Raw genomic sequence first — 57671 nt, 5'->3', positions numbered from 1 at the left:
AGGGATAAGCAACCCTACAACGTCCATAGCCACCAAGGGTAAACTGCGATAGCTCTTTAGGGTTATCTTTAAGCATCTGCTTATATAAGGTATCGCCAACGACATAAACCATACTACTGTCTCAAGCAATTCTCTGGATCGCAAATATCGCGCTACCCACCCAGTTTCTTTCCGATCATCTCAAAGAGCCGCGCTCTGTTGTATCAGGCAATACAGCTATATGCACACCGCTCAAAATGAGATGTGTGGTATCAAACGGTTACAGCCTGCTTGTCCAGGTGCAGACAGATTGCATCGATCGCCATCCTGTCGGTAGCAAAAATATTTTCCTCCCCGATTTTTCCGGTCAGACCGGTTCTATCCATCACGTCGGAGACTTGCTTTTTTAGCCCGCTGAACGTCAGCTTGATCCCGCTTTTCTGGAAACGATCGAGCAGGTTGCGCAGCATCTCGATGCCGGATGCATCGATCTCGTTGATGCCGTTTGATTGAACCAGAATACATTCCATCTCCGGGTTCTCCCGTTCCAGTTTCAGCAGGGCATCTTCAAAGTACGAGACATTCACGAAGCGCAACGCGCCGTCAAACCGAATGGCTCCCAGCTTCGGGTGCAAAGGAGGCAGGTTGTGGCGTACGGCATCGCGCAGGGTGGTGTCGCTGTGCAAACCCAGCACGGCTATCCTTGGTCGCATCATGCGATAGAGCAGCAGCGAGAGAGACAGGATGATGCCGGTGAGTATGCCGTTTTGTATATTCGGTGCAAAAGCCAGGGTGGCTATAAAGGTTATGATCGCTGCAATACCGTCATCCCGGCTTGCCCGCCATGCGTTCCTGATGGACTGGAAGTTGATGAGATTGATGACTGCCATCATGATGATGGCGGCAAGAACCGGCTTGGGCAGATGAAAAAGCAAAGACGTAAAGAAGAGTAATGTGAGCAGTACGAAAACCGCGGAGATGATGGATGATAATGGTGTCCTGGCGTCGGATGCCAGGTTCAACGCCGACCGGGAAAATGATCCGCTCACCGGCATCGACTGGCAAAATGCAGCCGCCACTTTGGCCAACCCCTGCCCGATCAGTTCCTTGTTTTCATCCCAGGGTTGGCGGGTTTTGATGGCGATCACCTTGCAGCTCGACATGGCTTCCATGAAACTGATCAGGGCAATCACAAAACTGGCGGGCAAGAGCGCGACTGTCGCGTGCCAATCCAACGGCGGAAGGCTCAGGGTCGGCAGGCCTTGTGGTACAAGCCCGACCACCCTGCCCCCTAAATTGGCATAATCAATTACATAGCTGACCCATGTCAGGGAAGCTACCGTGATCAATACGCCGGGCAGCTTGGGCGCAAATTTCTTGAATCCCAGCAGCATGAGGATGGCGGATATGCCAAACCCGAGCGAAAGTGCATGTGCGGTATCTATATGCAGTAGCACTCGGCTAATGTCGAGTAAAAAGTGTTCCGACTGCGCAGCCGGGATGCCCAGCAAAGTCGGTAATTGCGAGAGTCCGATAATGATCGCAGCGGCGTTGATAAACCCCATCAGCACCGGGTTGGATAAGAAGTTGAGCAGGACGCCTACCCGAAACAGGCCGAACGCGATTTGAAACAAACCGGAAATCAATGCCAATAAAATTGCATACGAGTAAAACAGAGCGCTGCCATGAGCAGCCAGTGGTGCAATACTGGCTGCTGTCAACAGGGATGTCATTGCAACGGGGCCTGTAGACAACTGATTGGAGGAGCCAAACAAGGCCCCAATCACTGTCGGGATCAATGCTGCATACAGTCCGTAATAAGCCGGGACTCCCGCAAGCTGTGCATAGGCTAAAGACTGGGGGATTGCAACCAGGGAGACCGTGATACCCGCAATCAGATCGGACTTAAGGGTGCCGGCCCGCAAGTCAAACCGCTGTGAAAAATTTCGCCAAAAAAGCTGCAGGTTCATTGTCACATTTCCGTCTTCAGCCTATGGTTTGAGCAGGAATCCCTGCTGCAACTCGTTCGTTTCGGGAGACAGCCATCACGCGACAGCTGTCTTTCCGATGGTGCTCCATGTCCGCACTATACTCGGCCCCACTGAGCATGTGTTCGTCATCAGATGTACGACCTGACTTCGTGTTGACGCGGTGAACTGCGTTTTAATCAGCCGTACTCAACGGGCCTACAACTCATTAGTCGCAAGAGAGCGCGACGGGGATAGACCGGCAAAAACTCCCCCCGCACGATAAAAATAACGACCGGTCGCCAGGAATGCCGCAAACACGACGACCGCAAACAACAGGCTGCTGATGGCTAGCTGCATCCCTCCGGAAATCACATGTCCGGACGTGCAACCACCGGCCATGCGCGCGCCGAAGAGAAGCAAGAACCCGCCGATAAAAGCCCAGAAAAACCGTTTGCCCGGATTGGCACCGTAGTATCGTACCCATAACGCAGGCACGCTGGTAATGCGAAAAGTCCGCTGGTGCAAAGCAAACACGAGTCCGGCCAAAAAGGCGCCGGTCAGAAACCACAACTCCCATGCACCCGGCTCTGCAATTTTCTTCCAATAGGCCGCATCGCCAAGACCGGTCAGCGACATGCCCGCATAAGCAAAGGCAGCCGATGCGCCCATCGGATGACCTGCAACAGAAGGCGAGGTCAGCAGCACGTTGAGCAACGCCAGACCAATCGCGGCATACAGCCAACGCCACCCCTGGTTTTGCAGTCGATGCAATAACAACGCGATCCCCATGAATAGAATCGCCAATGCACTGACTGCAATCCAAAACAGGGTATTGTCCGGCAGCATGCTACGGACAGATAACGAGCCCAGACTCGTACCGAGAAGTGGCGTTAAGTAGGGATAGGCTATGGCAAACATGAGCGAACCGCACACACCGCCGACGATACCGGGAAGCGCATCCAGATTTCCTTGTCCCAGAGAGATGACGACGGTGCCGGGACAGTAGCCGAGAATAGCCATGCCCACTCCAAACAGCAATCCCCCCATCAGCACACCGGTCAGAATCAGGGGTTTGACATGGTAGTCCGCCCACCCGAAATAGATCTCCGCTTGCAGTAAAAGTGCCCCCAAGCCGATGGTAAACGCCATCGTTTTGGCGATCGTGAAATTTTGCAGGACTGCCATGCCGGCTATGGTGTCAAACCGGTTCAAGCGGGCGTATTGCAGAATCGCTCCAAATATAAATCCCAAAATGATGATTTCCATACTCTTCCTCATCTTGTTTAAAAAAGCACATCATCCCGGTAGCGCTAGGCAAACGATCGCCTACCCGAAATGCAGCGCCTCTGCCTTACAATCTATGCCAGGGCGCTGCTAAAACTGAATATTGTTACTGCAACATTCAGATCAGTTCACCGGATCGATGACAAAGTGTTTTTTGGCTTGCAAATACGCCACTTCGGCAAATCCTGAAGGAACGATATCTGCGTCAGTCACGTGATAAAGATTGTGGAAATCGATGCCCTGTTCACGCAGGGTGTTGTCGCATACCTTGATTTGAACGCCCTGATGCTTCAACTCATCCAGCTTTTTTTGAGTCTGTTCGTCCGGATTTTTGAGCAGGGTAATGCCCTTGGCGTAGAGCACAACTGTCACATTCATCTTGCCCTTCCAAGACTCGACCGCCTTGAGGCCGTTAGCAATATTGCGAAGCTTCATCCCCTGGATACCCTTGTCGTCCGAGGTCAGAGCCACAACAATATTCAACTGTCCGTACGAGCCATGCTTGACGTTTGGCTTGACGTATTCGCTGGCCTTGGTCTCAGCGACAGTTGTGGCAGCCGGTGCCGGCACAGCAGACACAGCTGAAGCGGCATCGCCGGCAAATACGGTCGGCACAGACAGCACGGCCAGTGAAGATGCGATGACCGCTAGGATTAATTTTTTCTGAACATGCATGTGTTTCCCCTTTTTGTAATTTATCGTTTAAATCATCAACTGCGCTGTTGCAATCTGCCTAGATAGACCGTACCCCGGCTCATGTGCCGGAGTCGCATCGGACTATTGCGGTGTTTGACCCTGGTATGACTTGAAGCCAAAGTGCTTGAAGATTTCTTGTGCTTCAGGCGACTTCAGAAATTCGATCCACTTCTTTCCTTCCTTCGGATGTGGCGCCCCTTTGACCATGGCCACAGCATAGATACCTGTGGCATTCTGGTTGTCAGGAATCGCCACATGGCTGATCGGATTGCCCACCTGCTCCTGGAATATCGCTTCCGACTGCCAGGTAACGCCGGCATCCGCCTTGCCCTGCATCAGATATAGCGGGGATTGGCGGTGATGAATATGAGTCAGGATGGTCTCCCCATTCTTAACTTTTGTTTCGTACACAGCGCGGACCAGCTCTTCTCCGCCAGCCTTGGACAGGCTGTTCTTGATCTGACGACCGATCCCCTCGAATGCGGGATTCGGCATGACCAGACGCACGCCGGGATTGCCAAGATCGTTGAGGGTAGCGATCTTGGCAGGATTGCCCTTGGGCACCATGATGGTGAGCGTATTGGTTGCATAGGAAACTGCAGGACCGACCGCATAACCTTCCTTGATAGTGCTATCTATTCTTCTCAGACCTGCGGCATACGCGTCAGCGTGAACGGTCCAGGTCATGTTTCCCACGGTAATCGTGCCGCCTTGCTTGATTTGATCGGCGAGCAACCCAGGAGGAATGGTTTCGTAGTAGATCTTGCCTTTGAGTTCGGGATGCATCTTTTCAAATGCCTGAACCAACGGGGCCATGGCAAAGAAATAATTGCCGCCAACGAAAATCGACAGCCGCGGATTAATCGGATTGCCGTGGAAGTCAGGCATGTTATCGACTTCAGGCACCGTGAAATCCAGCCCCCTGGATTCAACCGGGTTGTTCTCGCCATGGCTCCAGGGCGGGTACACTCCGAGGTCTTGGTCGGCCGCACAGGCCGGTGTAAATCCGGACAAGAATGGAGCCAGCACACCTACCGCAACCGCCAACATGGACGATGCGATTGCCTTGCGAAGCGTTGCATTTGTTGCCTTGAAAATTGCATCAGTTGAAACCATGAACTTCCTCCGTTTAAATATGAATTAATGAGCAACACCCGATCAATCAATACCGGGCATCCGTCGGTTTGCCGCCCTTCGGCCAATCCTTGCGCTTGTCCACAAAATCCGGGCGCGGCATGTGCGTAAAGTATTGCGCGACATCCACTGCTTCCTGGTCGGTCAAACCGCCTTGTCCCAAAGGAAATTTCCGGGTGTTCGATATCGGCATGTTGTTCTTGACGAAGCCTGCTGCGGTATAGGTTCTTGCAATACCGGCACCAATATTGAAAGACTGACTGCCCCATAGCGGCGGGAAGACATTTCTGCCGTCGGCCTGTTTCAACCCTTCCCCCTTGTCGCCATGACATACGGCACACTGATCTTTGTAGATCTTTTTGCCGTTCTCTACATTGGGCACGATCGACTTGTCGATCTTGCCGACCCCGCGCCCCGGAATGGGCTCGTCAGCCTTGGCCTGACCTTTCATGTTGTCCATGTAGGCAATCATGGCCAGCATTTCCCGGGAATCCTTTTCCAGCGGTTTGCCGTTCATGGAGCGGCGCATACAACCATTCACCCGATCCTTGAAGTCGATGATCTTGCCGGCGCGCGGCGCATAGGATGGGAAAATGGCCGAGAGCCCAACATAAGGTGCAGCATGCTCCATGGTGCCGCCGTTCAGGTGACAGCTGTTACATGCCAGTACATTCCCTACATCCTTGGGCATAAGTGCCTTGGTTTCCGTCATCAGCCGCATGCCGTAAATCAACTGGTCCGCATTCGGGCTCGACAGCATGGCCGCAAAGCGCGGCACTGCGAATTTGGATGGCTCCGCTGGTTTGATCCCGATTTCATCGCGGACTTTCTTTATCTCCTCTGCGGTAACCGGTTCGCCCTGATTGCCCCATTGGCTGCGCACGAATGTGACGATCTCCGCCAGTTCCTGATCGGACAGGCTGTTGTAGCCGGGCATATCGAACGCGCGTTTGGCCTGTTCAGTTTCAGCCGATTTCCACCCGCTCAGCACCACATGGATGACCGATGTGGGGTTTCTGGACTGAACTGACGAATTGTCTGCCAACGGAGGAAAGAACTTGTCCATTCCACGACCATCATTCTGGTGACAGGTTGAGCAGAACTGCACGTATCCCAAACCGCCGCGAGTCTTGTACAGGTCGGCCTCCTGAACTTGAGTGACGGGTTTCGGCTTGATCACACCCGATTCTGCATTGGGGGGCAGTGAACTCAAATATTCCCCGATTGCCGAGAGATCGTTGTCACTGAAATGCTGGGTACTGAAATGAACAACCTCGGTCATGGTGCCATAAGCGGTTGCATGGCTGTTGTGACCAACCTTGAGAAACTTTGCAAACTCGGGTGCCGGCCACTGGTTGTGCAAATTGACTGCGTGCCAGGCTTCAATGGTAGACCCGGTGAGAAAATCTTTTCCATCTTCGCCATCCTGGGCCATGGTCTTTTCCTGCATTGCCACCCCGCGCGGCGTATGGCAGGAGCCGCAGTGACCCAGCCCCTGAACAAGATAGGCGCCACGATTCCATTGTGACGACTTCGCAGTGTCAGGCTTGAAAGGCGTCTCGTCGAGAAATGCCATATTCCAGAACTTCAAACCAAAACGCATGCTGAACGGCCATTTCATGCTGTTTTCCTTGTTCGCCTGGCTGACCGGCTCTACCCCGTGCATCACATAGGCATATAACGCCTTCATATCGTCCGCACTGATCTTGACGAATGACGGGTAAGGCATTGCGGGGTAGAGATTGTGGCCGTCTTCGGCAACGCCCTTGCGCATTGCGCGATCAAACTGCTCGAAGGAATAATTACCGATGCCGGTATTGACATCGGGTGTGATATTGGTGGAATAAACATTGCCGAATGGGGTATTGAATTCCATTCCGCCCGCCATGGACTTGCCGCCCTCGGCAGTGTGACAGGCAATGCAGTCACCCAGATGCGCGAGATATTCTCCGCGCCTGACTTGCTCATCCGACTGCACATCTGACGGTGTAGCAAATGCCGGACTCATCAAAATGGCTGTCAGCAGGATGCCTGTATAAAACATTATCGGTTTAAATCTAACAGCCATTTGTCTCCCCTTTTGTAAACATACAGGGCGCCTCTAATAATTATTAGATGATTTTAGAGGCACACTAATTAAGCTTAAGCACCGCACAATTATTCTGCTACTGAACTACCACCTGCTAACGCAGGTGAGTTAGGACAACTAGCCACAGAGGACTAAAGTTCTCTGGCTCGCGTTCAGCTAAACGCGCAACACCCGCAAGGCTAAAGCCGCTCGCTTTAACCTTATGATCGACATTAAATTTATTGAGATAGGACAGACTCACCAAATTAGTCGGCTTTGCAGGGGCGCAAGTATGCGTATCCCACGCCAGCACTGCCATAACCGTGATGAGGGATTAAAACATAACCCATAAGGGGGGTGCGTCCCTCAACCCATGAGAGCTATCGCGGACAGGACGAGCTTGTTCTAGTGTGCGTACCTGAGAAATCATAAGTACCTGACTAGATTGCTAGATTATAGGAGACATATATGACATTGGTAAACCCGCATGGTGGAGGCGATCTCAACCCCTTGTTGCTGGATGGCCCCAGCCTTAAGGCGGAACTCGAGAAAGCGAAAAAGCTGACTCAAGTCAAAGTCAGTTCGCGCGAAAAAGGCGACATCATCATGCTGGGCATCGGCGGATTTACCCCGCTGAACGGCTTCATGACTCACGCTGACTGGCAAGGCGTCTGCGACGGCATGACGACGACCAGCGGCCTGTTCTGGCCTATCCCTATTACCCTTTCCACCGACAAGTCGACTGCCGACACCATTTCCACCGGCAAAGAAATCGCGCTCATCGATCCTGATGACGGCAGCATTCTTGCCACGATGAAAGTCACCGAGAAGTACACCATCGACAAAGGGCACGAATGTGCCACTGTGTTCGGTACCACCGACATCGAGCACCCCGGGGTGAAGATGGTCATGGAACAAGGCGACATAAATCTCGCCGGTCCGGTAAAGGTATTGTCGCAGGGCGGCTTCCCGGAGAAATACGGCACGTTGTTCATGACGCCGAAAGAGACGCGCGCGCTCTTCAACGAATTGGGGTGGAGCAAGGTTGCAGCGTTCCAGACCCGCAACCCGATGCACCGCTCGCACGAGTATCTGGCCAAGGTCGCCATCGAAGTCTGCGATGGCGTGCTTATCCACTCCTTGCTCGGGAACCTCAAACCCGGCGACATCCCGGCCGAAGTGCGTACCCATGCCATCATGGCGCTAACCAAACATTATTTTGTTACCAAGACCATCGCCCAGGCAGGTTATCCGCTCGACATGCGTTACGCCGGTCCGCGCGAAGCCCTGTTGCATGCGCTGTTCCGCCAGAACTACGGCTGCTCGCACCTCATCGTGGGGCGCGATCATGCTGGGGTTGGCAGCTACTATGGCCCGTTCGATGCGCATCACATTTTCGACAAGATTCCCAAGGGTTCGCTCGAAACACAGGCGCTCAAGATCGACTGGACTTTCTGGTGCTACAAGTGCGGCGGCATGGCCTCCGCACGTACCTGTCCCCACGACGACAAGGAACGTCTGCTGCTCTCGGGTACCAAGTTGCGCAAGATGCTTTCCGAAGGATCCGATGTACCACCGGAATTCAGCCGTCCCGAAGTGCTGGAGATATTGCGCAAGTACTACGCGGGACTGCAAGAGCATGAGAAGGTAGAAGTAAAGCTGACGGGGCATTCCGCGAAGTAAGGCCAGCGGATATTCCGGTCATGTAGGATGGTCATTCGTCTGCAATTTTTGAGGAGAAACTAATGTTCACAAGCAATCCCTTTGCCGGACTTTCGGCATCGATTCCAACCGTCTACATGCAAGGGTATATCGTCGTAATGTTCCTGCTGGTCATGGGTGGGACAATACTTGACATGCTTCATAAGAAAAGCGCGCAGTACTTTTTCGAAAATGCGAAAAAGGCGAAGAAGAACGCAAAACGATCAGTGGGTGGTGGTGAAAAGGTAGCGATTGCCACTTCAGTGCTGGTAAAAGAAGTATTAACTTCTGGCGAATTTGACAATCCAAGGCGCAGGCTTTCCCATCTTTTGACCATGTGGGGAACCATTATTTTTATTGTGACTACCGCGATCATGATTTTCTCGCCGTCGTCCACCTCTACTCTCCTGCCTCAGCTATGGCACATCGGTGCGCTGATGCTGGCTGTGGGTGGATACTGGTTCTGGTTCTTTATCCGCGCTGATGTGGCTGCAGAAGGCCTTTCATGGTTCCGGTTAGAGCGTGCGGATTTATTTATTCTCTCGCTTCTTGCCACCTCGACCTTCGCATTGATCTGGTCGTTTACTGGCGGTGGATTGACCGTATTCTTTGCCTTGTTCATCCTGTCCAGCACGGTGCTCTTTGGCGGCGTGTATTGGTCCAAGTTTGCCCACATGTTCTTCAAGCCCGCGGCGGCCTACCAGAAAAGAACCATCATGGCCGATGGTTCTCGCGAGAATCTTCCTCCTGACTATGATTTGACTGATCCTGAAGTACAGCGCAAGTTCCCGGATGTGCCTACGTATATGGGCAAGAACCCGCCGAACATGGGGCTTTGCATCAAGGCTGAAAGAGCAAACCACTACTAATGCTGTCTTGACTAATTTTCTATAAGAAATAGAGGAATATATTATGCCAACCTTTGTATATATGACGCGTTGTGATGGTTGTGGAGAATGCGTTGACATCTGCCCATCCGACATCATGCACATCGACAAGAAGCTGCGTCGTGCTTACAACATCGAACCCAGTATGTGCTGGGAATGCTATTCCTGCGTAAAGGCATGCCCGCACCAGGCGATCGATGTGCGCGGTTATGCCGACTTTGCACCACTGGGACACAGTGTTCGCGTGATCCGCGATGAAGAGAAAGGCACGATTGCGTGGCGCATCAAGTTCCGCAACGGCAAGAAAGACATGGAGCTGCTGGCGCCGATCACGACCAAGCCCTGGGGCTCGGCGACACCGGATCTCGCAAAGGTGCCTGCCCCCAGCAAGGAGATGCGCGACAGTCAACTGCTGTTCAATGAGCCTAAATATATTCGTATGGATGACGGTGGATTGCACACGCTGCAATCCAATGGTCTGGAAATCAAAAAGGGAGTGCAATACTGATGAGCTACTCGACAATTATTGAAGACAATATCGACATCTTGGTTGTCGGTGCGGGCCTGGGCGGCACGGGTGCGGCATTCGAGGCAAGATATTGGGGGCAGAACAAGAAGATCGTCATCGCCGAAAAGGCAAACATCATGCGTTCCGGTGCGGTAGCCCAGGGCCTGTATGCGATCAACTGTTACATGGGAACCCGCTTTGGCGAGAACAATCCCGAAGATCATGTGCGCTATGCACGTATCGACCTGATGGGTATGGTGCGTGAAGACCTGCTGTTTGACATGGCTCGCCACGTAGACTCCGCTGTGCATAACTTTGAAGAGTGGGGCCTTCCCATCATGCGCAACGAAAAGAAGGGTTCGTATCTGCGTGAAGGGCGTTGGCAGATCATGATTCATGGTGAATCCTACAAGCCTATCGTTGCTGAAGCAGCCAAGAAATCAGCGGACAAGGTTTTCAACCGCATCTGTGTGACCCACCTCCTGATGGATGAATCCAAAGAGAACCGTGTTGCCGGTGCCGTGGGCTTTAATGTCCGGACAGGCAACTACCACGTGTTCAAGTCCAAGACCGTTATCTGCGGTGCGGGTGGCGCTTCCAACATCTTCAAGCCGCGCTCCGTCGGCGAAGGTGCGGGGCGTGTCTGGTACGCACCGTGGTCTTCGGGCTCTGCATATGGACTGATGATCGAAGCCGGTGCAAAGATGACGCAAATGGAAAACCGCATCGTGCTGGCTCGCTTCAAGGATGGTTACGGTCCAGTCGGCGCCTACTTCCTGCACCTCAAGACCTATACCCAGAATGGCTACGGTGAAGAGTATGAGTCCAAGTGGTTCCCGGCACTGCAGCAAATGGTAGGCAAGGAATACCTGGATCCGGAAGTTTCGCACAGAACCCACAGGCCCATTCCGACCTGCCTGCGTAACCACGCAATCATCAACGAGGTTAACGCCGGTCGCGGCCCGATCCACATGGTTACCATGGAAGCCTTCCAGGATCCTCACCTTGAAGAGATCGGTTGGCACAACTTCCTGGGTATGACCGTTGGACAGGCTGTACTTTGGGCAGCCACAGACGTTGATCCCAAGTACGAGAATCCCGAGCTGACCACCTCCGAGCCTTATGTCATGGGTTCACATGCTACCGGTTGCGGCGCCTGGTGTTCAGGTCCGGAAGATCTGTCTCCGCCGGAGTACTTCTGGGGCTATAACCGCATGACGACTGTTGAAGGTCTGTTCGGTGCCGGTGATGCGGTAGGCGGTACACCTCACGCCTTCTCGTCAGGTTCTTTCACTGAAGGCCGTCTGGCTGCCAAGGCTGCCTGTAAATATATTGATGATGGCAAAGCAGAGGGCATCCGTGTGTCTGAAGCTCAGATCAATCGTCGCATGGAGCAGATCTACAAGCCTCTGGAAACCTATCGGGTCTTTAGCAATGAAGTAGTCGCGGGTACCGTCAATCCCAACTTCATCAACCCAAGACAGGGTCTTGATCGTTTGCAGAAGATGATGGATGAGTACTGCGGTGGTTTTGGTGTTAACTACATGACCAACGACAAGCTTCTGAACATCGGTCTGAAGAAGATGTCGATTCTGGGTGAAGATCTGGAAAAGGTTGCCGCGTCCGATATCCATGAACTGCTGCGTGCGTGGGAGCTGAAGCATCGCTTCCTGACTTCTGAAAGCGTGTTCCACCATACGCTGTTCCGTAAGGAGACACGCTGGCCGGGTTACTACTACCGTGGCGATGTCATGAAGCTGGATGACAAGAACTGGCACGTGCTGACAGTTTCCCGTCGTGACCCCAAGACCGGTGAGTACACAATGGAAAAAGCACCGCTCTACCACCTGGTAGGTGATGTAGAGAAAGCGGCGCCAGTAGACCACCACTAAGCAAATGCAGGCCTGGTTTACCGGTTTTGTAAAATCAGGCCTGTGAAAATATATTTGCCATAACTTGTTAGTATGTTAGAAAGGACCGGCATATTTTTGTTGGTCCTTTTTTTGTCTATCCTGCGAGTAGTGTGACATCGCTATAGATAAAATCATGTAACACTGAGTAGGTGAAATATTCCATGAACATCATTGAAAAAACAGATGAAGAGATTTTAGAGCTGGCACACCCGATGTGGGCTGATCTTATCAAGTACTCTAACGAAGGAAACTACGGTGCTTTCACGCGAAATTTTTCAAGCTCTTTTATTGCGGGTGCCAATGAGGTTGAAATGGGCAAGCAGTTTGCAAGAAGCGACCTTGCGAAGAACCTGTCAGACGATTATTCGTATCTCGGCATGATACGCCGCGGGGAATATGTCACTGTTCTGTACAAAGTCATAAACAAAAAGAATAACAGCGAATGGCTGGGAAGACTGGTGCTGGGTTATGAAAAGGACAAGGTAAGAATCTTCGGCGCAACGCTGTTCTAAGAAAACATTTTCAATATCAGGGCGCTCTAGTCATGTCAGATACGATTGAAGACGAAAAATTCGTTGAACTGAATTACAAGGTCATCGATAACAAAACCGGTGACGTATTGGTTACTGTAGATTATCCGCTGGCTTATGTGCATGGCGTGAATGATGTGATGTCCGAAGAGGTGACAAAGGAGCTGTATGGAAAAAAAGTTGGCGACATCATCGAAGTGCCAATAGACACCGCAAAGTTGTACGGCGAGAGAGACGAATCATTGGTATTTACCGATCTTTTAGAAAATGTCCCCGAAGAATATCGGGAAATCGGCATGACCATCACCATGGAAAATGAACAGGGTGAGCCCAGAGACTTTATCGTTACCCGATTCGACGACAAGACATTGACTGTCGATGGCAATAACCCTCTTTGCGGCAGAGAAGTCACTTTCATGCTGGAAGTGCTGACAATACGTGACGCTACAGAGGAAGAAATCGAACTTGGCGGAGCGGTCGGTGCCGATCCCGACCTGAATGAAATACTCGATCGGGCAAAATGAATTATTCAACCAATTACATGATATTCCCGCCGAACAAGGCTCTGGAACGTGCAATAGCGAATTCTATTGGCATGCTGAGTGCAGAGTTGGCCGCAGCGGCTGTTCCGGATACCAAAGTTGCTGTAGCGGATAATTTTCGTTACACACGGGGAAATTATGAGCAGCACCGTTTCAGTTCTCGAATCTATGAAAGTTTGCGCGAGGCACTTGAGGCAGCGCTGACAGACGCTACCGATACAGGCGATCTTGCTGCAAAGATCAGTCGTGCACGAGAGCCGTTGGTCTGGGCAGAGACGCAGAACAATCTCGGAAACATTCTTGCCGCACTGGGGCAACAGCGCAGAGATGCAACATTGTTTGAACGGGCTATCCAATGTTTCAGCAAGGCATTGGAGGAGTACACACAGGAAAGCGCCCCCCAGGAGTGGGCAGCCACGCAATATAACCTGGGCACGGCTAACCAGGCGCTTGGTCGGTTACTTGAAGCTACACAGCCCTTAAAGGGCGCTGTGGATGCCTATACCAATGCTTTGCTGGTCTGGACGCGAGAAAAATCATTGGAAAACTGGCTGTACAGCATGCATCAACTTGGTGCCACCTTACATACGTTTGGCAAACTGCTTAAAGGCAACCGTCAATTTCAAAAATCCGTCGTTGCCTATAAAAATGCTCTTGCCGTACTCGACGCAGACAATTACGCATTGGAGCTGACCGCCACCCATAACAATCGGGCGGTCGCCTTGCATCATCTCGGTGAGTCGGAAGAAAACCCTGATCGCTTGAAAGAAGCGATCAATTCCTACGAATTGGCATGGACGGTCAGCATGGAGCAGCAGTTGCCTATCCATGTGGCAGTCATCTGCAGGGTGAACAAGGCGACAGCACAAAATGTACTGGCTCAATTGACAAATGACGCTCTGCTTGCAGAAGAAATAGCCGATGAATTTGAAGTGATTCTGGAATGTTTTCCTCACGCGCTACAGCCACTCTGTTTGAAGCATTGCGAGGAACAGCTGAAAATGGCGCAGGCACAGCTGCAAGTGATTAACAGCCAGGTTGGTTAAGAAAGGACTGAAATCAGATCCGCTCAGAAAGTTTGTTTTCCACCTCAATGAATGAGCCGGTATCCGCCAGGAAACGGATCGTTCTGGCGCCGAATCCGACTTCCGGGCTTGATTCACCTTTATCGATAGATAAAGTCAACGTCACGCCCAACCTTGGAGATAGATTGTGACTTTTACAGACTTCAACGATTTTTGCTTTAATCGGTTCCAGCTGTTTAACAATGATGTCCGTCAAGGCAAATACGTCCACCTCTCCGGAAAGGGTCTCCGTGGATAACTCCCAGGAACTTATCACTGGTTTATCCAGACTGCTGTATGCGCCGGCAGCATTGACGGAGGTGGGTTCTATCCCAAGCAGACGTGTGATGTCGTCGGGGTTGAAATGATAACCAAGCAGTGCAAAGTAAGCCCGTCCTTTATTCGATGCCAAGATAGTTTCCTCGTTAACAAGATTATGTGTCGAAGTATAAAGTATAGGGAGCCTCTAAAATCCAAATTTCGTCGCAATACTGCGTTGCTCACAAAAAATTATTCCTTACATATTACTCATATGCTGCGTCGTAATTTTTTGCTCGCGCCTTGTCTTGCTTAGAACTTTGAATTTTGGAAACTCCCTATAGATTGAACCGGAGGTGTTCTGTTGTCGACTGAAGCCATACAAGAGAAGAAAAGAGACCCCAATGATCCATGCCTGTTTTGCAAGGATCCGCGCGGGGTATCGATACAGCATGAACTTGCTTACAGTGCCCGTGACTCATACCCGGCGAGTCCCGGGCATACCGTGGTCATCCCGCGTCGGCATGTATCCAGCTTTTTCGACCTGACGCCGGAAGAAGTGGCTGCCTGCATGGGCCTCATAAAAGAGGAAAAAATACGCATTGACGAGGAGTTTAATCCGGATGGCTACAATGTCGGTGTCAATGTCGGACCAGCGGCCGGGCAAAGCATTTTCCATGTCCATATTCACATCATCCCCCGCTACAAAGGGGACGTTGAAAATCCCCAAGGGGGCATACGGCATGTGATACCAAAGAAGGCATATTACACACGTTGAACATTAGTATAATTTCAGCAGCAAAACGGGAGGGGTCGATATGCCTGTTTACATACTTCCCGTTTTTAAGCACCACTTTTTTCAACCCAAGGAGATAGAATCATGAGTGATGATAAGAAACCTTTTATGCGCCCCAAGATTCCAGACGGCCACGCATTTCGTGTAACTACCCGTCAGAAAGAAATCGTACCGGGGCAGTTTTTTGTTGGCTATGAAACTATATGGGAACCGCACCAAAAAGAAGTGCCCTATACCACTCCCAAGAAGCCCTGAAGTTATCAGCAAAGAATAACTCTGCCGCGCGAACCTGAATGGTCGCGCGGATTTTGCGTTTTGAGTAATTTTGAGGTACTCGGGAATACCGTCAAGCTATAGTTTGCTATCGGCCAGTTGCAGCGGCACGACTTTGCATTAACGCCATTTTCAAAAGGAATTTCGATGTCAGATCTCAATGATCCAAGAGTCTTTTTTGCTGCCGAGCGCACCTTGCTCGCATGGAACAGGACCAGTCTCTCCTTGATGGCATTCGGCTTCGTTATCGAGCGATTCGGCCTGTTTGTACACATCCTTTTGCCCAAACATGACATGCCCCTGCAGCGGGGGCTTTCCTTCTGGATTGGGTTGATCTTTGTGTTACTGGGAGCGGTCACTGCCGCCTTTTCCACAGTGCAATACCGGAAAGTTCTCAATACCCTCAAACCCGTCGAAATCCCGGTTGGTTACCGCACTGATCCCGGCGTCATCAGCAACCTGATCATCTCGGTGCTGGGCATCGTTCTGACGATCTACTTCTTCCAAGGCGTCTAAAGCCACTATACAAAAAAACCGCCCAAAACTTCAGGCGGCTTCGGCGTTGCATTGGCACTGGGAAGTGCACTCCATTAGCACACTTTTTTCACACCAAGTCTGGCAAGAATGCTGTCCAGCGGACAAAACCTGGTGATTCCGCTTTGGAACAAATTGAATCCGACAAATGCGGAAAACAACAAAAAATAATTGCTAACGAAAATGGGGCTGCTTTGCACACCCAGCGCCAGAGACAGCATCACAAATGTTCCCGCAACAATACAAACGATACGTTCTGAATTCATTACCACCCTCCTATCAATATAAATTTCCTAAGATACTTTTTTGTAAAGTACCGCGTAATACAAAACCGGAATAACAATCAGCGTCAGTACAGTTGAGACCAGTATGCCGAATATCAGGGACAGTGCCAGGCCGTTGAAGATCGGGTCGTCGAGAATGAACAACGCCCCCAGCATTGCAGCCAGTCCGGTCAAGACAATGGGCTTGGCACGTGCCGACGCCGCGTTGATAACAGCATGTTGCAAATCGATACCGTCTCGCAGTTGCAGATTGACGAAGTCAACCAGCAGGATGGAGTTACGCACGATAATGCCGGCCAGCGCAATCATGCCGATCATCGATGTCGCGGTAAACTGGGCACCGAACAATGCATGCCCTGGCATCACACCGATGATGGTGAGCGGGATCGGCGCCATGATGACCAGCGGCACAACATAGCTTTTGAACTGCGCAACCACCAGCAGATAGATCAGGATCAGCCCGACACCGTAAGCAATTCCCATGTCGCGGAAAGTCTCGAACGTTACCTGCCATTCGCCATCCCATTTCAGTGAATAGCTTGCATAGGGATCAGACGGTTGCTTGAAAAAATAGGATTTCAGCGTACCGCCCTGCTCCAGTTCCATACCACTAGTCCTGCTGTTGATGCCAAACATGCCATACAGCGGACTATCCAGCTTGCCGGCCATATCGCCGGTGACGTATACAACGGGCAGTAAGTCCTTGTGATAGATCGGATAATCGCGCTGCATCTGAACCACTTGCACCACTTCCGACAGGGGAACCAAGGCTCCGTCGCGGGCACGTACTTTTAGCTTCAACACATCATCAATGCGGCTGCGTTTTTCCGCCGCCAGTTCCAACCGTATTGGTGGGGCATATTTCGCATTGGCATCGTGCAACGCCGTCACATCCTGTCCTGACAGCGCAACTTGCACCGCATCCACGATGTCGCGCTGCGCCACGCCCAGTAATGCCGCCTTGCTCTGCATTACGCGCAATACCATCTTGGGCGCAATTTCGCTCACGGTATCATCTATGCCTACAATGTCCGGGGTGGCTGCAAACTGCTCACGCACCTTTGTTGCAACCTTGCGTGCCCCCTGATAATCCGGCCCGTATATCTCGGCCACGATAGGCGACATAACCGGCGGACCGGGCGGCACTTCGACTACTTTCACTTTTGCACCCCACACCTTGGCGATCTTCTCGATCGGCTCACGCACCGAGGTTGCGATCTGGTGACTGCTGCGCGAACGATTATGCTTGTCTTGCAAATTGACCTGAATATCGCCCTGTTCGGATGCGCTTCGCAGATAGTACTGGCGTACCAATCCGTTGAAATTGATGGGCGATGCAGTTCCGGCATAGGCCTCGTAATCGGTCACTTCAGGCACAGTAGCAAGATAAGCACCGATCTCATGCATCACCCCGGAAGTCTGCTCCAGCGCTGTGCCACTCGGCATATCGATTACCACCTGGAACTCGGACTTGTTGTCGAACGGAAGCATTTTCAACACGACCAGTTTGACCACTGCCAGCGACACTGCAAACAGCAGAGCAGCCAATATTCCCAGCCACAATTTGCGCCGAGCAGGCTTTCCATGCACACCGTTCAAGAATGGCGACAAACGATTGCGGAAAAAACGGGCGATCTTGGTATCGCGTTCATCCTTGACCACCGCGTGATGCGCATCGGCCAGCTTGAACGCCAACCAGGGCGTGATGATGAAAGCGATGGCCAGCGAGATCAGCATACCCATACTGGCATTGATCGGGATCGGACTCATGTACGGCCCCATGAGGCCGGTTACAAAAGCCATCGGCAACAGCGCGGCAATGACGGTAAAGGTTGCGAGAATGGTCGGGCTTCCCACCTCGTCAACCGCCTCCGGAATGATTTCTGACAGCGGCTGATTCTGCGCAAGTTCGCGACGGCGATGTATGTTTTCCACCACAACAATGGCATCGTCCACCAGAATACCGATTGAGAAAATGAGCGCAAACAGCGATACCCGGTTCAGCGTAAAACCGTATGCCCACGAAGCAAACAGTGTCACTGCCAGCGTCAACAAAACCGCAACTCCGACGATGACTGCCTCGCGACGGCCGAGGGCAAACCACACCAGTGCGACCACGGCAAATGTGGCGAAGAACAGCTTCTTGATGAGTTTCATGGCCTTGTCGTTGGCAGTCTCCCCGTAGTTGCGAGTGATCGTCACATGCACATCGGCGGGAATTACGCTGCCTTTCAATTCTTCCACGCGCTGTAATAATTTATCGGCAATGTCCACCGCGTTTTCACCCGGCTTTTTGGTCACCGCAAGTGTCACCGCGCCGAACTCTCCCTGCGTCTTGATGCTTTTGTCGCCTGCTGCCGCACCAGTACCCATCCACACATAACTTCCGGGCTGATCGGCACCGTCCTGCACTTCCGCCACATCGCGCAGGAATACAGGCTTGTTGTCGGTCACACCGATTACCAGTTGGCTGACTTCATTTGCATCGCTGAGGAAAACACCGGTCTGCACCAGCACCTCACGGTTGTTCTGTACCAAACTGCCGGCACTGTGCGACACATTGGACGCCTGCAATGCCGCACGCACTTCCTGCACCGAGAGTTGGTGCGCATTCAATGCTTCAGGATCGAGCAATACGCGCACGATGCGTGGCGTCCCGCCCAGGGTCGTGACTTCACGGGTACCCTTGACGCGTTTCAATTCGGATTCGATGGCATGCGCAACCTGGGTCAGCGCCACTCCGCCGGCGGTCTGATCACGCCACAAAGTGAGACCGAGTATCGGCACATCGTCGATCCCCTTTGCCTTGATGATAGGTTGCAAAACACCAAGCGTGGGCGGTAGCCAGTCGGCATGCGAGTTGATGACATCGTAGAGCTTGACCAGCGAAGGCACATGCTGCTCGCCAACCTTGAACTGGATAGTGAGGACGGCCATGCCCGGTTGCGATACGGAATATACGTGATCAACACCGGAAATCTGCGACAGCACCTGCTCCGCAGGCGTTGACACGGTATTTGCCACGTCCTGCGCAGAAGCGCCAGGATAGGCGATCAGCACGTTGGCCATGGTGACGTTGATCTGCGGCTCTTCTTCGCGCGGAGTCACCATCACCGCAAACATGCCGAGCAACACAGCCACCAGCGCCAGCAAAGGCGTCATCTGCGAATGCAGGAAGGTCCGCGCAATACGGCCGGATATTCCCATGCTCATCGCTTGTTCTCCGAAGCGACCATGCCCGCCTTGATTGCATCACGCGCCACGCGCTCTCCGACATTCAATCCGGCCAGCACCTCAATCTCGTTCTGCTCATTGGCGTCACCCAGACGCACCTGGCGCAGATGAGGCATATCCTTTTCATCCACCACATACACAGCAACCACTTCACTGCGGCGCAGCACTGCGCTCACAGGAATCAGCAACTTGCTCGCCTTGCCCACTACAAAATGCGTACGCACGAACATGCCGGGATAGACATTCGCCTGATTGGCGGGCAGTTCGACACGTACTTGCGTACTGTGCGTACGAACATCTGCCGACGGTTGTACCGTGACGGATGCTGCCTTAATCCAGCGGCTTAAGGAAGGCACCTCAATTGTTACTATCGGGTGGCTACCGATGTCCTTCAGCTTGTCCTGCGGCACATTGGCAATAACTCGCAACTGTGACGGATCGAAACCGGTCATCAGCGGCTTACCCACCGTGACCATCTCGCCCATCTCCACCATGCGCGCCGATACAACACCCGCATAAGGGGCTATCACCGAAGTATAGCTTTGCGTCAGCGCCGATTGCTGCGCGCCTGCCTCGCTGGCAGCGGCTTGTGCCTGTGCCACATCAAAATCCGACTTTGCTTTGTCCAGCGCGGCCTGACTGATGAATTTCTGTTCGAACAATTGTTTTGAGCGCTCATAGGTCAGTCTCGCGTTTTGCAGAGAGGCTTCGGCCTGTGATAATTGTGCCTTGCTACCCGCCAAGGCCTGGTTTGCTTCGCGCTCGTCGATACGCAATAGAACCTGACCTTTGTTCACATGGTCTCCCACGTCAAAAAATAATCCCTTTACCCGCCCTGATATTTGCGCCGACACGGTCGATTGGTGCGTCGCTTCCACCACTCCGTCGATGCTGTATGTCTGCTCGACTTCACGCATTTGAACCGGGGCTGTCGCCAGCGGCTCTGCCATACATAACGGGGCAACAATCAATAACATCAAGCCGACAAATTTCATCATTAATCTCTCTTCCGTTGTCATTGGGTAACTTAAAGCATTTATAAATCAAATAAATATCTGGATAGATTGAAAACTCATCACACAGAACAAAATACATCCCGCACCATGCTTACCAGATTAAGAGTGCGCGAATCGCTGATACGGTAATACACACGATTAGCATCTTTTTGTGTCGCCAGTAAGTTCTTGTATCTCAAAATGGCTAAATGCTGTGAAATGTTACTCTGCGTAGATCCAACCTGCTCAACGATATCCTGTACACTCAACTCGCCATCGCCCAACGCACATAGAATCTTGAGGCGCAAGGGATGCGAGATAGCCTTGAATGAGGCCGCTGTGATGATGAAGTCCTCGTCCTTATCGATCAGCATATTTGCCTGTGCCTTTCCGTTTCACTTGTCATTTTGAACATATAGGCGAAATCGGTAAAATCATTCACAAATTGCAACGGCATCAGTATAACACAATATAAGAATATTCTAACATAGCGAATCTATTGCCAGATAAATAGCTAATATTCAATGTATTAAAGTTACATAACTCCGCTTTAAAATACAGTGTTCAAGCTATTCAGACCACTAAGGGTCCAAAATAATCGTCATCTTTGAGGTTCGCAGCGGTGGCTGCCGGAGGATACATTGGCGAATCGACGTTCATTGTCAGATTGAACTTGCATTAGCCAGATAATGATCAAGTTCAGGTTTGTGCCCATGGCAAGCCATCAAACCGCCAACCATTGTGTGAATTGCGATGGTGGGTATCGTCGAGATCACCCTCGAATCCGTGCTCGACGTTATAAATATCCTTAAAACCTGCATTCTCCAAGGCCAGACCGGCATCCGCAGAACGTCTCCCAGAGCGGCAGATAAGCAAGATAGGCCGATTGACACTGGCGGCTTTCCGCACATGGGCGATGAACATCGGATTGATCTCCCACTCCGGACCATCTACCCAGGGGATATGAATAGAGCCACGCGGGTGCCCGACGAACATATACTCCATCTCGCTGCGGACATCGACAAACACCGCTTCAGGGTTCAATTTTAGAAATTCGTATGCTTCCTTAGGCTTGAGGTGCTGCATGTTCGCTCATTGTTGATCTGTTCAGGATGGAGCGATTATACCTCCACGAAAACAGAGATAGCGCTTTGCCAAATCACTTTCCGCAATATTTTTCAACTTCTTCGGCTGAATGACGTGCCCATCAAGCCCGGCGTGCTTGATGCTGCCACCATAGGCAACGCTCACCAGTTAAAAATAAACCGCCGGGATGGCGAGCGGGATGGCGAGTTTAGCACCCTGATTTTTGTTGATCTCCGATTGGTCAATCTCGATGTTGGCTTGGCACAACTGGCAGGGCGTGACGATCATTACAGCACCATGATCTTAGGCCTCCCATGCAGAATGCTGCAGGGTACGTATCTCAAAACACATGTGTTCCAGATCGCCAAGTATCCAGGTTGGAACTGCGACTACACCGGGAGCGTCTATGCCCGCAACCGAACCGGGATTGACCAGCCAGCTATGTCCGCCGGTAATGTTTGATTGCTTCCCGACATGAGCGGTATGACTGTGTCCATGGCAAACCAGATCATAGTCTCCGGTACAGGCGAAAGCTTGACCGTGATGCGGCATGTGCGTGACGAATATCTTGCGCCCACCAAGTTCCAGCGCCACTTCCTGTCCATAATAAGTAAACAGTCCGTTGGATTTCGCCATCATGCGGTACAGTGCAGCTACATCGCCGATATTGTTGCCATGTACGGCATGGATTGGAATACCCAGCTTGAGCGAGGCGCGCAAGGTATTGACGCCGATCAGGTCACCACAGTGTATGACAGCTTGTGCCCCGGCAGCCTGCGCCTCTGCAATGGCTTCCACAAGGGGATCTGAGCGGTCATGGCTGTCGGAAACAATACAGATCTTCATACCAATTTGCATCGCGAGGATTCCGTCACATTAGGCATAATTCCTGCTCGGAGTGTCTATAGCTACATCGGGTGGGGTGACTATAGCCCTGAAGGGGTAGCAGTTAAAAATTCAACAAGGTTCTGTTGATATTAAAGATAAAGCGGCATACCCTAGTATGGCTATTTGGAATGCTAGGTTAGAGGTATTATCAGACATAAATTTAGGGCTTTCGGACATTTTATCGATGGATGTTATGGATACAAAGTTCAAGTCAACAGACGAGTCAGCCAACGTCGCTTTCTACTGGACACGCGACCCTGAGTTGGTGTTTCCCGGCAAGAATGGCGGGCTGGAGGCTTGCGTGGAACAAGAGTTCACTGCTGCCCGCACCAGCGACCTCAAAACACTGCTTAACACTTTCCTGGAAACAGCCACCAGTTTTCTCAAGGCCAAGGCCGCTGTGGTGCGAGTGTTGCTCCCGGACGAACAGACTCTGCAAGTTATCAGCGCAGTCGGATTGTCAGGAGAAGAACTTGAAGCCGAGCGTATCGTCGAACTGGCTTGCGAAGATTGCGGCAAAGACGCTTTCAAACATGGCCTCTGCTCTACCAATATCGAAAGTTGCACAACACGAAATGGCGACCAACCCAGGCAGTTTCGCTCGGTGATCTCCATTCCGCTTGTATGCCGCAATACCCCTGAAGTCTTACTCGGTGTTTTCACACTTTTTTTCGACACCCCCCAATCCTCCTCCGGCAACTCGGCAGCCATGGCGAACAGTTTTGCCGACCTGATGGGCTCTCTCATTGAACACATCAAATCAACACGCGAGGCCAAACGGGAAGAATTGTTGATGGAGCGTCAATCCATCGCCAACGATATCCACGATTCGCTTGCACAAACTTTAAACTATGCACGCATGAGTACTACGCTGCTGAGCGACGCGATACGGAACAACAACGAAGTGATGGCAACAAAATATGTACGTGATATCGATGAAGCTCTCGAAATCGGCCAGAAAGCGGTCCGTACACTTATCACTGATTTTCGCAGCGACATGGATCCGGCAGGACTGCTGCATGCGCTGCAGACACTGGTCGAGCAATTTGTCCTGAAACATTACATCGTTCTTGACTGCTCCATCCGCGTCGCCGATCTCGACCTGCCGCTGGAGCACGAGATCCAGACATATCACATCGTGCGCGAGGCACTCTCCAACATTGCCAAACATTCCAGCGCGAGCCATGCACGGTTGATAGTCGATCATCTTTGCGGCTACTATGTATTTACAATTGAAGACAACGGAGTTGGGACATTTTCACCGTTGGAAGGGCATTACGGGATCATCATCATGCGCGAACGTGCACAACGTATCGGCGGTGAAATTAAAGTGGAAAGCACGAAAGGATTGGGAACTTGCGTACAACTGTTCTTCCCCGAACCCGAGCTAAACTGGAGAACAGCACATGGATAACAAACTAAAGATCGTGCTGGTAGACGACCAGGGGCTGTGTCGACGCGGACTCAGCGAACTGCTCACGCACTGCTACGATTTCAATGTAATCGGTGCGGTCGGCTCAATCGAAGAGCTGCGCGCTCTTATTCGAGAGCAACCAGACCTGTTGGTCATGGATCTGCGTATGAAACCGATGGACGGTCTGGCCATGCTTGAACAGTTGCGCAAGGAAGGCTGCACCATTCCTGCCGTGATGTTGACCATGAGTGATTCAGAAGCGGATCTAGGCAGCGCAATACGCGCCGGAGTGCGCGGCTACCTGCTTAAGGATATGGCCCCCGAAGAAGTGGTGGATGCCATTCGCCGTGTTGCTGCCGGTGAACTGGTGGTTGCACCGACCATGACAGTCAAGATGATCGAAATGCTGCGCGGAGATCAGCCGGGGCAGGAGCCGAGAAATTCACTCAAACTTCTGACCGAGCGCGAACGCGAAATCCTGCAATTGCTTTCTCGCGGCGAAAGCAACAAGGCCATTGCCCTTACGCTATCGATCAGTTACGACACAGTAAAGCAACATGTGCGGCACATCTTGAACAAACTCAATCTGTCGTCCAGGGTGAAGGCTGCCGTGCTTTTCGCCAAGGAGCAAGGAACACCGGAAAACAGTGAAGCATCATCGAATATGCAGGTCAGTTCAAAGAAGCAAGGCAGCAAGTAAATCAGGCATTCGTTCCATTAATAAACAATACAGAGAGGAAATAACATGGCACACATCGTCATTATGGGAGCAGGTCTTGGCGGCATGCCGGCGGCATATGAGATGCGAGATAAATTGGACAGCAAGCACAAGGTTACGGTCGTCTCAAACACCGAAAACTTCCATTTTGTCCCATCCAACCCATGGGTGGGTGTCAGGTGGCGCGACCGCAAGCAGATCGAGTTTCCTGTGCGCGCTTATCTGGAACGCAAGGGCATCGAATTCATATCCACTGGCGTCAAACGTGTTCATCCCGACAAGAATCAGCTCGAACTGAACGATGGCAAGAGCATCGATTACGATTACCTGGTGATCGCCACAGGTCCCAAGCTGGCGTTTGACGAAGTCGAGGGACTGGGGCCGCACGGTGGCCACACATATTCAGTATGCCATGTGGATCACGCAATGAAATCGCATGATGAGTGGGAAAGTTTCTGCGAAAAGCCCGGCCCCATTGTGGTTGGCGCCGTACAAGGTGCTTCCTGCTTCGGTCCCGCATACGAATATGCTTTCATCATGGAAACCGATCTGCGCAAACGCAAGATTCGCACTAAAGTACCGATGACATTTGTCACTTCAGAACCCTACATTGGTCACTTGGGCTTGGGCGGAGTTGGTGACTCGAGGGGTATCCTTGAGTCCGGCATGCGTGACAAGGGCATCAAATGGATATGCAATGCCAAGGTCACCAAGATTGAAGCGGGCAAAATGTTCGTCACCGAGCATGACGACATGGGCGTAGAAAAAAAGAAACACGAGCTTCCGTTCAGCTACAGCATGATGTTGCCCGCCTTCAAGGGAGTCGATGCGGTGTTCGGCATAGACGGACTGGTTCAGGCACGTGGTTTCGTCGTCGTGGACAAGCACCAGCGTAACCCAAAGTACAAGAACGTTTTCGCGGTTGGTGTGTGTGTCGCTATTCCTCCTGTGGAAGCCACACCGGTTCCATGCGGCACCCCCAAGACCGGCTACATGATCGAATCCATGGTTACCGCCACCGTGCATAATATCCATGCAGATCTGGTCGGCGAGCCTGCAGACAAGGAAGCGACATGGAATGCCGTTTGCCTGGCCGATTTTGGTGAAAGCGGTGTCGCATTCGTTGCTATTCCGCAAATTCCACCGCGCAACGTGAACTGGTTCTCCGAAGGCAAATGGGTACATCTTGCCAAAGTCGCTTTCGAAAAATACTTCATCCGCAAGATGAAAAAAGGCACGTCTGAACCGTTCTACGAAGGCAGCATTATGAAAATGCTGGGAATCGAAAAGCTGAAATAAGCACAAGTCCAAAACCAACTAAAAAGCCCCGGAAATCCGGGGCTTTTAGTTTGGCAAATTTGATTATTTTCCCGGTCGGGTTGCCATGTCGCGCAATAACTGCAATAACTGCGACCAGTCCACGACGGGGCCAATATCGGAAATACTACGACTCCGTGCTTGTCCAGAATGCAAGTTGTGGGGAAGGCAGTGGCAATATCACAATCATAAACTTTCATGACATTCGCAAAAAAGAGCATATCTGAAAGAGTTACGCTTCCTTGCCCAACATATTCTCAAACTTGGCGAGTAACTGTTCTCTGCTTTCCAAATGGGCAGGATCCTGAGTGATGCAATTGACAGGACAGACTTCTACGCATTGCGGCGTGTCGAAGTGACCAACACATTCAGTACATTTCTCGGGATCGACGACGTAAAGGTTCTCGCCTTGAACAAGGGCGCCATTCGGACATTCCGGTTCACACACATCGCAGTTGATACATTCTTCAGTAATATACAAAGCCATTTTTCACTCCTAAAAATTACCCATTTTTTATATCGCACCAGACAACATAAACTGGCTCAAATGCTCATAGAAGCCCGCCTCCACAGTCAAAAAGTTGATGAAAGTTCAGAGGGTAGACAAATCAAAAAAAATACCTGTGACGCAAAGCGTCACAGGAAGAGTCTGAAAGGAGGGAGTATCCAATCAGTGAGGTGCCTAACTAACTTCATTGCATATAAGACGTATGCGTCCTCTGTTTTAGCAACCACTATGCCAGCACGGTAAATTTCATTTTTATTGTTTATTTTCAAATAGATATTTTCAACAATATTAGCATACCCAGAATCGGCCATTGATAAATACGCCATGAATGACATAGCATAACTGCCATGACTGCCACAAATACACTGGCACACATATTTCACCAACTCCCACTCAGGCTATGACCTGAATGATAGTGCTGACTGATACGAGTTGAGCGGACATGGATGAAAGCAACTTCAGAACGCAAGACCCAACTCCCGACGTAGACAACGTTCCCGGAAGCACCTTGCAGGAATCAACCGGGAGCGAAGCGGCATGGGATTTTCATGAACTCCTCACGATGCACGAACGAAATGCTGATGAGGAAGCGGATGCGTTGCGTATTGCGGATGAAGGCCGTACTGATGAACCCTTAGTGCCTGAGCTTGAGCACTAGCCAGCTCAGTTCCCGCCAGCCCCAAAGGCGCATCCGCTCCAGCAGGATACTCCCACGTTAGCGGCATGCCACATTCATATCTCTGAGAGTGCAAAGGTGGTTATTCAGCTCAATCTTCCGCAATGAGCATTGGAATTTAAATCCATGCATGGTGGCAAGAATAATTTTAATTCAATATATTGAGAATGAATTGGATGTGAAAATGCACCGCAAGACGTGCTTAGGCACAAAATCGGATACAGTGAAAAAACCAGCAAGGACTACTACGTTGATGCAGTAAATTGGGGTGGCTGATGGGGCTCGAACCCACGACAACTGGAATCACAATCCAGGGCTCTACCAACTGAGCTACAGCCACCGTTGAACCGTCATGTCTATTGGTGTGCCCGACTGGAATCGAACCAGCAACCCCCAGCTTAGAAGGCTGGTGCTCTATCCGGTTGAGCTACGGGCACAATTCTGTCGGCAACCAACAAACTTCATACTACTTGAACCTGGTCGGGGTGGAGAGATTCGAACTCCCGACATCCTGGTCCCAAACCAGGCGCGCTACCAGGCTACGCTACACCCCGAAGGCCGCGCACTATACAGGGCACGGCTAAAAAAATCAATTTTACTCGTGCGATTTCTTTGTGATCTGCGGCATCGCCAGCATCAGGTAATACACCATCGACCACAGTGTAAGTACTGCGGCCATATAAATCAGCAATGTCCCCCACCACAGCGTCGAAATACCGAACAAAGGCTCCTGATACAACAGGAACAGGATTGCGATCATCTGGAACGCCGTTTTGAATTTGCCCAACATCGAAACCGCAACACTCTTGCTGTTGCCCAATTGCGCCATCCATTCGCGCAAGGCGGAGATGGTAATTTCGCGACCTATAATGATAAAGGCGATAAAGACGTCAACCAGATTCAGCTTGACCAGCACAATGAGCGCTGCTGCAACCATTAGCTTGTCAGCCACGGGATCCAGGAATGCGCCGAAAGCGGAACCTTGATTCAAGGCACGGGCCGTATAACCATCCAGCCAATCCGTGAGTGCTGCCAGCCAGAAGATGAACGTGCTGAGCAGGTGTTTCTCGTGCAGGCTTAACGTGTTGTCCGATACATAGAACACCGCGACGAAAACGGGGATCATTAATATTCTGAACCAGGTCAGCAGATTCGGTATATTGAGCGGCATATCAATGCAATTATCGGTAAATTTTTTCAGCAACAAATTCGATTTAATGGAGTTGCTGGTATATCTTTTCTGCGAGCGCGGGACTGATTCCTTCAACTCGCGCCAATTCTTCCACGCTGGCTTGATGCACGCCTTTAAGGCCACCAAAGTGAGTCAGCAGGTTGCGCCGTCGTTTCTCGCCCACCCCTTCAATATCCTCCAGCGATGAGGCGGTACGCGCTTTGCCGCGCCGCGCGCGGTGACCACTGATGGCAAAACGATGCGCTTCATCACGCACTTGCTGGATCAGATGCAGGGCAGGACTGTCTGTGGGCAATTGTAGCGGCTTTTCAACACCGGGTCGTAACAATTGTTCCATTCCCGGTTTACGCTCCACCCCTTTGGCCACGCCGACCAGCGCAATGTCGGACAGCCCGAATTCTGTCATCACTTCCACCGCTATCCCCAATTGCCCTGCACCGCCGTCGATCAGGATCAGGTCTGGACGTTTGCCTTCACCCTGCTGTAGTTTCTGGTAACGCCGCTGCAAAGCCTGTCTCATTGCGGCATAGTCATCGCCCGGGGAAATGCCGCTTATGTTATAGCGGCGGTATTCCTGCGGGCGGATCGCAAGTTCGTCATACACGACGCAGGACGCCACGGTGGCCTCGCCCAAGGTATGGCTGATGTCGAAACACTCGATGCGCTTCAGGTCGGGCAATGACAGCACGGTGCGCAACGCCTCCAGGCGCAGTGTCTGTCCGGCTTGGAGGCCTGCCCGCTGGCGCAACGCCAGCAGCGCGTTAGCCTGCGCCATTTCAAGCCACTGCCGCCGTTCGCCGGTCACTGCATGGCGTATCTGCACCTTGTGCCCGGCTTGTTCGGTCAACAGCTGTTCCAGTGCTTCGTCGGTGATTTCAATGCTGGTGATAATCAGCGGAGGAACACTGCTCTCGAGATAATGCTGCGCCAAAAATGCTTCCAGCACTTCGGCACTGTCCTGCCCCTGCACATTTTGTGGAAACAACGGCTTGTCCCCGAGATGCCGCCCGCCGCGCACTAAGGCCAGATTCAGACACAGCGCGCCTTCTGCTTCAACCACCGCAACGATATCAGCATCCGTGTCACGCCCGCTCTCCACGAATTGTTTTTCCTGCACCGTGTGCAGTGCCTGCAACTGGTCGCGTAGCGCAGCGGCATGTTCGTACTGCAAGTTCTCCGCCGCTTGCTCCATCGCCTCGCGCAAGCGCTTCTCCACCTCGTCATGCTTGCCCTGCAACAGCAGCACGGCATTGCGCACATCGGTGGCGTAATCCTCAGGGCTGATGATGCCGACGCAGGGCGCACTGCAGCGATGGATCTGGTGCAGCAGACACGGCCGCGTGCGGTTGTTGAACACGCCCTCTTCGCAGGTGCGCAGGCGGAACACCTTTTGCAGCAGATTGATGCTCTCCTTTGCAGCCTGCGCGTTGGGATAAGGGCCAAAGTATTGATGGCGCTTGTCGGTTGCGCCACGGTAATAGGTCAGGCGCGGCGACGGGCTGCCGGTCAGCACGATGTAAGGGTAGGATTTGTCGTCGCGGAACAGGATGTTGTAACGCGGCTTCAGTGACTTGATAAGGTTGTTTTCCAGCAGCAGCGCCTCGGCTTCGGAGCGTGTCACTGTAACTTCAATGCGCGCAATGTGGGACACCATCAGGCGGATGCGCGGCGATAGATTGCTCTGCTGGAAATAAGAGCCGACGCGTTTTTTGAGCTGGTTGGCCTTGCCCACGTACAACACCTGCCCTGCCTCGTCCAGCATGCGATAAACGCCAGGCTGCAAAGGCAGCGAGGCGATGAATTCTTTAGGATCGAAGTTTGTGGTGTTCAAGGATGGATTCAAAGACCTGATGGAACATGGCTTCGGTCAAGCGTTTGGTTTGCGTATTGTAGCGGCTGCAATGGTAGCTGTCATAAAGCTTCGAACCATTCGGCAAAGCGTGTCGCGCGGCGTGGGAAAATTTGAAATCTTTCGCCTTCAGGCCGCTGGCGCGCAATACCGCTTCGTGAGCGATGATCCCCAGGGCCATGACGGCAGCTCCGTTCGGCAACGCCGCCAGTTCCTGAGCCAGGTAACTATTGCACTGCCTGATCTCGCCGGGTTCCGGCTTGTTTTGCGGCGGCAGGCAACGCACCGCGTTGGTGATGCGACAGCCTTTGAGGGTCAGCCGGGGATTGGCTTGTTTGTTGGCATCCAGCGGCTCGGAGGCAGTTGCAAGACCGTATTTATGTAGGGTGGAATACAGCAGATCGCCCGCATAGTCGCCCGTGAAAGGCCGACCGGTGCGGTTCGCCCCGTGCATACCCGGTGCAAGGCCGACGATCAGTAACGGCGTACCGGCCTCACCGAAGGAAGGTACGGGTTTTGCAAAATAGTCCGGTTGCGCGGCTCTCACCTCATCCAGAAAAGAGGCAAGGCGCGGACACTGCCGGCAATCGGTAGAAAATTTATTCATCATTGTTTATGTTCACACTATTGGAATCGCAAGGCGTCGATCGGCTTGAGCAAGGATGCCTTGCGTGCCGGATACCAGCCGAAAAAGATACCGACTGCCGCCGCCACGCAGAAGGCCGTGATAATAGAAGTCACGGTCACCAGCACCTCCATACCCGCCAGTCTGTTCACTGCGATTGCCCCGCCGACACCAAGAATGACGCCGACCAGGCAACCGACGACCGAGATGATAATGGCTTCCAGCAGGAATTGCAGCAGGATATCCTTGCCGCGCGCCCCGATGGCCATGCGTATGCCGATCTCGCGCGTGCGTTCGGTGACCGACACCAGCATGATATTCATGATGCCAATACCGCCGACCAGCAGGGAGATCGAAGCGATGGCGCCCAGCATCATGGACATGACCTGTGCGGTTTCGGCGGCTGTGTTCGCCATTGCCGTCAGGTTGCGCACGGTAAAGTCGTTGTCGGCGCCTTCGCGGATGCGGTGGCGCTGGTGCAGCAGTTCGTTGATGGATGTTTCCACCCTGCTCATCGCGTCATCCGACTCCGCCTGCGCCATGATGAAGCGCACCGTGCCCCCGATGCGGGTGCCGAACAACTTGCGCTGAGCTGTCGTCACCGGAATCAGCACGGTGTCGTCCTGATCGCGCCCGTCCAGGCTTTGCCCCTTGGCCCCCAGCACGCCGAGAACGACATAAGGACTGTTCTTGATGCGGAGGGTCTTGCCGACCGGGTCTTCGTCGCCGAACAGGTTCTGCACCACGGTCTGGCCCAACAACGCCACCTGGGTCGCCGAACGGACGTCTGAATCGGAAAATGGAAATCCTGCCGAGAGTTGCCAATCGCGCACGGTGAGAAAGCTCGGCGTGGTGCCGGTGATCTGCGTGCTCCAGTTGTTCGGGCCATACACCAGCTGTGCGGTGCCGGGCGAAGCCGGTGCCGCCGCATTGACCGAGGGCAATTCCTCGATGGCTTGCGCATCGGCAATGGTCAGCGTCGGCGACGCGCCTCCACCCATGCGGGCACCGCCGGAAGTCGTGGAACCGGAAAGTATGATGAACAGGTTGCTGCCCATGGAGGCGATGGATGCCTGCACCTGCTGCTGGGCACCCTGCCCCACCGCCAGCATCAGGATCACGGCACCTACGCCGATGACCATACCGAGCATGGTCAGGATGGTGCGCAGCCGGTTCGCCCCCATCGCGATCCAGGCTTCGCTGAGCATGGCGCTGATCATGACGTCTGCTCCAGATGTTCCGGTGCGGCGTGCTCAACTGCTCCGTCGTATACGATGCTTCCGTCGGAAAGACGCACCAGCCGTCGGGCATAGGCGGCGATGTCCGGCTCGTGCGTGATCAGGACGATGGTGATGCCGTCACGCTGGTTCAGCTCGGTGAACAGCGCCATGATGTCCTGGCTGGTATGGGTATCGAGATTGCCGGTAGGTTCGTCTGCCAGCAGAAGTTTGGGCTGGTTCACGAGTGCGCGTGCAATGGCAACGCGTTGCTGCTGCCCGCCGGATATCTGGTTCGGGCGCGAGCGTGCGTATTGCCCGAGACCAACTCTCACGAGCATCTCGTTCGCCCGTGCCAGGCGTTCTGCGCGCCGCGTGCCGCGATAGATCAGGGGCAAGGCAACGTTGTCTTCCAGGCTGGCTCTCGGCAACAAATTGAACCCCTGAAACACGAAACCTATCACCTGATTGCGCAACAGGGCCAGTTCATCGCGGCTCTGCTTGTTCACATCGCGTCCTTTGAGAAAGTAGCTGCCGCTGGTGGCCGCGTCGAGGCAACCGAGAATATTCATGAAGGTGGACTTGCCCGAACCTGACGGCCCCATGATGGCTACAAACTCTCCGGGCATCACCGTGAAAGACACATCCTTGAGCACCGGCACGGTTCCGGCCTCGGTCACGTATTCCTTGTACAGCCGCTCGATATGAATGACGGAATCGTTGTTCATCATCTGCCCGCCGCTAGAACAATCTCATGCCGGTACTGGTGTTCTTCGCCGGCGGCTGACGATCCTCGACGACGACCGCATCGCCTTCCTTGATCTCTCCGCCCAGCACTTCGGTCATGCGGTTGTCGGTGATGCCGACGGAAAGACGCACCGCTTTCGGTTGAGCTTTCTCCAGAACGTACACCGTACCCATCGGGATCGTGTCGCCCTTGTCCTTGTCCTTGCCTCGCCCTTCGTCCTTGGGCCTGCTGTCACCGCTGTTGCGCGCCTTGTCCGGGCGCGGTCCGGCATCGCCGGGGCGAAACCGCAATGCCGCATTCGGGACCCTTAGCGCATCCTTGCGCTGGGCAACCACGATGTTCACATAAGCCGTCATGCCCGGCATCAGGACCTGATCCAGGTTGTCCACCGACACCACCACGTCATAGGTCACCACGTTCTGCTGTGTGGTCGGGTTAAGGCGCACCTGGCGCACCGCGCCGCGAAAACTGCGGTTGGGGAAAGCGTCCACCCGGAAAGTCGCTTGCTGTCCTACCCGGATGTTGCCCACGTCCGCCTCGGCATAACTTGTATCGATCTGCATGTGCGAAAGATCCTGCGCGATCTGGAACAAGGTCGGCGTCTGTAGCGATGCTGCCACGGTCTGCCCGACATCGACCAGTCGCGATACAACGACACCGGATACCGGCGAACGGATCACGGTATAGCTCATGTTGGTCCGGTCACGCTCCATTTGCGCCTGTGCCAGCGCAAGCTGAGCCTTGGCCGCTTTGAGCATCTGCACCGCGGTGTCAAGATCCTGGCGGGTCACGTACTCCTGTTCGAACAGTCCGCGCGTCCGTATCTCGTTGGCCTGTGCCAGCTCCAGCGAAGCCTGGGCGTTTGCGATATTCGCCTCACTTTGCAGCAGTTGTGCATGGGTCAGGGTCGGGTCAAGTTCCAGCAGCACCTGCCCCGCTTTGACCTGGTCATTGAAATCGGCATGCAGTTTCTTTACGATCCCGGAAATCTGACTGCCGACGCTGACCAACACCACCGGATTCAGCGTCCCGTTGGCCGAGACGCTTTGCGTGATGGAGCCGCGCTCCGCCATGACAGTCGCATAGCGCGCTTCAGCCGGTTCTTTTTTCGGGATGAACCACCAGATGCCCGTTCCGCCAGCCAGCAGCAGCACTATTCCGATCGATATGTTTCGCGAGATTCTTGTTTGCATTCCACACTCCCGTTTCGCGCATGATTCAACGCGGCAACTCCCGGCTCAATTCCCTGCTTCCAGCCGGGTCAGATCAAGCTGCCCGATGGCCTGAGCCAAGACCAGTCGGCTTGCCTGAAAGTTATACAACGCAGCGACATGTTGTTGCCGCGCACTGGCCAGCGTGCTTTGCGCATTCAGCACATCCAGTATCGACATATTCGCAACGCCGGCCTTGTAGCGTCCCAGGGTCATCCGCTCGGACTGCTCGGCTGATGCCACCAGGTCATTTGAAGCAATCAAGGCCTGGCTGTTCGTGAGCAGGGCCTGGTAGGCCTTCCATACGTCCAGTGCGATCTGGTTGGCCAATATGTCGCGCGCCGCAACCTTGCCTTCGATCTGCAACTCGGCAGCGCGGTTCTGGTAGGTGTTGCTCTCGCCCGTGAACAAAGGCACGCTGAGGGTCACACCGATACTGCTGGTATTGGTGATCGGGACTCCCGGCAAATTCTGTGAACCGGTCGATGCGTTCAGGCTGACACTGGGCAAACCCGCGGCACGGCTCACTTCCAACTGTGCCTCCGACGCTTTGATCTGGGCTTCGGCCGCCCGCAGATCCGGACGCTTTCGGCGTGCATCATCGATCAGTTTCCCGATATCCTGCTCCACGACCGGATCGGGTACCGATTCCGGCAATGACACCAGGGTGAACTGGATACTGGCATCAAACCCCATGACGTTCGCCAAAGTCCCCTGCGCAGCGCGGGTGTTCCCTTGCGCTGTGATTAGATTGAGCTTGGCTTGAGACAAGGCCGTCTGTGCCTGCAGCTTGTCTGCCGGTGTGGCAATGCCGGCCCGGTAGCGCGCTTCCGCTGCGGAAAAACTTTCCTTGGCCGAAGCCTCGGCGACTTTCAACGCATCCACACTGGCTTGTGCGGACAGCAATGCATAATAGGCCTGCACTGCGCCGAGAAAATTGGCCTGCAACGTCGCATCGCGGGTCGCGTTGGCAGCAACCAGCAGTTGCTTGGCATTTTCCAGCGTCCCGGACCGTCCGCCGAAATCAAACAGCAGATAGCCCGCGCTCAGATTGGCGTTTCGACTTCTATAATTGCCGGGACTTCCGGCAGCGTTGGAAATGTAGCGCGTGTCGCTGGCTTGCGCCGACAGGGTAGGCAGGTAGGCCGACATGCCGACACCGACGTTCGCCGCCTGGGCGCGGGCGTTCGCCCAGAGCAATCGTGTCTGCGGATTGTTGCACAAGGTCAGATCAACCACGTCAGCAAGAGTCAACGGCTTCCTGATCTTCTCCCTGTCGCAATGACTCATATCCGCAGTCTGGGGAAAATCACCAGGCTCGACATATTGCTCCGTCGACAGAGGATCGTTGCTCGCCAGTGCCACCAGTGGAAGGAACATCACGTGGCACAACAGAATCAGCAGGCGAAATCGATATCGATACACGTTGTCGCTCAAAACAGGTTACCTGTCCGGCAAGGACACATCGGGATGATACCCTGTAGCCTAACCTAGCGCAGACCCGCGCAAAAAATCTTTATCTGGCTTTACCCGACAACATTCGTCGAAAATAAAAAAGCCCCGCTGAGCGGGGCTTCGATAACAACATCGTCTGGCTTAATCCGCGGCAGGTGTAGCCGTTTCCTGTTGCGGTGCCAACGCCTTCATGCTCAGGCGCATGCGGCCTTTGTCGTCCAGTTCCAATACCTTGACCTTGACTATCTGGCCTTCTTTCAAATGGTCAGCAACGTTGGCGATCCGCTCATGCGAGATTTGCGAGATGTGCAGCAGACCATCCTTGCCCGGCAGAACGTTTACCAGCGCACCGAAATCCAGCAACTTGACCACGGGACCTTCGTACACCTTGCCGACTTCGACTTCGGCCACGATGTCCTCGATGCGTTTCTTGGCCAGTTCACCCGCATCGCCGCTCACGCAGGCGATGGTGATATTGCCTTCATCGTCGATGTCTATCGTCGTACCGGTCTCTTCGGTCAGTGCACGGATCACCGCACCACCCTTGCCGATCACATCGCGGATCTTTTCGGGATTGATCTTCATCTTGATCATCCGCGGCGCAAAGTCGGAGACTTCCGGGCGCACGGAGGGCATCGCCTGCTTCATGATGCCGAGGATATGCATACGGCCTTCTTTGGCCTGGCTCAAGGCAACCTGCATGATTTCCTTGGTGATGCCGTTGATCTTGATGTCCATCTGCAGGGCAGTGATACCCGTATCGGAACCGGCCACCTTGAAATCCATGTCGCCCAGATGATCTTCGTCACCCAGGATGTCGGTCAGAACCGCAAAACGGCCGCCGTCCTTGATCAGGCCCATCGCGATACCGGCCACATGCGTTTTCAGCGGGACTCCAGCATCCATCAGAGACAGACATCCGCCGCATACGGAAGCCATGGAGCTGGAACCGTTGGATTCGGTAATCTCGGATACCACGCGGATCGCGTAGCCGCATTCTTCTTCGCTAGGCAGGACTGCAACCAGTGCGCGCTTGGCCAGACGTCCGTGGCCGATCTCGCGGCGTTTGGGAGTGCCCACGCGACCGGTCTCACCAGTCGAGTACGGCGGGAAGTTGTAGTGCAGCATGAAACGGTCGGAATACTCGCCCTGCAATGCGTCGATGGTTTGAGAATCGCGCATGGAACCCAGCGTCGCGATCACCAGCGCCTGTGTCTCGCCGCGTGTGAACAACACCGAGCCATGGGTACGCGGCAGCACGCCGGTACGGATGGTGATCGGGCGCACGGTACGCGTATCGCGACCGTCGATACGCGGCTCGCCGCTCAGAATCTGTCCGCGCACGATCTTGGCTTCCAGTGCGCTGAATAGTTCGCCGATCTCGTTTTTGGACACATTCTCGAATTCCGGTGTGGCCAAAGCTTCGGAAACCTTCGCACGGATCGCATCCACTTGCTGGGTACGTGCCTGTTTTTGGCGCACAGCGTACGCTGCCTTCAGGTCGTTTTCGGCCAACGCGTTGATCCTGGCGATCAGCGCCTCATTCTTCGCTGCAGGCGTCCAGTCCCAATCGTCCTGACCGACAGAATTGGCCATTTCGATGATCGCATTAATCACGGTTTGCATCTGCTCGTGGCCGAACACCACGGCGCCCAGCATGACTTCTTCCGACAATTCTTGCGCTTCGGATTCCACCATCAATACCGCTTTCGATGTACCGGCAACCACCAGGTCCATCTTGGACTCGACCAGTTCATCCTTGGTCGGGTTCAGCAGGTACTGGCCATTGAGGTAACCCACGCGCGCCGCACCGATCGGGCCGTCGAAAGGGATGCCGGAGATCGCCAAAGCAGCGGAAGCGCCAATCATTGCGGGAATATCGGAATCAATCTGGGGATCGGACGACATCACGGTCGCAACAATCTGCACTTCGTTGTAGAAGCTTTCCGGGAACAGCGGGCGTAGCGGACGGTCGATCAGACGCGACGTCAATATCTCTTTTTCGCTTGGACGGCCTTCGCGTTTGAAGAAACCTCCGGGAATCTTGCCCGCGGCGTAGGTGCGTTCCTGGTAATCAACGGTCAGCGGGAAAAAGTCCTGGTCCGGCTTTGCATCCTTGCGGCCTACCACGGTGACCAGCACCACGGTATCGTCCAGACTGACAATCACTGCTCCACTGGATTGGCGCGCGATCTCACCGGTTTCCAATGTCAATTGATGTTTGCCGTAGCTCAGGGTTTTTTTATAGTGACTCAAGATAGCTCTCTCCAATGTAAATGCGTGACCGAGTGGCCGTTACCAGCGTGGCGGAATGACATCCAAAACGAAGCGGGCCGCATTCGCGACCCGCTTGCAAAACTTCTTACTTGCGCAGATCCAGGCGCTGGATCAGTTCTTTATAACCGGCTTCGTTCTTGCTCTTCAGGTAGTCCAGCAGCTTGCGGCGGCGGCTCACCAGGCGCAACAGACCACGACGGGAGTGGTGATCCTTGTTGTGTTCCTTGAAATGATCGGTCAGGTAATTGATACGTGCCGTCATCAGGGCTACTTGAACTTCAGGGGAACCTGTATCGCCCTTGGCGCGCTGATAGTCAGTAACAATCTGCGATTTTTGTGCGGCGGTAATAGACATTGACTTCTCTCTCCAATAAAAAGTGCGGCATTCTACCCCTGAATGGGGTCTTGGCTCAAGTTGATTCGCGCTGTGCAGCCGCTTTGGCCACACTGGACAGCAGGCGGCTGGGGGTCAACCGTCCGCCCTCAAGTTCGCCCACGCCGATAAAGCGCCCGGAGGTGTACAAACGCCGTTTGCCGTCCGGATGGCTGTCGCTCAACCCCAATCTTTGCCCTTGAGCAAGCCGATTGGCCTGAACCTCATCCAACTCCAGGCTGGGCAAGTTCTGCACCAGTCTGTCCGTCGGCAGCAGACAGGCGGCACGCTGGGCCTCGTCCATCCCTTCAAGTTGCGTGAGGGTATGGGCATCATCCAGACTGAACTCACCTATTCCGGTGCGGCGCAAGGCGATCAGGTGCCCGCCGCAGCCCAGTTTCTCGCTAATATCTTCAGCCAAAGTGCGCACATAAGTACCCTTGCTGCACAGCACGCTGAATTCCAGCTCGTTGCCTTCCAATCGGTCCAGCTTTAGTTCTCGGATAATTACCGTGCGCAATTCACGCTCCACGGTTTCGCCCTTGCGGATATATTCATACAGCGGCTTTCCCAGGTATTTGATGGCGCTATGCATGGGAGGCAACTGCCGAGTCTCGCCCGTGAATGTTGTCAGCACTGCCAGCACTTGCGCCTCATCCACTGCGACAGGGCGCGTCTCGGTAACCTCGCCTTCTGCATCGCCCGTCGTCGTGCGCTGCCCCAGACGTATCGTCGCGCGATAACGTTTGTCGGCATCCAGCAAGGCGATGGTGAACTTGGTAGCTTCGCCAAAACAGACCGGCAGCAGACCTGTGGCGAGTGGATCCAGGGTACCGGTATGTCCGGCTTTCTCGGCACTGTACAGGCGGCGGACTTTTTGCAGCGCGGTATTGGAGCTGAGCTCCAGCGGCTTATCGAACAGCAGGACGGCATCCAGCGGTCTACTGACGCGCCTGAATTGCTCAGTCTTTTTTGTCACTCGCAACCGCTTGATCGATCAACTGGGAAAGATGCGCTCCGCGCTCGACAGAAGCGTCATAGACGAAATGCAATTGGGGAGTAATACGCAGCTTCATGGCATGCGCCAACTGGCTGCGCAGAAATCCGGCGGCACGCTCCAGACCTTGCAGCAAGTCCGGGCTGTCGCCATCGAGCGAGGTGTAAAACACCTTGGCATGGGCGTGGTCGTTGGTTACTTCCACCCCCGTAAGCGTGACTTTTTTTACACGCGGATCTTTCACCTCCAAGCGAATCAACTCTGCCAAATCGCGCTGGATTTGTTCGGCGATGCGATCAATGCGTGAAAAGTCTTTTGCCATTAAAGCGCCCGTGCCACTTCAACGATTTCGAACACCTCAAGCTGGTCGCCGACCTCCAGATCGTTGTAACCCTTCAGGGACAGACCGCACTCGAAGTTGGACTTCACTTCCTTTGCATCATCCTTGAAGCGTTTCAGAGAATCCAGTTCACCGGTATGTATGACCACGTTGTTGCGCAGCACACGCACGCTGGAAGAGCGCTTGATCAGGCCCTCGGTGACATAACATCCCGCGATCGTACCGACCTTGGAGATGTGGAATACCTGACGCACCTCGACCATGCCGATGATGCTTTCCTTCTTTTCCGGTGCCAGCATGCCCGACAGCGCCGCTTTGATTTCGTCCACCATCGCGTAGATGATGTTGTAGTAACGGATATCCACACCTGACGATTCGGCCAGACGGCGCGCCGTCGCATCCGCACGCGAGTTGAAACCGATGATGATCGCCTTGGACGCCAGCGCCAGATTGACATCGGACTCGGAGATCGCCCCCACACCGCTGTGGATCAGGCTGACCTTGACCTCGGCTGTGGAAAGTTTCTGCAACGAACTGGCGATCGCCTCGAGCGAACCCTGCACATCTGCCTTCACGATCAGTGACAGGGTACGCACTTCGCCCTCGCCCATCTGTTCGAACATATTCTCAAGCTTGGCGGCCTGTTGCTTGGCCAACTTGACGTCGCGGAACTTGCCTTGGCGGAACAGCGCGATCTCGCGCGCCTTCTTCTCGTCGGCCAGCACCAGGAAATCCGCACCGGCGACCGGCACTTCGGACAACCCCTGAATCTCGACTGGAATGGAAGGTCCCGCTTCGTTGATCGTCTTGCCGTTCTCGTCCAGCATGGCGCGTACACGGCCCGAAACGGAACCGACCAGAATCGCGTCGCCGCGTTTCAGGGTACCGGATTGCACCAACAGGGTCGCCACCGCGCCCTTGCCCTTGTCCAGACGTGCCTCAACTACCACGCCCTTGGCGCTGCTGTTCTTTGGCGCTTTCAATTCCAGCACTTCGGCTTGCAACAAGATGCCTTCCAGCAACGTATCGATACCCTGGCCGGTCTTGGCGGACACTTCAACGAACATCGCATCGCCACCCCAGTCCTCTGGAACCACGCCTTCGGCCACCAGCTCCTGGCGCACGCGCTCGGAATTGGCATCCGGTTTGTCGATCTTGGTCACAGCCACAACAATAGGAACGCCTGCCGCCTTGGCGTGGTGTATCGCTTCCTTGGTCTGCGGCATCACGCCATCGTCCGCTGCGACCACCAGAATCACGATATCGGTCGCTTTCGCGCCGCGAGCACGCATCGCAGTGAACGCCTCGTGGCCCGGGGTATCGAGGAAAGTAATCATGCCGCGCGGCGTATCCACGTGATAGGCACCGATATGCTGCGTGATACCACCCGCTTCACCACTCGCCACACGGGTGCGGCGGATGTAGTCGAGCAATGATGTCTTGCCGTGGTCGACGTGACCCATGACGGTCACGACCGGCGCACGCGATTCCAGCACCACATCGCCGTGATCCACCGCTTCCATCAGGAAGGCATCAGGATCGTCCGGTTTGGCCGGAACCGCTTTGTGTCCCATTTCTTCGACTAGGATCATCGCTGTCTCCTGATCCAACACCTGGTTGATAGTGACCATGGAGCCCATCTTCATCAAAGTCTTGATGATCTCCGCCGCCTTGATCGACATTTTCTGCGCCAACTCGGCCACGGTGATGGTTTCCGGAACCATCACTTCCTGCACGATGGGTTCGGTCGGCAACGAGAATGCGTGTGCCGCTTCCGGTTTGCTGTGCTTGTCATGACGCGGTGCGCGGATCGCGCTACCGCCGGCACGCCCGCCCAATCCGCCACGGGTATCGGCAGTTCGGGAAGGCGGACGTTTCTTGTGTCCAGCCTCGTCCCAAGGGCTTTCCTTGGCGGCAACCTTGTCCACTTTCTTGGCGGGGCGCGCAACCTTGTCGCCCGGCTTGAGCGTCGGTTTATGCAAAGTACCTTCTGGTGTTCCGGCAGCAGGTTTAACTGCAATTGCCGCTGCAACCGGTTCTACGACTGTCGGCTTGGCTTCAACCACAGGCGCCGGCACCACAACGGGTGCTGGAACCGGTTCCACAGCCGCAACTTTACGCTTGCTGCGCTCTTGTTTGGCTTGTACATCGGCCGCCTGGCGTGCCGCCAGTTCGGCTTGCAGACGCGCTTCCTCGGCGCGAGCCTTTTGTTCCTGTTCGTCCAAACCTTTCCTGGTCGGCGCGCTCGGCTTGGTTTCTTCCACTACCGGCGCTTGCACGGCAGCTTGCACCGGCACTTCTGCTGCCTGGGCCGCTCCGGGTGCGACGGTGCGTTTCTTGCGCACTTCCACCTGAATGGTGCGTGACTTGCCGGAACTGTCCGCTTTCTTGATCGCTGTCGTCTCGCGGCGTACCAGCGTGATCTTGTTCTTGCCAGCACCGTGCGCACCGCGCAGGTGCTCAAGGAGCTGCGACTTGTCCTGTTCCGATATGGTGTCGGTATCTTTCTGCTTGGATACTCCAGCCGATTGCAACTGCTCCAACAGCAGCTCGACCGGAAGCCCAAGCTCACCCGCAAATTGCGCGACGTTCATTTTTCCCATTACAACCCCTTAACCTATACCAGACAACAAATACCCTGACTGCTTTAACTTGCGGCTCAAATGAACCAGGGTGCACGCGCCGTCATGATCAACTGATTGGCACGCTCGGCATCCATTCCGGTGATTTCCATCAGCTCATCGCCATCCAGATCGGCCAACTGCTCTTGCGTGCCGACACCTTTACCTGCCAACGCGCGCGCTGTCTCTTCGTCCATGCCTTCAATTTTCAGCAAGTCTTCAATGTTGTGCTCGACTTGCTCTTCGTTGGCAATAGCTTCCGTCAACAGCGCGTTACGCGCGCGGCTGCGCAGTTCATTGACAGTCGATTCATCGAAGGATTCAATCGCCTGCATCTCTTCCAGCGGCACATAGGCAACTTCTTCCAGCGTGTTGAAACCTTCCTGCACCAGAATGTCGGCCACTTCCTCGTCCACATCCAGCTTGGCCACGAACAGATCGCGAACTTTCGAAAATTCCTGCTCGTTTTTCTCTGCCGATTGTTCAACCGTCATCAGGTTGATTTCCCAGCCCGTCATTTCGCTGGCGAGGCGCACGTTCTGGCCGCCGCGCCCGATGGCTTGCGCCAGATTCTCTTCCTCGACCACCACATCCATGCTGTGCTTGTCTTCATCCACCACGATGCTGCCGACTTCAGCCGGAGCCAGGGCGTTGATGACGTAGGTTGCGGCATCGTCAGACCACAGGATGATATCCACGCGCTCGCCCGCCAATTCGTTGGTCACAGCCTGCACGCGCGAACCGCGCATACCGACGCAAGTACCGATCGGGTCGAGGCGCTGATCGTGGCTGCGCACCGCGATCTTGGCGCGAGAGCCGGGATCGCGAGCGGCGCTGACGATCTCCAGCAGGCCTTCTTCGATCTCGGGCACTTCCAGTTCAAACAACTTGCTCAGGAACTCTGTGGTGATACGCGACAGCACGATCTGCGGGCCGCGCACGGTGCGATCCACACGCAGCAAATAGGCTCGCACGCGGTCGCCGACGCGCAGATTTTCCTTCGGAATCATCTGGTCGCGCGGCAGCAGCGCTTCGATCTTGCCGAACTCGACGATGGCATTGCCGCGCTCGATGCGCTTGATCGTGCCGGACACCAGGTGCTCGTTGCGCTCCATGAAGTCGGCCAGGATCTGTTCGCGTTCAGCGTCGCGGATCTTCTGGAAAATGACCTGTTTCGCCGCTTGCGCACCTATACGACCGAAGTCGATGTTTTCCAGCGGTTCTTCGATGAATTCTTCCAACTGGATATGCGGATCGCGTTTTTGGGCTTCCTCCAGCTTGATGTGCAGCTCGGGCGTTTCGAAGGTCTCGTCGTCCATCACCTGCCAGCGGCGGAACGATTCGTACACACCGGTCTGGCGGTCGATACTCACGCGCACATCCGCTTCTTCATCAGAAAAGCGCTTTTTGGTCGCAGAGGCCAAGGCCGATTCAAGCGCACCGAATACGATCTCCTTGTCCACGTTTTTCTCACGCGCCAAGGCATCTACCAACAACAGAACTTCACGACTCATCGCTATCTCCGACCACTCAGAAAACCGGCACCAATCGTGCCTTATCTATATTTGACAGCTCGATTGTTACCGGGCTGCCATCCACATCCAACTGCAAATTCCCATCTTTCACTCCGCCGATGTTGCCGACGAAATTCTTGCGTCCCGCCATCGGCATGCGCACTTTGATCTGCACCTTCTGCCCGGCAAAGCGCACAAAATCGGAGTCCTTCTTGACTACCCGATCCAGCCCCGGCGAAGACACTTCAAGGCGTTCATAATCAACCCCTTCCACCGTGAACAGGCGCACCAACTGGTTGCTCACCCGCTCGCAATCTTCCACCGAGATGCCGTCCGGCTTGTCCATGAACACGCGCGTCAGCCCGCGACCGGACACTTCCAGATCGACCAGCTCGTAACCCATACCGGCCAGCGTCGTCTCAACCAGCTTCACCACATCCATATCCGTACCCACAAATAAAAAACGGGCTCGAAGCCCATCTGAAAACGGCGCGCATTGTACCAAATCGTCAGGTCAATGGAAACAGGTATTTAAAGGCAGGCGTAAAACTCCCTCCCATTTTCGCGTGCGGAGAGAGCATTGCCAATGTTTGAATGCTCAGGAGGACATTAACTTCTTGATGTTATGGACGTCGGGACCAAGCACCACACCTTTTTCCGTAATCAACCCCGTCACCAGTTCGGCAGGAGTCACGTCAAAGGCCGGATTGCGTATCTTCACTCCCTCGGCCGCCCAGTGAAAATCGCGAAATCCTTTCACCTCGTCCACCGAGCGCTCCTCGATGGGAATATCCTTACCCGAGGCAACGGAAAGATCGATGGTCGACAGCGGGCATGCCACATAGAACGGAATGTTGTGCCGCCTGGCCAGCACCGCCACCATGTAGGTGCCGATCTTGTTCGCCACGTCGCCGTTGGCCGCCACGCGGTCCGTGCCCACCACCACGGCATCTACCTCTCCGTGCGCCATCATGTAGCCGGCCATGTTGTCAGTGATCAGAGTCACCGGAATGTTCTCCTGCACCATCTCCCACGCCGTCAGTCGTGCGCCCTGCAGGAAAGGTCGCGTCTCGTCGGCGATCACCGATATTTTCTTGCCCGCCTCCACCGCCGAACGGAACACCCCCAGCGCCGTACCCCAGCCTGCCGTCGCCAGCGCTCCCGCATTGCAGTGCGTCAACACCCGTGCCCCATCCTTCAGCAAGGCCGCGCCGTTCGCGCCCATCGCCTTGTTGATGCGAATGTCCTCGGCCAGCATCTCATGCGCCTCGGCCAGCAAGCGCTGCGCGATCTGTTGCGGCGTTTGCGCAGCAACACCCTCCCAGACCTTGCGCATGCGCTGCAATGCCCAGAACAGGTTCACCGCAGTCGGGCGGCTGGCCGCCAGCACGGTGAAGCCGGTTTCCATGTCTTTATCAAACTCAATCCGTTCGTCCTGAGCCTGTCGAAGGACGAACGACAATCTCAACGCATCCAGCGCCACCCCATAAGCCGCCGCCACACCAATAGCCGGCGCACCGCGCACCACCATGCTGCGGATGCCCTCTGCCACCGAAGCGGCGGAGTCGTAGCTCAAATATTCAAATGCGGCAGGAAGGATGCGCTGGTCGATCATTTCCAGCCGGTTGTTGAACCAGCGTAGGGTTTCAATTTTCATAAAACTATTCTCGTTTTAGTCTTGCAATAGACGCATACAAGTCTTCAGCCAATTCTTCCTTGAACTTTCCGTGATGTAACTCCCTATGGCAATTAGGGCATAGAGCCACCGCATTTGAGACAGTGTCTGAACCACCATTGGCTAAGTGGCAGATGTGGTGAACCTCAAGGTATGGCAAATCGTCGATCGACTCAAATGGTGCATCTTCCCCACAACATTCACAGATTCCATTTGCTGTGCGTAACACCCACTCTCTCACAAGTGGATCTCGCTCTCGCTGGGTAGTCTGTAAAACTACTTCTTTGGGTTTCTGGACGCCAGGCGGAACAGGAATATCTTGATCAGAAACACTCTCTACGCTTGTTACCCAACCAAGCTCTTCTAGTGCTTGAGCCAGCTCGGTGTACATCATCCATTGACCGTGTCCTCGTTCATCCTTGAGATCACCGCGCCAGGCAGCAATCGTACTAATCTGGTCTCCTGTGGGCTGGACTCCCATTGCCTCGGACAATTTCCTAGCAAGTTTTCCATAGTGCAAACTTCCTGAACGCATGCCTTCATACCCGGCAATTTCAGCCAACCGTTTAACGGACAGCGCCATATCGGGAGCTCTGTAATGCCCGAACAGCATCTTTCTTTGGCCTTCACTTATTCCAGCTTCGATTTTGAGCAATGCTTGCTTGTATAACGCCACCCAATCTCGGCTATCCATTTCCTTGTCCATTTTCACGCCCCTATTGCATTAATCCCCCTCAAACTCACACAACGCAAACACCTTGTGCCCCCACTTCTCCAGCCGCGCACGTCCGCCGATGTCCGGCAGCTTCGTAGGTCGGGTTAGCGCAGCGTAACCCGACACATTCTGTGCGCACCACATTTTCGTCGGGTTACGGCCCAAGGCCTAACCCGACCTACGTTTAATCCCCCTCAAACTCGCACAACGCAAATACCTTGTGCCCGCGTTTCTCCAGCCGCGCGCGACCGCCGATATCCGGCAGATCGATCATGAAGCAGCATTCGACGATCTTGCCGCCCATCTTTTCGATCAGGATGACGGCGGCCTCTGCCGTGCCGCCGGTGGCGATGAGATCATCCACCAGCAATATCTTTTCGCCCTTGGAAATGGCGTCGGTGTGAATCTCGATGCGGTCGGTGCCGTATTCGAGCGCGTAGTCGTGGCCGATAGTTTCGGCGGGCAGTTTGCCTTTCTTGCGGATCGGCACGAAGCCGACGCCGAGCGCGTAGGCCAGCGGGGTGCCGATGATGAAGCCGCGCGATTCTATGCCGGCAATCTTGTCGATTTTCACGTCCTTGTAGCGGGCCACCAGTTCGTCGATTGTTGCGCGCAGGCCGACGGGATCTTTCAGCACCGTGGTGATGTCGCGGAACATGATGCCCTGCTTGGGGTAATGGGGGACAGTACGAACTCTGGACTTAATGGTCATTTCAACTCCGTTTTTTGTAACCAACAAACTTCTCTTGTACTTCGTGCATCTGTTGCGCAGTGAGAATATGCGGCTCGCCTGCCTGCAAAGTACGCCAGTAGATCTCGCACAGATATTCGACTTCGAGTGCGACGGACAGCGCATCGGCGAGGTCCTTGCCCAGCGCGATCATGCCGTGGTTGCCGAGCAGACAGGCTTTGCGGCCATGCAGCGCTTCCAGTGCGAGGTCGGACAGGTTCTGTTCGCCGAACACGCTGTAGGGCGTGCAGCGGATCGTATCGCCGCCCGCGATGGCGATGTGATAGTGGACCGCGGGCACGTCGCGGCGCAGGCAGGCGATGGTGGTCGCAAAAGTGGAATGCATGTGCAACACTGCGCCGATCTCGGGGCGAGCCTGAAAGATGTCGCGGTGGAAACGCCATTCGCTGGAGGGCTTGCCGCCTTGTAGCACTTTGCCGTCGACATCCAGCAACACCATGTCCTGTTCCGACATCTCGGCCACCGGCAGTGCGGACGGGGTGATCAGGATGTCGCCGCCGCAGCGCACCGAGGCGTTGCCTGCCGTGCCGCGATTGAGGCCGAGCTCGACCATGCGGCGCGAGGTGTCGAGCAGTGCGGTGCGAAGTTGCGGTTCGGTCTTGTCGCTCATTTGAGTACTCTCCCGGCAATCGCCTGCAGTTTCTGTTTCATCGCCGCATCACGTGCTTCCGGTGCAGTGATGAGGGCATATTGCAAGGCACTGCGGCAACCGCATTCGCAGGCCTTGGCATCCGCGCCCAATCTGGGCACGACATGCTTCACCAGGCTCTTGGCCTTGTCGGCGTTGGCCAGCAGCACCTTGATGATCTGGTCCACCGTCACGTCGTCGTGGTTCGGGTGCCAGCAGTCGTAATCCGTAACCATCGCCACGGTGGCGTAGCACAGCTCGGCCTCGCGGGCGAGTTTGGCTTCGGGCATGTTGGTCATGCCGATCACGTCGCAACCCCAGCTGCGGTAAAGCTCGGATTCTGCAAGGCTGCTGAACTGCGGGCCTTCCATCACCAGATAGGTGCCGCCGCGCATGGCGGAGATTCCTGCTTCTTTCGCCGCATGCTCGATGTGGTCGCCCAAACGTTTGCACACCGGATGCGCCATCGAGACATGCGCCACAAGACCGGTGCCAAAGAAGGATTTTTCGCGGGCGAAAGTGCGGTCGATGAACTGGTCTACGATGACGAAGGTACCGGGCGGCAAGTTTTCGCGCAAGGAACCGACCGCGCTGACCGAGATGACATCCGTCACTCCAGCGCGCTTGAGCACGTCGATGTTGGCGCGAAAGTTGATTTCAGACGGGGGAATCTTGTGGCCGCGGCCATGGCGCGGCAGGAAGGCCAGTTTCACGCCGTGAAGTTCGCCGAACAGCAGCTCGTCTGACGCTGCGCCGAAAGGTGATTCGACCTTCTCCCAGCATTTGTTCGTGAGCCCTTCGATGTCATACACGCCGCTGCCGCCGATGATCCCTATGCTTGCCTGCCCCATGCTTTGCCCCATATTTGTAATGGGCATGGATTGAAACAGGATTCAGGTCATTGCTCAATAGCAGAGCGTCAAGATAGACAAGATAGGCGCCCGGGCGTATCTTTTGCGTTATTAATTCATCGAGTCATTACCCCCATGTCCCAAGCTGAAAATCACGCCGACCTCCAGATCGTCGGTATGCGTTGCGCCTCCTGTTCCAGCCGCCTGGAAAAAGCATTGAATCAATTACCTGACGTCAGTGCGGTGGTCAATCTGGCGACCGAAAAAGCCAGTGTGACCTTCGATCCCAACCTGATGGATGTGGACAAACTCATCCAGACGGTGCGCGACACCGGTTTCGATGCGCATGTCACGCGCGATTTTGCAGCCGAAAAAGCGGACCGCCTCAAGGCCTACCAGCAGGAAAAACTGCGTTTCTTCATATCGCTGGCACTCATCGCGCCCATGGTGCTGGAGATGCTGCTCATGGTATTCGAGGTACATCTGGCGATTCCGACCTGGTTGCAATGGGCCCTAGCTACCCCCGTGCAGTTCTGGATCGGCGCGCGTTTCTACCGCGGCGCGTGGGCCAGCATCAAACACGGCAGCGGCAACATGGATCTGCTGGTGGCACTGGGGACCAGTGCAGCCTATTTCCTGAGTGTCGCCATCATCCTCTTCGACATTCATCAACCGGTCTATTTCGAATCCAGCGCAGTGCTCATCACGCTGGTGCTGATGGGCAAGCTGCTCGAAATGGGAGCCAAGGCCAAGGCGTCCAGTGCCATCGAAAAACTGATCCAGCTGCAGCCGAAGATTGCGCACGTGGAACGCGACGGCGAAGTGCTGGATGTCTCGGCGGGACAATTGCGTCCGGACGATATCTTCATCGTGCGTCCCGGCGAGAATGTGCCGGTGGACGGCGTCGTTCTGGAAGGAACGTCCACACTGGACGAGAGCATGCTCACGGGCGAAAGCATGCCGCAGACCAAGCAAACCAATGACAAGGTCTATACCGCCACGCTCAACCATCAGGGCATGATCAAATGCCGTGCAACCGCCGTCGGCAGCCATACTCAGCTGGCTGCAGTGGTGCGACTGGTGGAACAGGCGCAAGGTTCCAAGGCGCCTATCCAGCGGCTGGCCGACAAGATCTCTGGCATCTTCGTGCCCGTCGTGCTGCTGCTTGCCCTCGCCACTCTCGTCATCTGGTACAAGATCGACGGCGACCTGTCGTACGCGATCATCAATGCGGTGTCGGTGCTGGTCATCGCCTGCCCCTGTGCGCTGGGCCTCGCGACCCCTGTCACCATCGTCGTCGCCAGCGGGCTGGCCGCGCGTGAAGGCATATTGGTGAAAGATGCGGCAGCGCTGGAACGCGCGCATAAACTCTCGGTGCTGGTGCTGGACAAGACCGGCACGCTGACCGAAGGCAAACCCACCCTCACCGACCTGCGCCCCAGCGCGGCCAGCGGAGTCGGCGAGCTGTTGCGCATCGCAGCCAGCCTCGCACAACATTCCACCCATCCGCTGTCGGGTGCTGTCGTGGAATATGCCCAGACGCAGGCGACAATGCCGCTGCCGATCACCGATTTTGAGGAATCACCGGGCAGCGGTTTGCGCGCGAATCTCGACGGCGTTTCCTATCTGCTAGGCTCACCCGCCTACATCGCGCAACAGGGTGTCACTGTGGATGAGGCATCGATACTGGCCTTGCAGATGCAAGGCAAGAGCGTGATCGCCGTGGCGCGTCAGCAGGTATTGCTCGGCTATATCGCCTTCGCCGACAAGATACGCCCCAGCAGCCGTGCCGCCGTTGCACGCTTGCGCGGGATGGGTATACGCGTGGTGATGCTGAGCGGCGACAACCAGGCCACCGCCCAGGCAATCGCGAACCAGGCCGGTATCGAGGAATTCATCGCAGAGGTGTCGCCGCAGGACAAGGCGCGCTATGTCGGCTCGCTCAAGGACAAAAAAACGCTGGTCGGCATGGTTGGCGACGGCATCAACGATGCGCCCGCACTGGCCGCGGCAGATGTCAGCTTCGCCATGAAGAACGGCAGCGATATCGCCATCGAAGCAGCCGACATCACACTGATGCGCAACGACCTCAACAGCGTGGCTGATGCGATCGACCTCTCGCATGTGACGTTGAGCAAGATCCGCCAGAACCTGTTCTTTGCCTTTGCCTACAACGTGCTCGGCATCCCGCTTGCCGGACTGGGCATGCTCAATCCGATGATCGCAGGCGGCGCGATGGCGATGAGCTCGGTGTCCGTGGTCAGCAATGCCTTGTTGCTGAAACAGTGGCGTCCCGGCAAACCTGTATCCGATTCGCATGATGAAGCTGCTGCCAACCCCGAGAACGCGTCATCCCAACTCAAAGCGTAAGCAATCATGCCGGGAATGGGTTGCTAGATTCGGACTTGGAAAACAATGCCGCATTGCTGACTGAATCGGCATCTTTTGAACGTGTCTCGACATCAGTCGCTTTGCTTCTCCAGCTTCTTCTTAACCCCACGCGAAAATGCAAAAAGAAAAAGACTTGCAACATTTCTGTTGCAAGTCATTTTTTTTATTACTAAACGGAACCATACCAAGTCCCGCCCTGCCCCTTTAACAGGAACTAGAATCGATAACCTACTGACAGCGCGGTCGCAACCGGATTCAGAGTCAGATCAACCGTTTGACCTGTTGAATAGTGCGCCGTAGTTTTCAGGTAGGTCTTGGTCACCACCAAATCGGCAAACCATTTTTCGTTAATGTTGTAAATCACCCCTGCTTGCGGAGTTAAACCCCATGCAGAATCAACGGAGAAAGTGGTCGGCGTCGAGCTGCCGGTATTAGTCAGCGCGGTCAACGCACCTGAGCCGGTTTCACCGTAGAAATAGGCGTATGTCAGCCCCAGTCCAAGATAAGGACGGAACATCGCTTTCTCTTCCAGGAAGTGATATTCAGCAAATAGCGTGGGAGGCATCGACTTCACCGTGCCCGATTTTCCCGTTCCGGCAAGCCCGCCTGCACCAGAAATATCGTGCTGGTACGGCGTACCCAAGACCAGTTCAACCGACAAATGGCTGGTGTAGGCATAGGCCACGGAAAATATCGGCTGGGTATCGCTACCCACATCCACTTTGCTACCGGGCTGGGCTGGAGCGGTGATATCTCCGCTTTGTACTTTGGGTGTGATCTTGTTGACACCCGCCTTAACCGACCAACCTTGCCAGTTTTGCCAATCGATTGCAGATGCGGAACTTGCTGCACTCATGGCCACAGCAACTGTTGCGATTTTTAGCATGCTTTTCATGTCATCTCCTAAATCCGTGTATTAATCCTGAGTATTCTCAAGCTCGATGTGCAATCAGAGCCAGCCCTTGATCAGCATATCCTTGGATACCAGGCGCGCCAGTAGCAGATATCCGTAGGGTGTTGGATGAACGCCATCTGCAAATAGATAATGAGTATCTGCGGTTACGCCTGCAGTCAATGTTGTTGCAGTACAGAACAACGACGAACCACCGTAAGCAGCCAACACACCAGTCACATCACATGCCGTACCTGTGACATTCGTTAACCCGTAGGCCGCAGGATTCGTCACCTGATCGCGATTAACTGTATAGGCGTCAACAAGCAAGACATTGGCGTTGCCAGCCAACTTGGCATTAAGTTCGGAATTAAAGGTTTTCACTAACGCATCAAGCAACGCCTTGCTTCCCGGTGTGGCAGCCTCGGCAGCAGCAGCCGATGGAGTACTGTAGATATCAGGGATATTTACTACGACTACGTATTGAGCACCTTTCCCTGTGATGTTGGTCGTGATTTGGTTTGCCAGTAAATCAGCAACACCGCTGATATCCGCCAAAGCTTTTTGCAGGGCCGCAGTCTGGGCAGCGGTCAGCGACATCCCCCCTGTTACATTCGCAGTAACGTACGCAGGATAGGCGACTTGAGCTTCTATAAACACATCGTTTGCCCCAGCGAGAACATACACGATCTCGCTGCCCGAGAATTTATTCCCAGGAATGGCAGCAAGGTGATCCGCAATCTGCGTTGCCACAGGATAGGTCAGGGCCCCCGCCAAAGTTCCAGTATTTCCAATTCCAGGCTGAGAAAACACACGTGCACCACCCTGGGCATAACCATAGCATCCCGGCGTTGGAGTTGGGTTCGGCGTTGTTCCATAGCCACCAGTAAATGCGGCGCAAGGAGCAGGCAATCCTTCTTGTGCCGCCATCAATTCAGTCCAATTCTTGCCTGCGCCGTTAATGGTGAACTCACCACCGCCTGCCGCCAAGATTGGGCCGACTCTATATGTCCCAACATCGCTCAAACTGTCACCAAATGATACTTGTGAAGTGAACTGAATTTTCGGAGCCTGACTCCCCCCGCTGCTTCCGCCTCCTCCACAGCCTGCCAAAAAAACCGCCAAAAACAATGCTGCTGCAAAATTGTATTTACGCATTTTCACTCCCCTATATGTAAATAACTTCCCACTGAAAAATACTCCTTGCCACCCGCTTTTCCCGCATCGAACCCATGGCCCGTAAATGGCCGTCCTTCTTCATTTGTCCATGCACAGCAGCGCTATATTCTTTCGTGATTGATCCAGATTGAATCATTCATCGCAGGTTACGACAAGCCTGAAAATGGCATCACGAATCTGTCACCGTGCGCCCGCTATTGCCCTTCTGTTTGTAGTGATTTTTGTTTGCAATGTACACCGTGCGTTCGACCACGGAATGAACAACGCCGCTGCGATCCTTCAATTCCACACGGTATGTCCGGTCAACTTCCGGCTGCCGGGTCAGGATGTCCTTTATCTCGGCAATCTCCTCAGCGCTGACGATGCAATCGGCATAAAGCGTGCTCCGTCCCGGCTTTTTATACTGGATGGATGCCGCCTTGTCCCATACGACGTATTCGCGACCGAGTCCCATCAGCAACAGCGTCGGATGCGGGCCATCGGTGACGGCAAATAGCGAGCCGCCGAAGATCGAACCGACCAGATTGCGCGTGCCGCGATTGAATGGCAGCCGCACACGGATCGTTGTCAGGTCGGGCGACACGTACTCGACACGGCCGCCTGTCCTGCGATATGCCGGGTGCAGGTTGAAGCCGAAGCGGACGACGTGCCCCCTCCAGGCCTTCGGGCACTTGCTCAGCCATGTCATGTCCCGCTGTTCCTCACAGCGCCTCGAACACGCCGGCCGCGCCCATGCCCGTGCCGATGCACATGGTCACCATGCCATATTTCTGTTTGCGGCGGCGCAGGCCATGCATCAAGGTTGCGGTGCGGATCGCCCCTGTGGCGCCCAGCGGATGACCGAGTGCAATCGCTCCACCCAGCGGATTGACCTTGGATGGATCCAGACCCAGATCGCCGATCACGGCCAGCGATTGTGCAGCGAACGCTTCGTTCAGCTCTATCCAGTCGATGTCGTTCAAGGTCAGGCCAACCTGCTTCAATGCGCGCGGGATGGCTTCCTTGGGACCTATGCCCATGATCTCCGGCGGCACGCCCGCCACGCTGAAGCCGAGGAACTTGCCGATGGGCGTCAGGTTGTAGCGCTTCAGTGCGGACTCAGAGCACAGCAGTACCGCGCCTGCACCGTCCGACATCTGCGAACTGTTGCCGGCCGTGACCGAGCCTTTTTGCGCAAACACCGTCTTGAGCTTGCCCAGGACTTCTACTGAAGTATCGGCACGCGGGCCTTCGTCGCGCGATAGGTCGCGTGCCTTGATCCTGATTTCGCGCGTAAGCATATCCGGCACATTGTCGGCGATGTGGTACGGCGTAATCTCGTCCGTAAACTCACCGCTGTTGATGGCCGCGATGGCACGTTGATGGCTTTGCAGCGCAAACGCGTCCTGAGCCTCGCGCGATACCTTCCAGCGTTCGGCCACTTTCTCCGCGGTCAGGCCCATGCCATAGGCAATGCCGTAGTGTTCGTTCTTCTCGAAGATGGCGGGATTGAACGCGATCTTGTTGCCCATCATCGGCACCATGCTCATGCTCTCCACGCCCGCCGCCAGCATCACATCCGCCTCGCCGAGACGGATGCGATCCGCTGCGAGCGCCACGGCCTGCACGCCGGAGGAGCAGAAGCGATTCACAGTCAGACCCGGCACCGTGTCCGGCAATCCTGCCAGCAGCAATGCGATACGTGCCACGTTCATGCCCTGCTCTGCTTCCGGCATGGCGCAACCGACGATCACATCGCCGATGCTTGCTGGGTCCAGCGACGGAGCCTGTGCCAGCACACTCTTCAATACGTGCGCCAGCAGGTCGTCCGGGCGTGTGTTGCGGAACATGCCGCGTGCTTTGCCGACGGGTGTGCGCGTTGCGGCAACGATGTAGGCTTCCTGTACTTGTTTGCTCATGTTCGTCTCCTAAAATATTTTAATCAGCGCAGCTTCCGACTGTGTCCCCTTCCCCGGGAGAGGGAGGTGAGGGAAACGATCATGGCGCAGACGTTCACCCGCTGTGCGGTCTGCGCCTTGATCGTTAATTGCGCAGTGGTTTGCCGTTTTTCAGCATGTGTTCGATGCGTGCCTGCGTCTTGTCGGTCGCGAGCAACTCCATGAAGTTGCGCCGCTCCAGATCGAGCAGCCAGTCTTCATCCACCAGGCTGCCCGCTTCCACATCCCCGCCACACAGCGTTTCGGCGACACGGCAGCCGATGTTGTAGTCGTGCTCAGAGATGAAGCCGCCTTCCAGCATGTTGATCATCGAGGCTTTGAAAGTGGCGATGCTGGTGCTTCCGGCAACCGGAATCTGGCGCTGGTGCAGCAGCGGACGGTAGGCGGTGGCATTGAGCGCTTTGGCTTCTTCCTTGGCGATATGCAGCAGCTCGAAACGGTTCAGCACGATGCGGTCGGACGGCCTGAGGTAGCCCATCTCGCGCGCCATTTCTGCGCTCTTGGCGACTTCACCCATGGCGATGATCTGGAAGTAGCGTTTGAGTATCGGGAAGATGTCCCCGCCGCGCGCTTCTGCCGCCGCCCGTTGCGCCATCTCCTTGCAGCCGCCGCCCGCAGGCAGCAGGCCGACGCCGACTTCGACTAGGCCGATGTAACTTTCCAGCGTGGCGACGGTACGTGCACAGTGGATGGCGAATTCACAGCCGCCGCCGAGCGCCAGGCCATCGACCGCAGCGATGGTCGGTACCTGGGAATATTTGAGGCGTTGCGATACTTGCTGGAATTTGGCGACCACCTCTTCCACCTTGGGCACATTGCCGGTTGCGGCATTGAACAGATCGCCCACGCCGCCACCGCCCGCCGCGGTGAATTTGACCCGCGTCGCAGCTTGCTTGAGCTTGTCGAACATGCCGCCGCCCTGTTTCGATTCCTGCACACCCTGCATCAGTTGCAGCAAGTGCGCCCCGGCGGAGAATGGCGTTTCGGTCTGCCACAACACGAGCGCGCTGAAATTCGCTTCGGCCTCGGCCACCGCGCGCAACACGCCGTCCAGCACTTCGTTGTTGACGGCATGCATCTTGGTCTTGAAACTCAGGATGGCGATGTTGTCGCCGGTGTGCCACAGGCGCACCGCATCGGTTTCGAACACGGTCTCGCCGTATTGCCTTGTTTCGCCCAGAACCGCGTCCGGGTAAAGTTGGCGTAGGTAGACCGGGAGTGACGAGCGCGGTTGCCAAGAGTTGCCGGCAGGTGCATAGGAACCCTGCTTGCCGTGCACGCCGACGCGTGCGATATCGGTCGCCCAGGCTGGCAGCGGCGTGTTCGCCATCGCCTTGCCTGCTGCAATGTCGGCGTTGATCCAGCCAACCACCTGTTGCCAGCCTGCGGCCTGCCAGATTTCGAACGGACCGCTGTCCCAGCCAAAACCCCAGCGTACGGCCAGGTCGAGATCGCGTGCATTGTTCGCAATGGATTCCAGTTGCAGCGCGCAATAGTGAAACACGTCACGGAATGTCGCCCAAAGGAATTGCGCCTGCGGATGCTGGTTGGCATGCAACGCTGCAAGTTTTGTAGCCCAGTCGCGTTCGCGCAGGATGTCTTTCACGCCTTCGTCCACCTTGGCATCGGACACGCGATATTGCTTGCTGTGCAGATCGAGTACATGAATCTCTTTGCCGATCTTCTGGTAGATGCCCTTCTTGGTCTTCTGTCCCAGCGCGCCCTGATCGACCAAGTATTTGAACCAGCCCGGCAACTCGAAGTGCTTGTGCCATGGGTCTTCGGTGAGATTCTCGCGCATGGTGTTGACCACATGGGCAAACACGTCGAGTCCGACCACGTCCAGCGTGCGAAAGGTGGCACTCTTGGGACGGCCCAGATAACGGCCTGTCAGCGCATCCACCATGTCGAAGCCGAGATTGAAGGCTTCAGCATGATGCTTTGTGGCGAGCATGGAAAATACGCCGATACGGTTGGCGATGAAGTTGGGAGTGTCTTTGGCGCGCACCACACCCTTGCCTACCGTGGAAACAAGGAAGGTTTCCAGTTGGTCGAGCAGTTCCGTTTCCGTGCCTTTGCACGGGATCAATTCCACCAGGTGCATGTAGCGTGGCGGATTGAAGAAGTGAATGCCGCAGAAACGGTGTCGCAGGTTTTCGGGGAATGCTTCGGCCAGCTTGTTGATGGACAGGCCTGAGGTATTGGTCGCAAAAATTGCATTCTCGCTCAGGAACGGCGCGACCTTGCGGTACAGGTCGGATTTCCAGTCCATGCGCTCGGCAATGGCCTCGATCACCAGGTCGCACTCGCGCAGCTTCTCAAGATGCTGATCGTAGTTGGCGGGCTGGATGTAGGTCAGCTTTTCCGGGCTCGCTGCAGGCGCCGGTTCCAGCTTTTTCAGGCCCGCCAGTGCCTTGTTCACGTTGCCGTTCGGATCGCCCTCCTTCGCGGGCAACTCAAACAACAGCGTCTCGACATTGGCATTGACCAGGTGCGCGGCAATCTGCGCGCCCATCACGCCGGCCCCCAACACTGCTACCTTTCTTACATTAAATCTTTTCACTGCTCGTTCCTCCTTGTTTTTTTGTTTCCCGTGTTGTGCAACATCGCTACGGAAATGCAACTTCATTCATTGGATGCACAGAGACAAACGTTCGTTTAATTTTGGATTCAAAAAAAATGAACGCATGTCTATCTTGATTTGCTTGCAAATGCCGTTTTCATGCGGCAATACGTTCCGGCATGACGACCTTGCTTGGCGCAACGTTGCGCTTGTTTGCAGTGGCAACATCAAAGTCGAACGGGAAGTCGTCAACCCGCACGACGATGTCACGCAATTCGTCGCGGCGTTTCAGCACCGCATATTCTTCAACGCTAACCACGCCTTGTTTGAAGGCCACATGGGCGATGTCGCGCACGTTGGCGTCCGGATTGTTGGCGAACAGGCCGCGTTTCTCGGCTTCGCGCACCTTGGCA

Annotated in this window: 53 protein-coding genes and 3 tRNA genes (1 of these 56 cut by a window edge); 15 read left to right on the top strand and 41 right to left on the bottom strand. The window is 54.7% G+C overall.

The features are described 5' to 3' along the window. Positions 1 to 251: 251 nt before the first annotated feature. The 5 genes from QOY30_RS08215 to QOY30_RS08195 form a co-directional block, all read right to left on the bottom strand. A complete protein-coding gene (locus QOY30_RS08215) occupies positions 252 to 1949 on the bottom strand; it encodes a SulP family inorganic anion transporter (protein ID WP_283744140.1) in 1698 nt (565 codons plus the stop codon). A gap of 216 nt (positions 1950 to 2165) precedes the next feature. After that, a complete protein-coding gene (locus QOY30_RS08210; RefSeq protein WP_283744139.1) occupies positions 2166 to 3215 on the bottom strand; it encodes a YeeE/YedE thiosulfate transporter family protein in 1050 nt (349 codons plus the stop codon). 141 nt (positions 3216 to 3356) lie between these two features. Continuing rightward, positions 3357 to 3908 (bottom strand): DsrE family protein, encoded by a 552-nt coding sequence (locus QOY30_RS08205; protein ID WP_283744138.1) that lies wholly within the window; start codon positions 3906 to 3908, stop codon positions 3357 to 3359. 102 nt (positions 3909 to 4010) lie between these two features. Beyond that, positions 4011 to 5045 carry a substrate-binding domain-containing protein gene (locus QOY30_RS08200; RefSeq protein WP_283744137.1) on the bottom strand — a complete coding sequence of 345 codons (1035 nt, stop codon included), beginning with the start codon at positions 5043 to 5045 and terminating at the stop codon, positions 4011 to 4013. 46 nt (positions 5046 to 5091) lie between these two features. Further along, positions 5092 to 7131 (bottom strand): c-type cytochrome, encoded by a 2040-nt coding sequence (locus QOY30_RS08195; protein ID WP_283744136.1) that lies wholly within the window; start codon positions 7129 to 7131, stop codon positions 5092 to 5094. A gap of 468 nt (positions 7132 to 7599) precedes the next feature. On the opposite strand from QOY30_RS08195, the gene sat reads away from it, so the two are divergent. The 7 genes from sat (at position 7600) to QOY30_RS08160 (ending at position 14258) form a co-directional block, all read left to right on the top strand. Beyond that, positions 7600 to 8814: a sulfate adenylyltransferase gene (gene sat / locus QOY30_RS08190; RefSeq protein WP_283744135.1), complete on the top strand. Its 1215-nt coding sequence runs from the start codon at positions 7600 to 7602 to the stop codon at positions 8812 to 8814. Between the two features lie 62 nt (positions 8815 to 8876). Continuing rightward, the gene (locus QOY30_RS08185) at positions 8877 to 9701 is read left to right on the top strand and encodes an adenylyl-sulfate reductase (protein WP_283744134.1); all 825 of its coding nucleotides are present in this window, start codon (positions 8877 to 8879) and stop codon (positions 9699 to 9701) included. A 43-nt stretch (positions 9702 to 9744) separates the two neighbouring features. Beyond that, positions 9745 to 10227, top strand: coding sequence for an adenylyl-sulfate reductase subunit beta (gene aprB, locus QOY30_RS08180; protein ID WP_283744133.1), 483 nt, complete (start codon positions 9745 to 9747; stop codon positions 10225 to 10227). Further along, positions 10227 to 12119 (top strand): adenylyl-sulfate reductase subunit alpha, encoded by a 1893-nt coding sequence (gene aprA, locus QOY30_RS08175; protein WP_283744132.1) that lies wholly within the window; start codon positions 10227 to 10229, stop codon positions 12117 to 12119. Before aprB ends, aprA begins: the two co-directional genes overlap by 1 nt. A gap of 182 nt (positions 12120 to 12301) precedes the next feature. After that, entirely contained in the window at positions 12302 to 12652 is a 351-nt protein-coding gene (locus QOY30_RS08170) for a hypothetical protein (protein ID WP_283744131.1), read from the top strand. A 32-nt stretch (positions 12653 to 12684) separates the two neighbouring features. Continuing rightward, positions 12685 to 13194 (top strand): FKBP-type peptidyl-prolyl cis-trans isomerase, encoded by a 510-nt coding sequence (locus QOY30_RS08165; protein WP_283744130.1) that lies wholly within the window; start codon positions 12685 to 12687, stop codon positions 13192 to 13194. Next, the gene (locus QOY30_RS08160; protein WP_283744129.1) at positions 13191 to 14258 is read left to right on the top strand and encodes a tetratricopeptide repeat protein; all 1068 of its coding nucleotides are present in this window, start codon (positions 13191 to 13193) and stop codon (positions 14256 to 14258) included. Before QOY30_RS08165 ends, QOY30_RS08160 begins: the two co-directional genes overlap by 4 nt. Positions 14259 to 14271: 13 nt before the next feature. On the opposite strand, the gene QOY30_RS08155 is transcribed toward QOY30_RS08160, so the two are convergent. Continuing rightward, positions 14272 to 14688 (bottom strand): DUF4279 domain-containing protein, encoded by a 417-nt coding sequence (locus tag QOY30_RS08155; RefSeq protein ID WP_283744128.1) that lies wholly within the window; start codon positions 14686 to 14688, stop codon positions 14272 to 14274. A gap of 210 nt (positions 14689 to 14898) precedes the next feature. On the opposite strand from QOY30_RS08155, the gene QOY30_RS08150 reads away from it, so the two are divergent. The 3 genes from QOY30_RS08150 to QOY30_RS08140 all read left to right on the top strand — a co-directional run bounded on the left by QOY30_RS08150 (position 14899) and on the right by QOY30_RS08140 (position 16119). Continuing rightward, positions 14899 to 15312, top strand: a complete 414-nt coding sequence (locus QOY30_RS08150) for an HIT family protein (protein ID WP_283744127.1) — start codon at positions 14899 to 14901, stop codon at positions 15310 to 15312. 102 nt (positions 15313 to 15414) lie between these two features. Continuing rightward, the gene (locus QOY30_RS08145) at positions 15415 to 15585 is read left to right on the top strand and encodes a hypothetical protein (RefSeq protein ID WP_283744126.1); all 171 of its coding nucleotides are present in this window, start codon (positions 15415 to 15417) and stop codon (positions 15583 to 15585) included. 165 nt (positions 15586 to 15750) lie between these two features. Further along, entirely contained in the window at positions 15751 to 16119 is a 369-nt protein-coding gene (locus QOY30_RS08140) for a YidH family protein (protein ID WP_283744125.1), read from the top strand. A 74-nt stretch (positions 16120 to 16193) separates the two neighbouring features. Here the strand turns inward: QOY30_RS08140 and QOY30_RS08135 are convergent, their stop codons facing one another. The 6 genes from QOY30_RS08135 to QOY30_RS08110 form a co-directional block, all read right to left on the bottom strand. Then, the gene (locus tag QOY30_RS08135) at positions 16194 to 16403 is read right to left on the bottom strand and encodes a YgaP family membrane protein (RefSeq protein ID WP_283744124.1); all 210 of its coding nucleotides are present in this window, start codon (positions 16401 to 16403) and stop codon (positions 16194 to 16196) included. A gap of 27 nt (positions 16404 to 16430) precedes the next feature. Further along, positions 16431 to 19634, bottom strand: coding sequence for an efflux RND transporter permease subunit (locus QOY30_RS08130; RefSeq protein ID WP_349496684.1), 3204 nt, complete (start codon positions 19632 to 19634; stop codon positions 16431 to 16433). Next, the gene (locus QOY30_RS08125) at positions 19631 to 20653 is read right to left on the bottom strand and encodes an efflux RND transporter periplasmic adaptor subunit (protein WP_283744123.1); all 1023 of its coding nucleotides are present in this window, start codon (positions 20651 to 20653) and stop codon (positions 19631 to 19633) included. Before QOY30_RS08125 ends, QOY30_RS08130 begins: the two co-directional genes overlap by 4 nt. A gap of 77 nt (positions 20654 to 20730) precedes the next feature. After that, positions 20731 to 21024 (bottom strand): ArsR/SmtB family transcription factor, encoded by a 294-nt coding sequence (locus QOY30_RS08120; protein ID WP_283744122.1) that lies wholly within the window; start codon positions 21022 to 21024, stop codon positions 20731 to 20733. 325 nt (positions 21025 to 21349) lie between these two features. Next, positions 21350 to 21736 (bottom strand): rhodanese-like domain-containing protein, encoded by a 387-nt coding sequence (locus QOY30_RS08115; protein WP_283744121.1) that lies wholly within the window; start codon positions 21734 to 21736, stop codon positions 21350 to 21352. Between the two features lie 303 nt (positions 21737 to 22039). Further along, positions 22040 to 22582 (bottom strand): YfcE family phosphodiesterase, encoded by a 543-nt coding sequence (locus tag QOY30_RS08110; RefSeq protein ID WP_283744120.1) that lies wholly within the window; start codon positions 22580 to 22582, stop codon positions 22040 to 22042. A 235-nt stretch (positions 22583 to 22817) separates the two neighbouring features. Here QOY30_RS08110 and QOY30_RS08105 point away from each other — a divergent pair, with 235 nt between their 5' ends. Genes QOY30_RS08105 through QOY30_RS08095 form a run of 3 tightly spaced genes read left to right on the top strand, consistent with a single transcriptional unit; the run spans position 22818 to position 26055 of the window. Then, positions 22818 to 24038 (top strand): sensor histidine kinase, encoded by a 1221-nt coding sequence (locus QOY30_RS08105; protein WP_283744119.1) that lies wholly within the window; start codon positions 22818 to 22820, stop codon positions 24036 to 24038. Next, a complete protein-coding gene (locus QOY30_RS08100) occupies positions 24031 to 24738 on the top strand; it encodes a response regulator (protein WP_283744118.1) in 708 nt (235 codons plus the stop codon). The genes QOY30_RS08105 and QOY30_RS08100 overlap by 8 nt, the downstream gene beginning before the upstream one ends. Positions 24739 to 24783: 45 nt before the next feature. Beyond that, positions 24784 to 26055, top strand: a complete 1272-nt coding sequence (locus QOY30_RS08095) for an NAD(P)/FAD-dependent oxidoreductase (protein WP_283744117.1) — start codon at positions 24784 to 24786, stop codon at positions 26053 to 26055. 250 nt (positions 26056 to 26305) lie between these two features. Here QOY30_RS08095 and QOY30_RS08090 read toward each other — a convergent pair whose 3' ends face one another. Then, entirely contained in the window at positions 26306 to 26560 is a 255-nt protein-coding gene (locus tag QOY30_RS08090; RefSeq protein ID WP_283744116.1) for a YfhL family 4Fe-4S dicluster ferredoxin, read from the bottom strand. A gap of 463 nt (positions 26561 to 27023) precedes the next feature. Between QOY30_RS08090 and QOY30_RS08085 the strand changes: the two genes are divergently transcribed. After that, positions 27024 to 27239 carry a hypothetical protein gene (locus QOY30_RS08085; protein ID WP_283744115.1) on the top strand — a complete coding sequence of 72 codons (216 nt, stop codon included), beginning with the start codon at positions 27024 to 27026 and terminating at the stop codon, positions 27237 to 27239. Positions 27240 to 27521: 282 nt separating this feature from the next. Here the strand turns inward: QOY30_RS08085 and QOY30_RS08080 are convergent. The 22 genes from QOY30_RS08080 to QOY30_RS07975 all read right to left on the bottom strand — a co-directional run bounded on the left by QOY30_RS08080 (position 27522) and on the right by QOY30_RS07975 (position 48323). Further along, positions 27522 to 27597 (bottom strand) — tRNA-His (locus QOY30_RS08080). A gap of 20 nt (positions 27598 to 27617) precedes the next feature. Then, positions 27618 to 27694 (bottom strand) — tRNA-Arg (locus QOY30_RS08075). Positions 27695 to 27734: 40 nt separating this feature from the next. Next, a tRNA-Pro gene (locus QOY30_RS08070) sits at positions 27735 to 27811 on the bottom strand. A gap of 41 nt (positions 27812 to 27852) precedes the next feature. Then, positions 27853 to 28428: a CDP-diacylglycerol--glycerol-3-phosphate 3-phosphatidyltransferase gene (pgsA, locus tag QOY30_RS08065; protein WP_283744114.1), complete on the bottom strand. Its 576-nt coding sequence runs from the start codon at positions 28426 to 28428 to the stop codon at positions 27853 to 27855. A gap of 43 nt (positions 28429 to 28471) precedes the next feature. Beyond that, positions 28472 to 30280: an excinuclease ABC subunit UvrC gene (gene uvrC, locus QOY30_RS08060; protein ID WP_283744113.1), complete on the bottom strand. Its 1809-nt coding sequence runs from the start codon at positions 30278 to 30280 to the stop codon at positions 28472 to 28474. Beyond that, positions 30255 to 30905, bottom strand: coding sequence for a uracil-DNA glycosylase (locus tag QOY30_RS08055; protein ID WP_283746045.1), 651 nt, complete (start codon positions 30903 to 30905; stop codon positions 30255 to 30257). Before QOY30_RS08055 ends, uvrC begins: the two co-directional genes overlap by 26 nt. A gap of 17 nt (positions 30906 to 30922) precedes the next feature. After that, a complete protein-coding gene (locus QOY30_RS08050; protein WP_283744112.1) occupies positions 30923 to 32143 on the bottom strand; it encodes an ABC transporter permease in 1221 nt (406 codons plus the stop codon). Beyond that, the gene (locus QOY30_RS08045; protein WP_283746044.1) at positions 32140 to 32868 is read right to left on the bottom strand and encodes an ABC transporter ATP-binding protein; all 729 of its coding nucleotides are present in this window, start codon (positions 32866 to 32868) and stop codon (positions 32140 to 32142) included. Before QOY30_RS08045 ends, QOY30_RS08050 begins: the two co-directional genes overlap by 4 nt. A gap of 13 nt (positions 32869 to 32881) precedes the next feature. Further along, on the bottom strand, positions 32882 to 34081 hold the full coding sequence (locus tag QOY30_RS08040) for an efflux RND transporter periplasmic adaptor subunit (RefSeq protein WP_283744111.1): 1200 nt from the start codon (positions 34079 to 34081) through the stop codon (positions 32882 to 32884). A 45-nt stretch (positions 34082 to 34126) separates the two neighbouring features. Beyond that, complete coding sequence (locus QOY30_RS08035) at positions 34127 to 35536, bottom strand: TolC family protein (protein WP_283744110.1); 1410 nt, start codon at positions 35534 to 35536, stop codon at positions 34127 to 34129. Positions 35537 to 35695: 159 nt separating this feature from the next. Continuing rightward, positions 35696 to 37810 (bottom strand): polyribonucleotide nucleotidyltransferase, encoded by a 2115-nt coding sequence (pnp, locus tag QOY30_RS08030; protein ID WP_283744109.1) that lies wholly within the window; start codon positions 37808 to 37810, stop codon positions 35696 to 35698. Positions 37811 to 37916: 106 nt separating this feature from the next. Next, a complete protein-coding gene (rpsO, locus tag QOY30_RS08025) occupies positions 37917 to 38186 on the bottom strand; it encodes a 30S ribosomal protein S15 (RefSeq protein WP_283744108.1) in 270 nt (89 codons plus the stop codon). A gap of 55 nt (positions 38187 to 38241) precedes the next feature. Beyond that, on the bottom strand, positions 38242 to 39183 hold the full coding sequence (gene truB, locus QOY30_RS08020) for a tRNA pseudouridine(55) synthase TruB (RefSeq protein WP_283744107.1): 942 nt from the start codon (positions 39181 to 39183) through the stop codon (positions 38242 to 38244). Then, a complete protein-coding gene (rbfA, locus tag QOY30_RS08015; protein ID WP_283744106.1) occupies positions 39167 to 39523 on the bottom strand; it encodes a 30S ribosome-binding factor RbfA in 357 nt (118 codons plus the stop codon). Before rbfA ends, truB begins: the two co-directional genes overlap by 17 nt. Then, positions 39523 to 42144 (bottom strand): translation initiation factor IF-2, encoded by a 2622-nt coding sequence (gene infB / locus QOY30_RS08010; RefSeq protein ID WP_283744105.1) that lies wholly within the window; start codon positions 42142 to 42144, stop codon positions 39523 to 39525. Before infB ends, rbfA begins: the two co-directional genes overlap by 1 nt. A 56-nt stretch (positions 42145 to 42200) precedes the next feature. Continuing rightward, positions 42201 to 43676, bottom strand: a complete 1476-nt coding sequence (gene nusA / locus QOY30_RS08005) for a transcription termination factor NusA (RefSeq protein WP_283744104.1) — start codon at positions 43674 to 43676, stop codon at positions 42201 to 42203. 16 nt (positions 43677 to 43692) lie between these two features. Continuing rightward, positions 43693 to 44118, bottom strand: coding sequence for a ribosome maturation factor RimP (rimP, locus tag QOY30_RS08000; RefSeq protein ID WP_283744103.1), 426 nt, complete (start codon positions 44116 to 44118; stop codon positions 43693 to 43695). A gap of 156 nt (positions 44119 to 44274) precedes the next feature. Next, positions 44275 to 45333, bottom strand: coding sequence for an S-methyl-5-thioribose-1-phosphate isomerase (gene mtnA / locus QOY30_RS07995; RefSeq protein ID WP_283744102.1), 1059 nt, complete (start codon positions 45331 to 45333; stop codon positions 44275 to 44277). 4 nt (positions 45334 to 45337) lie between these two features. Continuing rightward, positions 45338 to 46057, bottom strand: coding sequence for an HNH endonuclease (locus QOY30_RS07990; protein ID WP_283744101.1), 720 nt, complete (start codon positions 46055 to 46057; stop codon positions 45338 to 45340). Positions 46058 to 46250: 193 nt separating this feature from the next. Next, entirely contained in the window at positions 46251 to 46778 is a 528-nt protein-coding gene (locus tag QOY30_RS07985; protein ID WP_283744100.1) for an adenine phosphoribosyltransferase, read from the bottom strand. 1 nt (position 46779) lies between these two features. Then, positions 46780 to 47427 carry a class II aldolase/adducin family protein gene (locus QOY30_RS07980; protein WP_283744099.1) on the bottom strand — a complete coding sequence of 216 codons (648 nt, stop codon included), beginning with the start codon at positions 47425 to 47427 and terminating at the stop codon, positions 46780 to 46782. Then, the gene (locus QOY30_RS07975) at positions 47424 to 48323 is read right to left on the bottom strand and encodes an S-methyl-5'-thioadenosine phosphorylase (RefSeq protein WP_283744098.1); all 900 of its coding nucleotides are present in this window, start codon (positions 48321 to 48323) and stop codon (positions 47424 to 47426) included. Before QOY30_RS07975 ends, QOY30_RS07980 begins: the two co-directional genes overlap by 4 nt. A gap of 108 nt (positions 48324 to 48431) precedes the next feature. On the opposite strand from QOY30_RS07975, the gene QOY30_RS07970 reads away from it, so the two are divergent. Beyond that, positions 48432 to 50666, top strand: coding sequence for a heavy metal translocating P-type ATPase (locus QOY30_RS07970; protein ID WP_283744097.1), 2235 nt, complete (start codon positions 48432 to 48434; stop codon positions 50664 to 50666). Positions 50667 to 50901: 235 nt separating this feature from the next. Here QOY30_RS07970 and QOY30_RS07965 read toward each other — a convergent pair whose 3' ends face one another. From QOY30_RS07965 to QOY30_RS07940, 6 genes are all read right to left on the bottom strand, one after another. Next, positions 50902 to 51582 carry an OmpW/AlkL family protein gene (locus tag QOY30_RS07965; RefSeq protein ID WP_283744096.1) on the bottom strand — a complete coding sequence of 227 codons (681 nt, stop codon included), beginning with the start codon at positions 51580 to 51582 and terminating at the stop codon, positions 50902 to 50904. 54 nt (positions 51583 to 51636) lie between these two features. Next, entirely contained in the window at positions 51637 to 52737 is a 1101-nt protein-coding gene (locus tag QOY30_RS07960; protein ID WP_283744095.1) for an SGNH/GDSL hydrolase family protein, read from the bottom strand. 190 nt (positions 52738 to 52927) lie between these two features. Next, positions 52928 to 53446 carry a DUF4442 domain-containing protein gene (locus QOY30_RS07955; protein WP_283744094.1) on the bottom strand — a complete coding sequence of 173 codons (519 nt, stop codon included), beginning with the start codon at positions 53444 to 53446 and terminating at the stop codon, positions 52928 to 52930. 13 nt (positions 53447 to 53459) lie between these two features. Next, on the bottom strand, positions 53460 to 54656 hold the full coding sequence (locus QOY30_RS07950) for an acetyl-CoA C-acyltransferase (protein WP_283744093.1): 1197 nt from the start codon (positions 54654 to 54656) through the stop codon (positions 53460 to 53462). Between the two features lie 124 nt (positions 54657 to 54780). After that, positions 54781 to 57210, bottom strand: a complete 2430-nt coding sequence (locus QOY30_RS07945; RefSeq protein ID WP_502958709.1) for a 3-hydroxyacyl-CoA dehydrogenase/enoyl-CoA hydratase family protein — start codon at positions 57208 to 57210, stop codon at positions 54781 to 54783. 205 nt (positions 57211 to 57415) lie between these two features. Continuing rightward, on the bottom strand, positions 57416 to 57671 hold the end of the coding sequence (locus tag QOY30_RS07940) for an acyl-CoA dehydrogenase (protein WP_283744091.1). The gene runs 2114 nt beyond the window's last position; only the last 256 of its 2370 coding nucleotides appear in the window; its start codon lies off the right edge, out of view; it ends in the stop codon at positions 57416 to 57418.

This window comes from Sideroxydans sp. CL21 (assembly GCF_902459525.1).
GTDB lineage: Bacteria > Pseudomonadota > Gammaproteobacteria > Burkholderiales > Gallionellaceae > Sideroxyarcus.
Note: the sequence above shows the minus strand (reverse complement) of the source record. Positions and strands in the feature narration are given on the sequence as shown.

Excerpts from the sequence above, each read along its gene's own strand:
- QOY30_RS08215 (WP_283744140.1), bottom strand. The coding sequence starts at position 1,949 with ATGAACCTGCAGCTTTTTTGGCGAAATTTTTCACAGCGGTTTGACTTG.
- QOY30_RS08210 (WP_283744139.1), bottom strand. The coding sequence starts at position 3,215 with ATGGAAATCATCATTTTGGGATTTATATTTGGAGCGATTCTGCAATAC.
- QOY30_RS08205 (WP_283744138.1), bottom strand. The coding sequence starts at position 3,908 with ATGCATGTTCAGAAAAAATTAATCCTAGCGGTCATCGCATCTTCACTG.
- QOY30_RS08200 (WP_283744137.1), bottom strand. The coding sequence starts at position 5,045 with ATGGTTTCAACTGATGCAATTTTCAAGGCAACAAATGCAACGCTTCGC.
- QOY30_RS08195 (WP_283744136.1), bottom strand. The coding sequence starts at position 7,131 with ATGGCTGTTAGATTTAAACCGATAATGTTTTATACAGGCATCCTGCTG.
- sat (WP_283744135.1), top strand. The coding sequence starts at position 7,600 with ATGACATTGGTAAACCCGCATGGTGGAGGCGATCTCAACCCCTTGTTG.
- QOY30_RS08185 (WP_283744134.1), top strand. The coding sequence starts at position 8,877 with ATGTTCACAAGCAATCCCTTTGCCGGACTTTCGGCATCGATTCCAACC.
- aprB (WP_283744133.1), top strand. The coding sequence starts at position 9,745 with ATGCCAACCTTTGTATATATGACGCGTTGTGATGGTTGTGGAGAATGC.
- aprA (WP_283744132.1), top strand. The coding sequence starts at position 10,227 with ATGAGCTACTCGACAATTATTGAAGACAATATCGACATCTTGGTTGTC.
- QOY30_RS08170 (WP_283744131.1), top strand. The coding sequence starts at position 12,302 with ATGAACATCATTGAAAAAACAGATGAAGAGATTTTAGAGCTGGCACAC.
- QOY30_RS08165 (WP_283744130.1), top strand. The coding sequence starts at position 12,685 with ATGTCAGATACGATTGAAGACGAAAAATTCGTTGAACTGAATTACAAG.
- QOY30_RS08160 (WP_283744129.1), top strand. The coding sequence starts at position 13,191 with ATGAATTATTCAACCAATTACATGATATTCCCGCCGAACAAGGCTCTG.
- QOY30_RS08145 (WP_283744126.1), top strand. The coding sequence starts at position 15,415 with ATGAGTGATGATAAGAAACCTTTTATGCGCCCCAAGATTCCAGACGGC.
- QOY30_RS08140 (WP_283744125.1), top strand. The coding sequence starts at position 15,751 with ATGTCAGATCTCAATGATCCAAGAGTCTTTTTTGCTGCCGAGCGCACC.
- QOY30_RS08135 (WP_283744124.1), bottom strand. The coding sequence starts at position 16,403 with ATGAATTCAGAACGTATCGTTTGTATTGTTGCGGGAACATTTGTGATG.
- QOY30_RS08130 (WP_349496684.1), bottom strand. The coding sequence starts at position 19,634 with ATGAGCATGGGAATATCCGGCCGTATTGCGCGGACCTTCCTGCATTCG.
- QOY30_RS08125 (WP_283744123.1), bottom strand. The coding sequence starts at position 20,653 with ATGATGAAATTTGTCGGCTTGATGTTATTGATTGTTGCCCCGTTATGT.
- QOY30_RS08120 (WP_283744122.1), bottom strand. The coding sequence starts at position 21,024 with ATGCTGATCGATAAGGACGAGGACTTCATCATCACAGCGGCCTCATTC.
- QOY30_RS08115 (WP_283744121.1), bottom strand. The coding sequence starts at position 21,736 with ATGCAGCACCTCAAGCCTAAGGAAGCATACGAATTTCTAAAATTGAAC.
- QOY30_RS08110 (WP_283744120.1), bottom strand. The coding sequence starts at position 22,582 with ATGAAGATCTGTATTGTTTCCGACAGCCATGACCGCTCAGATCCCCTT.
- QOY30_RS08105 (WP_283744119.1), top strand. The coding sequence starts at position 22,818 with ATGGATACAAAGTTCAAGTCAACAGACGAGTCAGCCAACGTCGCTTTC.
- QOY30_RS08100 (WP_283744118.1), top strand. The coding sequence starts at position 24,031 with ATGGATAACAAACTAAAGATCGTGCTGGTAGACGACCAGGGGCTGTGT.
- QOY30_RS08095 (WP_283744117.1), top strand. The coding sequence starts at position 24,784 with ATGGCACACATCGTCATTATGGGAGCAGGTCTTGGCGGCATGCCGGCG.
- QOY30_RS08090 (WP_283744116.1), bottom strand. The coding sequence starts at position 26,560 with ATGGCTTTGTATATTACTGAAGAATGTATCAACTGCGATGTGTGTGAA.
- QOY30_RS08085 (WP_283744115.1), top strand. The coding sequence starts at position 27,024 with ATGGATGAAAGCAACTTCAGAACGCAAGACCCAACTCCCGACGTAGAC.
- pgsA (WP_283744114.1), bottom strand. The coding sequence starts at position 28,428 with ATGCCGCTCAATATACCGAATCTGCTGACCTGGTTCAGAATATTAATG.
- QOY30_RS08055 (WP_283746045.1), bottom strand. The coding sequence starts at position 30,905 with ATGAATAAATTTTCTACCGATTGCCGGCAGTGTCCGCGCCTTGCCTCT.
- QOY30_RS08050 (WP_283744112.1), bottom strand. The coding sequence starts at position 32,143 with ATGATCAGCGCCATGCTCAGCGAAGCCTGGATCGCGATGGGGGCGAAC.
- QOY30_RS08045 (WP_283746044.1), bottom strand. The coding sequence starts at position 32,868 with ATGAACAACGATTCCGTCATTCATATCGAGCGGCTGTACAAGGAATAC.
- QOY30_RS08040 (WP_283744111.1), bottom strand. The coding sequence starts at position 34,081 with ATGCAAACAAGAATCTCGCGAAACATATCGATCGGAATAGTGCTGCTG.
- rpsO (WP_283744108.1), bottom strand. The coding sequence starts at position 38,186 with ATGTCTATTACCGCCGCACAAAAATCGCAGATTGTTACTGACTATCAG.
- rbfA (WP_283744106.1), bottom strand. The coding sequence starts at position 39,523 with ATGGCAAAAGACTTTTCACGCATTGATCGCATCGCCGAACAAATCCAG.
- infB (WP_283744105.1), bottom strand. The coding sequence starts at position 42,144 with ATGGGAAAAATGAACGTCGCGCAATTTGCGGGTGAGCTTGGGCTTCCG.
- nusA (WP_283744104.1), bottom strand. The coding sequence starts at position 43,676 with ATGAGTCGTGAAGTTCTGTTGTTGGTAGATGCCTTGGCGCGTGAGAAA.
- rimP (WP_283744103.1), bottom strand. The coding sequence starts at position 44,118 with ATGGATGTGGTGAAGCTGGTTGAGACGACGCTGGCCGGTATGGGTTAC.
- mtnA (WP_283744102.1), bottom strand. The coding sequence starts at position 45,333 with ATGAAAATTGAAACCCTACGCTGGTTCAACAACCGGCTGGAAATGATC.
- QOY30_RS07990 (WP_283744101.1), bottom strand. The coding sequence starts at position 46,057 with ATGGACAAGGAAATGGATAGCCGAGATTGGGTGGCGTTATACAAGCAA.
- QOY30_RS07985 (WP_283744100.1), bottom strand. The coding sequence starts at position 46,778 with ATGACCATTAAGTCCAGAGTTCGTACTGTCCCCCATTACCCCAAGCAG.
- QOY30_RS07980 (WP_283744099.1), bottom strand. The coding sequence starts at position 47,427 with ATGAGCGACAAGACCGAACCGCAACTTCGCACCGCACTGCTCGACACC.
- QOY30_RS07975 (WP_283744098.1), bottom strand. The coding sequence starts at position 48,323 with ATGCCCATTACAAATATGGGGCAAAGCATGGGGCAGGCAAGCATAGGG.
- QOY30_RS07970 (WP_283744097.1), top strand. The coding sequence starts at position 48,432 with ATGTCCCAAGCTGAAAATCACGCCGACCTCCAGATCGTCGGTATGCGT.
- QOY30_RS07965 (WP_283744096.1), bottom strand. The coding sequence starts at position 51,582 with ATGAAAAGCATGCTAAAAATCGCAACAGTTGCTGTGGCCATGAGTGCA.
- QOY30_RS07960 (WP_283744095.1), bottom strand. The coding sequence starts at position 52,737 with ATGCGTAAATACAATTTTGCAGCAGCATTGTTTTTGGCGGTTTTTTTG.
- QOY30_RS07955 (WP_283744094.1), bottom strand. The coding sequence starts at position 53,446 with ATGACATGGCTGAGCAAGTGCCCGAAGGCCTGGAGGGGGCACGTCGTC.
- QOY30_RS07950 (WP_283744093.1), bottom strand. The coding sequence starts at position 54,656 with ATGAGCAAACAAGTACAGGAAGCCTACATCGTTGCCGCAACGCGCACA.
- QOY30_RS07945 (WP_502958709.1), bottom strand. The coding sequence starts at position 57,210 with ATGGGCGCGCAGATTGCCGCGCACCTGGTCAATGCCAATGTCGAGACG.